Annotated in this window: 50 protein-coding genes (1 of these 50 running past the window's edge); 26 read left to right on the forward strand and 24 right to left on the reverse strand. The window is 39.6% G+C overall.

What is annotated here, in order from left to right; translation table 11 throughout:
* Positions 1-299: 299 nt before the first annotated feature.
* Positions 300-1,088, reverse strand: coding sequence for a Cof-type HAD-IIB family hydrolase (locus CRJ00_RS04020; RefSeq protein WP_099365598.1), 789 nt, complete (start codon positions 1,086-1,088; stop codon positions 300-302).
* A gap of 98 nt (positions 1,089-1,186) precedes the next feature.
* Between CRJ00_RS04020 and CRJ00_RS04025 the strand changes: the two genes are divergently transcribed.
* From CRJ00_RS04025 to CRJ00_RS04080, 12 genes are all read left to right on the forward strand, one after another.
* Positions 1,187-2,374, forward strand: coding sequence for a class I SAM-dependent methyltransferase (locus tag CRJ00_RS04025; protein WP_099365599.1), 1,188 nt, complete (start codon positions 1,187-1,189; stop codon positions 2,372-2,374).
* Between the two features lie 43 nt (positions 2,375-2,417).
* Positions 2,418-4,811: a phenylalanine--tRNA ligase subunit beta gene (gene pheT / locus CRJ00_RS04030; RefSeq protein ID WP_099365600.1), complete on the forward strand. Its 2,394-nt coding sequence runs from the start codon at positions 2,418-2,420 to the stop codon at positions 4,809-4,811.
* A 24-nt stretch (positions 4,812-4,835) separates the two neighbouring features.
* Positions 4,836-5,144: a hypothetical protein gene (locus CRJ00_RS04035; protein WP_099365601.1), complete on the forward strand. Its 309-nt coding sequence runs from the start codon at positions 4,836-4,838 to the stop codon at positions 5,142-5,144.
* A gap of 49 nt (positions 5,145-5,193) precedes the next feature.
* Positions 5,194-5,484 carry a cell division protein ZapA gene (locus tag CRJ00_RS04040; RefSeq protein ID WP_099365602.1) on the forward strand — a complete coding sequence of 97 codons (291 nt, stop codon included), beginning with the start codon at positions 5,194-5,196 and terminating at the stop codon, positions 5,482-5,484.
* Positions 5,485-5,744: 260 nt separating this feature from the next.
* Positions 5,745-7,304, forward strand: a complete 1,560-nt coding sequence (gene rny, locus CRJ00_RS04045) for a ribonuclease Y (RefSeq protein WP_099365603.1) — start codon at positions 5,745-5,747, stop codon at positions 7,302-7,304.
* Between the two features lie 149 nt (positions 7,305-7,453).
* Complete coding sequence (locus CRJ00_RS04050; RefSeq protein WP_099365604.1) at positions 7,454-8,143, forward strand: response regulator transcription factor; 690 nt, start codon at positions 7,454-7,456, stop codon at positions 8,141-8,143.
* Positions 8,140-9,474 (forward strand): sensor histidine kinase, encoded by a 1,335-nt coding sequence (locus CRJ00_RS04055; protein WP_218962178.1) that lies wholly within the window; start codon positions 8,140-8,142, stop codon positions 9,472-9,474. The genes CRJ00_RS04050 and CRJ00_RS04055 overlap by 4 nt, the downstream gene beginning before the upstream one ends.
* Positions 9,475-9,541: 67 nt before the next feature.
* Positions 9,542-10,795, forward strand: a complete 1,254-nt coding sequence (locus tag CRJ00_RS04060; RefSeq protein WP_144038096.1) for a TolC family protein — start codon at positions 9,542-9,544, stop codon at positions 10,793-10,795.
* A gap of 3 nt (positions 10,796-10,798) precedes the next feature.
* Complete coding sequence (locus tag CRJ00_RS04065) at positions 10,799-11,899, forward strand: efflux RND transporter periplasmic adaptor subunit (protein ID WP_099365606.1); 1,101 nt, start codon at positions 10,799-10,801, stop codon at positions 11,897-11,899.
* On the forward strand, positions 11,899-14,994 hold the full coding sequence (locus CRJ00_RS04070; protein ID WP_099365607.1) for an efflux RND transporter permease subunit: 3,096 nt from the start codon (positions 11,899-11,901) through the stop codon (positions 14,992-14,994). The genes CRJ00_RS04065 and CRJ00_RS04070 overlap by 1 nt, the downstream gene beginning before the upstream one ends.
* 16 nt (positions 14,995-15,010) lie before the next feature.
* The gene (locus CRJ00_RS04075) at positions 15,011-15,529 is read left to right on the forward strand and encodes a hypothetical protein (protein WP_144038097.1); all 519 of its coding nucleotides are present in this window, start codon (positions 15,011-15,013) and stop codon (positions 15,527-15,529) included.
* Positions 15,530-15,588: 59 nt separating this feature from the next.
* Positions 15,589-16,182, forward strand: coding sequence for a hypothetical protein (locus CRJ00_RS04080; protein WP_099365609.1), 594 nt, complete (start codon positions 15,589-15,591; stop codon positions 16,180-16,182).
* Positions 16,183-16,235: 53 nt separating this feature from the next.
* Here CRJ00_RS04080 and CRJ00_RS04085 read toward each other — a convergent pair whose 3' ends face one another.
* Genes CRJ00_RS04085 through CRJ00_RS04095 form a run of 3 tightly spaced genes read right to left on the reverse strand, consistent with a single transcriptional unit; the run spans position 16,236 to position 18,750 of the window.
* Positions 16,236-16,736 (reverse strand): GNAT family N-acetyltransferase, encoded by a 501-nt coding sequence (locus tag CRJ00_RS04085; protein ID WP_099365610.1) that lies wholly within the window; start codon positions 16,734-16,736, stop codon positions 16,236-16,238.
* A gap of 4 nt (positions 16,737-16,740) precedes the next feature.
* Positions 16,741-17,580, reverse strand: a complete 840-nt coding sequence (locus CRJ00_RS04090; RefSeq protein WP_099365611.1) for a prephenate dehydrogenase — start codon at positions 17,578-17,580, stop codon at positions 16,741-16,743.
* A gap of 3 nt (positions 17,581-17,583) precedes the next feature.
* A complete protein-coding gene (locus CRJ00_RS04095; protein ID WP_099365612.1) occupies positions 17,584-18,750 on the reverse strand; it encodes a pyridoxal phosphate-dependent aminotransferase in 1,167 nt (388 codons plus the stop codon).
* A 505-nt stretch (positions 18,751-19,255) separates the two neighbouring features.
* On the opposite strand from CRJ00_RS04095, the gene CRJ00_RS04100 reads away from it, so the two are divergent.
* From CRJ00_RS04100 to CRJ00_RS04120, 5 genes are all read left to right on the forward strand, one after another.
* Positions 19,256-20,311 carry a substrate-binding domain-containing protein gene (locus tag CRJ00_RS04100; RefSeq protein WP_099365613.1) on the forward strand — a complete coding sequence of 352 codons (1,056 nt, stop codon included), beginning with the start codon at positions 19,256-19,258 and terminating at the stop codon, positions 20,309-20,311.
* 121 nt (positions 20,312-20,432) lie between these two features.
* Entirely contained in the window at positions 20,433-22,256 is a 1,824-nt protein-coding gene (locus CRJ00_RS04105) for an ABC transporter ATP-binding protein (protein WP_099365614.1), read from the forward strand.
* A gap of 61 nt (positions 22,257-22,317) precedes the next feature.
* On the forward strand, positions 22,318-23,517 hold the full coding sequence (mqnE, locus tag CRJ00_RS04110; RefSeq protein ID WP_099365615.1) for an aminofutalosine synthase MqnE: 1,200 nt from the start codon (positions 22,318-22,320) through the stop codon (positions 23,515-23,517).
* An 11-nt stretch (positions 23,518-23,528) separates the two neighbouring features.
* Positions 23,529-24,146, forward strand: coding sequence for a histidine phosphatase family protein (locus CRJ00_RS04115; protein WP_099365616.1), 618 nt, complete (start codon positions 23,529-23,531; stop codon positions 24,144-24,146).
* A 1-nt stretch (position 24,147) separates the two neighbouring features.
* Positions 24,148-24,867, forward strand: coding sequence for a menaquinone biosynthetic enzyme MqnA/MqnD family protein (locus CRJ00_RS04120; protein ID WP_099365617.1), 720 nt, complete (start codon positions 24,148-24,150; stop codon positions 24,865-24,867).
* 151 nt (positions 24,868-25,018) lie between these two features.
* Here the strand turns inward: CRJ00_RS04120 and CRJ00_RS04125 are convergent, their stop codons facing one another.
* Genes CRJ00_RS04125 through CRJ00_RS04135 form a run of 3 tightly spaced genes read right to left on the reverse strand, consistent with a single transcriptional unit; the run spans position 25,019 to position 26,723 of the window.
* Positions 25,019-25,393: a DUF423 domain-containing protein gene (locus CRJ00_RS04125; protein WP_099365618.1), complete on the reverse strand. Its 375-nt coding sequence runs from the start codon at positions 25,391-25,393 to the stop codon at positions 25,019-25,021.
* Positions 25,394-25,396: 3 nt separating this feature from the next.
* Positions 25,397-26,125: a thioredoxin domain-containing protein gene (locus CRJ00_RS04130; RefSeq protein ID WP_099365619.1), complete on the reverse strand. Its 729-nt coding sequence runs from the start codon at positions 26,123-26,125 to the stop codon at positions 25,397-25,399.
* A 22-nt stretch (positions 26,126-26,147) separates the two neighbouring features.
* A complete protein-coding gene (locus CRJ00_RS04135; RefSeq protein WP_099365620.1) occupies positions 26,148-26,723 on the reverse strand; it encodes a PhnA domain-containing protein in 576 nt (191 codons plus the stop codon).
* A 142-nt stretch (positions 26,724-26,865) separates the two neighbouring features.
* Between CRJ00_RS04135 and ypfJ the strand changes: the two genes are divergently transcribed.
* On the forward strand, positions 26,866-27,729 hold the full coding sequence (ypfJ, locus tag CRJ00_RS04140) for a KPN_02809 family neutral zinc metallopeptidase (protein WP_099365621.1): 864 nt from the start codon (positions 26,866-26,868) through the stop codon (positions 27,727-27,729).
* A 66-nt stretch (positions 27,730-27,795) separates the two neighbouring features.
* On the opposite strand, the gene CRJ00_RS04145 is transcribed toward ypfJ, so the two are convergent.
* The 3 genes from CRJ00_RS04145 to fabG form a co-directional block, all read right to left on the reverse strand.
* Positions 27,796-28,776 carry an acyl transferase gene (locus CRJ00_RS04145; protein ID WP_099365622.1) on the reverse strand — a complete coding sequence of 327 codons (981 nt, stop codon included), beginning with the start codon at positions 28,774-28,776 and terminating at the stop codon, positions 27,796-27,798.
* A gap of 27 nt (positions 28,777-28,803) precedes the next feature.
* Positions 28,804-28,935 carry a hypothetical protein gene (locus CRJ00_RS19120; protein ID WP_257213683.1) on the reverse strand — a complete coding sequence of 44 codons (132 nt, stop codon included), beginning with the start codon at positions 28,933-28,935 and terminating at the stop codon, positions 28,804-28,806.
* A 416-nt stretch (positions 28,936-29,351) separates the two neighbouring features.
* Positions 29,352-30,095: a 3-oxoacyl-[acyl-carrier-protein] reductase gene (fabG, locus tag CRJ00_RS04150; protein ID WP_099365623.1), complete on the reverse strand. Its 744-nt coding sequence runs from the start codon at positions 30,093-30,095 to the stop codon at positions 29,352-29,354.
* A 236-nt stretch (positions 30,096-30,331) separates the two neighbouring features.
* Here fabG and CRJ00_RS04155 point away from each other — a divergent pair, with 236 nt between their 5' ends.
* From CRJ00_RS04155 to CRJ00_RS04165, 3 genes are all read left to right on the forward strand, one after another.
* Positions 30,332-31,828 (forward strand): malate:quinone oxidoreductase, encoded by a 1,497-nt coding sequence (locus CRJ00_RS04155; protein ID WP_099365624.1) that lies wholly within the window; start codon positions 30,332-30,334, stop codon positions 31,826-31,828.
* Between the two features lie 147 nt (positions 31,829-31,975).
* Positions 31,976-32,599: a nicotinamide riboside transporter PnuC gene (gene pnuC, locus CRJ00_RS04160; protein ID WP_099365625.1), complete on the forward strand. Its 624-nt coding sequence runs from the start codon at positions 31,976-31,978 to the stop codon at positions 32,597-32,599.
* Entirely contained in the window at positions 32,589-33,662 is a 1,074-nt protein-coding gene (locus CRJ00_RS04165; RefSeq protein ID WP_099365626.1) for an acyl-CoA dehydrogenase, read from the forward strand. Before pnuC ends, CRJ00_RS04165 begins: the two co-directional genes overlap by 11 nt.
* Before the next feature lie 18 nt (positions 33,663-33,680).
* Here CRJ00_RS04165 and CRJ00_RS04170 read toward each other — a convergent pair whose 3' ends face one another.
* The 8 genes from CRJ00_RS04170 to CRJ00_RS04205 all read right to left on the reverse strand — a co-directional run bounded on the left by CRJ00_RS04170 (position 33,681) and on the right by CRJ00_RS04205 (position 42,469).
* Complete coding sequence (locus CRJ00_RS04170) at positions 33,681-34,412, reverse strand: hypothetical protein (protein WP_180268417.1); 732 nt, start codon at positions 34,410-34,412, stop codon at positions 33,681-33,683.
* Between the two features lie 381 nt (positions 34,413-34,793).
* On the reverse strand, positions 34,794-36,632 hold the full coding sequence (locus CRJ00_RS04175) for an FAD/NAD(P)-binding protein (RefSeq protein ID WP_099365628.1): 1,839 nt from the start codon (positions 36,630-36,632) through the stop codon (positions 34,794-34,796).
* A gap of 322 nt (positions 36,633-36,954) precedes the next feature.
* Entirely contained in the window at positions 36,955-37,977 is a 1,023-nt protein-coding gene (locus tag CRJ00_RS04180; protein ID WP_099365629.1) for an LLM class flavin-dependent oxidoreductase, read from the reverse strand.
* 73 nt (positions 37,978-38,050) lie between these two features.
* Positions 38,051-39,235 carry a class I SAM-dependent methyltransferase gene (locus tag CRJ00_RS04185; protein WP_099365630.1) on the reverse strand — a complete coding sequence of 395 codons (1,185 nt, stop codon included), beginning with the start codon at positions 39,233-39,235 and terminating at the stop codon, positions 38,051-38,053.
* A complete protein-coding gene (locus CRJ00_RS04190; RefSeq protein WP_099365631.1) occupies positions 39,228-40,496 on the reverse strand; it encodes an aspartate kinase in 1,269 nt (422 codons plus the stop codon). Before CRJ00_RS04190 ends, CRJ00_RS04185 begins: the two co-directional genes overlap by 8 nt.
* Before the next feature lie 8 nt (positions 40,497-40,504).
* Positions 40,505-41,350, reverse strand: coding sequence for a DUF3298 and DUF4163 domain-containing protein (locus CRJ00_RS04195; protein WP_180268418.1), 846 nt, complete (start codon positions 41,348-41,350; stop codon positions 40,505-40,507).
* Positions 41,331-41,780 carry a GNAT family N-acetyltransferase gene (locus CRJ00_RS04200; RefSeq protein WP_099365633.1) on the reverse strand — a complete coding sequence of 150 codons (450 nt, stop codon included), beginning with the start codon at positions 41,778-41,780 and terminating at the stop codon, positions 41,331-41,333. The genes CRJ00_RS04195 and CRJ00_RS04200 overlap by 20 nt, the downstream gene beginning before the upstream one ends.
* Entirely contained in the window at positions 41,780-42,469 is a 690-nt protein-coding gene (locus CRJ00_RS04205) for a YggS family pyridoxal phosphate-dependent enzyme (protein ID WP_099365634.1), read from the reverse strand. The genes CRJ00_RS04200 and CRJ00_RS04205 overlap by 1 nt, the downstream gene beginning before the upstream one ends.
* 76 nt (positions 42,470-42,545) lie before the next feature.
* On the opposite strand from CRJ00_RS04205, the gene CRJ00_RS04210 reads away from it, so the two are divergent.
* From CRJ00_RS04210 to CRJ00_RS04220, 3 genes are all read left to right on the forward strand, one after another.
* A complete protein-coding gene (locus CRJ00_RS04210; RefSeq protein WP_099365635.1) occupies positions 42,546-43,268 on the forward strand; it encodes a DUF4296 domain-containing protein in 723 nt (240 codons plus the stop codon).
* 2 nt (positions 43,269-43,270) lie between these two features.
* Positions 43,271-45,649: an endonuclease MutS2 gene (locus CRJ00_RS04215; protein ID WP_099365636.1), complete on the forward strand. Its 2,379-nt coding sequence runs from the start codon at positions 43,271-43,273 to the stop codon at positions 45,647-45,649.
* Between the two features lie 766 nt (positions 45,650-46,415).
* Positions 46,416-49,079: a TonB-dependent receptor gene (locus CRJ00_RS04220; RefSeq protein WP_099365637.1), complete on the forward strand. Its 2,664-nt coding sequence runs from the start codon at positions 46,416-46,418 to the stop codon at positions 49,077-49,079.
* 64 nt (positions 49,080-49,143) lie between these two features.
* On the opposite strand, the gene CRJ00_RS04225 is transcribed toward CRJ00_RS04220, so the two are convergent.
* On the reverse strand, positions 49,144-49,848 hold the full coding sequence (locus CRJ00_RS04225; protein ID WP_099365638.1) for a TIGR00730 family Rossman fold protein: 705 nt from the start codon (positions 49,846-49,848) through the stop codon (positions 49,144-49,146).
* Positions 49,849-50,030: 182 nt separating this feature from the next.
* On the opposite strand from CRJ00_RS04225, the gene CRJ00_RS04230 reads away from it, so the two are divergent.
* Together CRJ00_RS04230 and recR are read left to right on the forward strand one after the other, a co-directional pair.
* Positions 50,031-51,308 (forward strand): Gfo/Idh/MocA family protein, encoded by a 1,278-nt coding sequence (locus tag CRJ00_RS04230; protein WP_099365639.1) that lies wholly within the window; start codon positions 50,031-50,033, stop codon positions 51,306-51,308.
* A 25-nt stretch (positions 51,309-51,333) separates the two neighbouring features.
* Complete coding sequence (gene recR, locus CRJ00_RS04235) at positions 51,334-51,948, forward strand: recombination mediator RecR (RefSeq protein WP_099365640.1); 615 nt, start codon at positions 51,334-51,336, stop codon at positions 51,946-51,948.
* 17 nt (positions 51,949-51,965) lie between these two features.
* Here recR and CRJ00_RS04240 read toward each other — a convergent pair whose 3' ends face one another.
* The 5 genes from CRJ00_RS04240 to CRJ00_RS04260 form a co-directional block, all read right to left on the reverse strand.
* A complete protein-coding gene (locus CRJ00_RS04240; RefSeq protein ID WP_099365641.1) occupies positions 51,966-53,210 on the reverse strand; it encodes an MDR family MFS transporter in 1,245 nt (414 codons plus the stop codon).
* A gap of 63 nt (positions 53,211-53,273) precedes the next feature.
* Positions 53,274-54,230 (reverse strand): metallophosphoesterase, encoded by a 957-nt coding sequence (locus CRJ00_RS04245; RefSeq protein ID WP_099365642.1) that lies wholly within the window; start codon positions 54,228-54,230, stop codon positions 53,274-53,276.
* Positions 54,205-54,969, reverse strand: a complete 765-nt coding sequence (locus tag CRJ00_RS04250; RefSeq protein ID WP_245153220.1) for a 5'-nucleotidase C-terminal domain-containing protein — start codon at positions 54,967-54,969, stop codon at positions 54,205-54,207. The genes CRJ00_RS04245 and CRJ00_RS04250 overlap by 26 nt, the downstream gene beginning before the upstream one ends.
* A 66-nt stretch (positions 54,970-55,035) precedes the next feature.
* Positions 55,036-56,271 carry an ROK family protein gene (locus tag CRJ00_RS04255; protein WP_099365643.1) on the reverse strand — a complete coding sequence of 412 codons (1,236 nt, stop codon included), beginning with the start codon at positions 56,269-56,271 and terminating at the stop codon, positions 55,036-55,038.
* A gap of 209 nt (positions 56,272-56,480) precedes the next feature.
* Positions 56,481-57,671, reverse strand: the 3' portion of a protein-coding gene (locus CRJ00_RS04260; protein WP_099365644.1) for a PQQ-dependent sugar dehydrogenase. It continues 72 nt past the right edge of the window; 1,191 of the gene's 1,263 nt are visible here — the last part of the coding sequence; its start codon lies beyond the right edge, outside the window — the gene reads right to left on this strand; the stop codon is at positions 56,481-56,483.

The raw sequence follows: 57,671 nt of genomic DNA on the forward strand, positions 1-57,671 counted from the left end.
ACAGAAATGTCAAAATAATCCTTTGAACAATCAATACCTGTTACCATCTTTGTATACCATTTTTGTGGATTACAGCAGCTCTTATCATAACTTATCAATCGTAAAAACAGGCTCCTGGCCTAATGAACTGTCCAAGTTTATGATAGGAATAAGAGAGGGGGATTAACATTGCGAAGGGTCTCTCAAGGACCAATGACGATTAAAAATCTTACTCCCTCTCTCGCTGTATCCTAAATGAAATACAAAATTATATTCTGTTTCTTTAATTCCTATAACTTCCCTACAAACTTACGATGACGTTAAATCACCTCAAACTTTTTCAGCGCGTTCCAGATCCCATCATCATCCACATCATCCGTCACATAATCTGAAATTTCCTTCACTTCCGGGTTTGCATTTCCCATCGCTACACCCACTTTCACATGCTTCAGCATGCTAATATCATTACCACCATCACCAAAGGCCATCGTTTCCTCCAATTCCACCCCAAAATGCTTACAAAAAATATCGATCCCTACTTTTTTGCTCAATCCTTTCGGATTCACATCCGCAAACAGGGGCGTCCAACGAGAAGATAGCGAGTTTGGCATCACCTTTTCCATAAATTCCTGTTCCTCCTCCGGACCCAGAAAAATATTGGTCTGCAATATACTTCCAGTATCTACGGTCTCCATATCCACCAATTTCGGAACTGGTAAATTCAAATGAGCATACATCCCCGCAATTTCCGGCGTAACATCATGTATGGTTATCTCTCTTTCCGACATGAAAGAAAAACTCAAAGCCTTTTCCTTTGCATAGGCCAATACCGATTCAATATCTCTCGCATCAATGGGCTCCCTGTACAATACCTCCAAATCCTTCGTTAAACAATACCCTCCATTGAAGGTGATATAACCATCAAAATCAAGATGTTTTACATGTTCAATACTATTGATGGACCTTCCAGTTGCCAGAATGGCCTTGATCCCTTTATCTTGCAACTCTTTAATGGCTTCAATGGTAGACTTAGGTACTTCATGGGTTTTGAAGCTAATCAATGTGCCGTCTATATCAAAAAAGACCGCTTTTATCTGTGGATTCTGCATATCCCAAAGATAGCTAATCCCACAACCTTTGCCTACTTATAATCATTCATTTTATTGTTAAAAATGCTATAACTATCTTTGGGACTTAATACATTTATATGAGCCCATTCGACCATTTTATCTCCTCATTTGATGAAGGGATAAAAAAACAGGATTTACAGAAACTAACCTTATCAAACTATAAAGGTCCGGAAAGCGAACTGAAGAACGTTTATATTAAATTGGTCCTGATCAAACGGGAACTGATGCTGTCTTTTGTTTACCGTTATAAAACGAAGGATGTCACAAAGAACTTTAATTCTTCCGATGCTTTAGCAACCATTTTAAATCTCACCGAATTTAAAGGCTTCCGGAATATCAGTCTGCAAAGGACAAATGAAATCCTCCATTTCCAAAGGAATAAGAAAGGGGATTGGATGGAGAGGAGAGAAAACGTGAAAGAAGAGACCTTTGTAAATCTATTGCACGATAAGCAGAAGGAAAGAAAAATTACTGATCTTTCCAAGCCATACCTTCAATCGCTCAACTTAACTGATGCTTCAGCTAAAGTCTATAAAAGTGCGCAGGACAAATGGAAACAGATCAACCATTATATCGAAATACTAAGTTCTTCCTTGGCAGAATTACCCAAAGATAAAAAGCTTAACATCGTAGATATGGGTGCGGGTAAGGGCTATTTGACTTTCGCGCTTTATGATTATTTAAAATCCAGTCTGCAGCAGGATGTGCTGGTAAATGGGGTGGAATTCCGTGAAGATCTGGTAGAATTCTGCAATCAGGTCGCTAAGGACAGTGCTTTTGATGACCTTCATTTCGTTCAAGGAACGATTGAGAATTATAAACCCGAAGAGAAGGTTGATGTTTTGATTGCGTTGCATGCCTGTGATACGGCTACAGATGATGCCATTTATAAGGGCCTGCAGGATGAATCGGCTTTGATTGTTGTTGCTCCATGTTGTCATAAACAAGTTCGTAGAGAATTGGAAAAGTTCAAGGCAAAAAATGAACTTGATTTTATGTTGAAATATGGGATATTTTTGGAGAGACATGCGGAAATGTTGACCGATAGCATTCGAGCCCTGGTATTGGAATATTATGGCTATGAAACCAGGGTCATGCAATTCATTTCCGATCAGCATACGCCTAAAAATGTGATGATCGTAGGCTTGAAAAAAGAGGTAAACCCCAATAAACAAACACAAATACGAGAGAAGTTAAAATCGATTCAGGAATATTTTGGAATTGGCTACCATCATTTGGTTCGATTATGTGGTTTAGATAGGTAATTCGGTCATAATTTCTATCTTTGTAATTCGAAAAAAAGAACATATGAGAATTTCATATAATTGGTTAAAAAACTTTATAGATATAAATAAAACTCCAGAGGAGTTATCCCTTATTCTTACTGATATTGGTCTTGAGGTGGAACTGTTAGAAGTGGAGCAAAGTATTCCAGGTGGTTTGGAAGGATTGGTTGTGGGCGAAGTAATTACTTGTGAACAACATCCCAATGCAGATAAATTGAGGGTTACCACGGTAAATGTCGGTGCAGAAGAGCTGTTGCACATCGTTTGCGGCGCGCCAAATGTGCGTAAAGGTTTGAAGGTAATTGTTGCTACGGTAGGAACCACCTGTCATCCGACCAACGGAGAACCTTTCAAAATCACGAAATCTAAGATCCGTGGCGAAGTTTCGGAAGGCATGTTATGTGGTGAGGATGAGATTGGTTTAGGTATTTCTCATGCGGGTATTGTAGAGCTGGATGAACATGCAGAAGTAGGTAGTTTAGTGAAGACCTATTTCAACATGGAGGACGATTATTGTTATGAGATCGGATTGACACCGAACCGTGCCGATGCGGCTTCTCATCTAGGAGTTGCCAGGGATTTGGCGGCTTACTTCAGATCGTCTACCAAGCCAGTGGATACTTCGGATTTTCAATCTTCAGATGCAACAGGAACCCTAGTGGAAGTCTTGTCTACGGAGGACGCACCAAGATATTCCGGTGTCAATATCAGTAATATCAAAGTAGGAGAGTCTCCAGAATGGTTAAGGACAAAACTACAGGCTATAGGCGTTCGTTCCATCAATAATATTGTAGATGTGACGAATTATATCCTTCATGATTTAGGTCAACCATTACATGCATTCGATGCGGATAAAATAGCTGGAAATAAAGTGGTTGTCCGAAGAGCTGTTGAAGGTGAATTATTCAAAACTTTAGATGGCGTAGAGCGTAAATTAGCTGCAGAAGATCTTGTGATCGCTGATGCGGAAAAACCGATGTGTATTGCAGGGGTGTTTGGTGGTGAGCATTCCGGAGTAACGGAAGGCACGACTTCCATCTTCTTGGAATCAGCCTATTTTAACCCCGTAAGCGTTCGTAAAACTTCTAAACGCCATAGTCTTAAAACAGATTCATCTTTCCGTTTTGAGCGTGGTACAAATCCGGATATTACTGTAGAAGCATTGAAAAAAGCGGCCATATTGATCGCTGAGGTAGCAGGCGGAACAGTTTCTTCTTCCGTTGTAGATATTTACCCTGAGCCTATAAAACCATTTGAATTCGCGGTGAATTACCGTCGTGTGCAACGCGTGATTGGAAAGGATATTCCTGCAGAAGAGATCAAATCCATCATTACGAGTTTAGGGATCGAAACAAAGAATGAAACATCGGAAGGTTTTGATGTATTGGTTCCAGCATTTAAAGTTGATGTTACCCGTGAAATCGATGTGGTAGAAGAAGTTTTACGTATCTATGGATATAACAATATTGAATTAAAATCGCAGATCAAAGCTTCGCTGAATACTTCGGAGAAACCGGATAAAGAAGTGCTATTGAATCAGGTTGCTGATTTCCTTATCGGAAATGGATACCGCGAAATCTTGAGCAATTCTTTAACCAAGTCCGATTATTTGGAAGATGATGCAACAGCAGTTCATCTGTTGAACCCCTTGAGTTCGGATTTGGATGTAATGCGTCAGAACCTATTGTTCTCGGCATTGACTGCGGTAGGGTATAACCAGAATCGGAAAAACGGAGACTTGAAAGTTTTCGAATACGGACGTTCCTATAACCTTTTGGATGGACAATATGTAGAGAAACAATTGTTCGGGTTGGCTATTGCCGGAAGAAAAGACGCGGAACAATGGAACAATGCAGGATCAAACGTTAGTTTCTACGACATCAAAGCAGCTGTAGATGGCATCATCAAGCGCTTAAAGGTGGAAGGGATTCGTGTAGAAGAATATGCCGGAAACTATTTTGATTTTGGTTTGAGTTATAGAAAAGGTGAGAAGGTATTGGTATCCTTCGGGTCGGTATCAAAAGCGAACCTGAAAAAGGCTGATGTGAGTGGACCTATCTATTTCGCCCAATTTGATTGGGATCTGCTGTTGAAGGTGATCAAGAAAAATCGGATTACCTATAAGGAGGTATCGAAATTCCCATCTGTGCGTAGAGATTTAGCCCTTTTATTGGATGATCAAGTCACTTTTGACCAATTACGTTTAATTGCGAATAAAACTGAACGTAAATTGTTAAAAGAGGTTCAGATCTTCGATGTGTACAAAGGGGATAAATTACCTGAGGGTAAGAAGTCTTACGCGTTAAGTTTTGTGCTTCAGGATGAGGAGAAAACGTTAACCGATAAACAGATTGATGGCATAATTCAAAAATTAATTATTAACTTTGAGAAAGAGGTTGGCGCATCAGTGCGTTAATTCAACATATAATTGCGAAATACTATGGCGTCTTTATCTTCACAAATGAATATTATCGTTGAGAAAACGAAAAACCTTATTCAATTAAGTGAAGCCCTGCAAGAGGAAAACGATCTATTAAAACTGGAAGTTCAATCATTGCAGGTAGCCTTCGAGACGAGTTCTGAAAAGGTTAAACAGCTGGAGGAAAAGGTTAAAGCTCTGACAGTTGCCAAATCCTTGGAGAATTCGGACGTGGATAAAGCCGCAATAAATGAAAAAATACTTGACACAAAACAAAAAATTAACGATTTTGTGCGAGAAATAGACAAATGTATAAGTCTTTTGAAGTAGGATAAGTAGGGTTAGGAAAGATTTATAACGTTATTAAGCTCAAAAAAACATGGGAGAAATTTCCATAAAAATAAATATCGCTGATCGAGTATACCCTTTACGTGTTGACACGGAAGAGGAAGAGGTTATTCGTCATGCAGCGAAATTAATAAACGAAAAAATAAAGGAACTGCAGGATAATTATGCAGTTCGTGATAAGCAAGACCTTTTGTCCATGTGTGTACTCCAGTATGCTACAGGGATGATCAAAGCTGAAAAGAGCGCTACGAGCCAAGATGTTGGTTTGGAACGCAGCATTCACGAATTGGATAACCTATTGACAGATTTCTTTAAGAAATAACGTTTGCGTTCTTATACATTAGAGCTTCTAACGACGAATTTGCCGCAATTAAATTCGGGTTGTCACTATTTTAAACTTAACGCTTCAATATCACGAGCAATTACAAAGATGTAGGCCATTTTGCGAAAGCCATCTAGGTCATGATCATACGCTCAAATCATGTGTAATCGAAGTTTAATAATACATGGTACCTGATTAATTTAATTGCGGTTTTTTTTTGGAAAATAATTGCTATTACATTAACATATAAATCAATAAAAATGGAGATATCAACTACTATATCAATAATAATTGCACTGGTTGTGGGTGTTTTTATTGGACGATATCTATTACAGATGTTGTTCAAGAAGCAGGAACAATCGGCGCAGGAAAAGGCTGCACAGATTATTAAGGATGCAGAACAGCAGGCAGAACATGTCAAGAAACAGCGTCAATTGGAAGCTAAGGAGAAATTCCTTCAATTGAAAGCTGAGCATGAAAAAGAAGTAAGTCAACGTAATAATACTGTTGCTCAAAAAGAGAATACCATCCGTCAGAAGGAACAATCCCTGAACCAGAAATTGGAGAACTTGAACCGCGAGAAACAGGATCTGGACGGTAAAGCTAAGAAGCTAGATCAATTGGTCGAGCTGAACGAAAAGAAAAAGGAAGAGGTTGAACTATTGAAAGGTCAACACATCAAGCAATTGGAAACCATTGCAGGTCTTTCAGCGGATGAAGCCAAGGAGCAATTGGTTACTTCCCTAAGAGAAGAAGCAAGGTCCCAAGCGATCATTCAGATCAAGGATATTGTGGATGAGGCGAAATTAACAGCGTCTAAAGAAGCTAAAAAAGTGGTTATCCAAACCATCCAACGGACAGCAACCGAAGCAGCAATCGAAAATACCGTATCGATCTTCAATATTGAAAACGATGAGATCAAAGGTCGTATCATTGGCCGTGAGGGAAGAAACATCCGTGCACTAGAAGCAGCAACAGGTGTGGAGATCATCGTTGATGATACGCCTGAGGCGATTATCCTTTCCGGATTTGATCCTGTACGTCGTGAGATTGCGAGATTATCCCTACACCGTTTGGTTACGGATGGTCGTATCCACCCAGCTCGTATCGAAGAGGTGGTTGCAAAAACCAGAACACAGATCGAAGATGAAATTGTGGAGATTGGTGAGCGTACCGTGATCGATTTAGGTATTCATGGTCTTCACCCAGAATTGATCCGTATGGTTGGAAGAATGCGTTATAGATCTTCTTACGGACAGAACCTATTGCAGCACTCCCGTGAGGTGGCAAACTTTGCGGCAACAATGGCGTCAGAGCTTGGATTGAATGTGAAACATGCAAAACGTGCTGGTCTATTACATGATATTGGTAAAGTGCCCGATGATAATCCAGAATTGCCTCACGCGATTTTAGGTATGCAGTTGGCAGAGAAATATAAGGAGCATCCTGATGTATGTAACGCCATCGGAGCGCACCACGATGAAATCGAAATGACATCGATGATCTCTCCAATCGTACAGGCATGTGATGCTATTTCCGGTGCTCGCCCAGGTGCACGACGTGAAGTAGTGGAAAGCTATATCAAACGATTGAAGGAATTGGAAGATTTAGCTTTATCTTATCCTGGAGTTGAAAAGACCTTTGCTATCCAGGCTGGTCGTGAATTACGTGTTGTAGTGGAAAGTGAGAAAGTATCCGATGCCCAAGCAGAGATTTTGGCGGCTGATCTTTCGAACCGCATCCAAACAGAAATGACCTATCCAGGACAGATTAAAGTAACAGTAATTCGTGAAACACGTTCTGTTTCCTACGCGAAATAATTAATTCAAAAATATCTTAAAAAGGCTTATCAATCGATAAGCCTTTTTTTGTTTAATTTATTTTGATTCAACATTAAAGTTTGATTAGAATATAAGTTCTTTTTTAAATTATGTATTAATATTTCTAATTTTACAGAAAATATTAGTTTATGCATATATTGTTGGTGGAAGATGACCATCGGATAAGTTCTTTCCTGATTAAGGGCTTGGAAGAATGTGGGTATATGGTTTCTTTATGTAAAAGCGCGGAAGATGTGATCAATGGTAATTACCTGGATCTACCCTTGGACATTATCATTTTAGATGTGATGCTGCCGGGAATGGATGGAATTCAATTTGTTCAGACCTTACGATATAAGGATAATTATACGCCTGTTTTGATGTTGAGTGCGCTCAATACGGTTCAGGACAAAGTGGCCTCACTGGATTATGGTGCTGATGATTACCTGACTAAACCTTTTCACTTTGATGAGCTTTTGTCACGGATTAATGCCTTGAGCAGAAGAAGGCAGACCCAATACCATGAGAAGGTTAAAAATCCTATTCTCGAATTTGGTAGTCTCAGCATCGATACAGAACAATACCAAGTCAACCTGCAAGGCAAACAGATTGATCTTTCACCTAAAGAATATAAACTGTTGATCTATCTGGTTGAGAATAGGAATAAAACAGTTGCCAGGATGCAGATATTGAATGCAGTCTGGGGAATAACGTTTGACAATCATACCAATGTGGTGGACGTATATATTTCCTATCTACGTAATAAGATTGAAATTGGTTCGCAGAAATTCATTTATACCGTAAAAGGCGTTGGGTATATGTTCAAATATGAGCTATGAAACTGAAACATAGATTATCTCTTTATTCTATCAGTATATTTTCGATCGTTTCTTTGTTACTCTCGGTATCGGTCTATTTTGCCTACTATTTTCAGATGGAAAAAATGGAGGAGCATTCGTTGGAAAATAAAACCTTATTGGCCGCTATCTATTATTTAGAGCAGGATGAATTGAGTATACTAGAACATGAAAATATTCAGCGCCAGATGCAAAGGACGATTTCAAGAAAGGATATCGCCGTGTTTGATAGCTTGAACATTAAATCAGCTGGAGATATGGTCTCACTTACCGATATACAGCCTTGGTTCTTGGATCAGGTTAAATCCAATGGAAAAGGGGATTTCAATACGGAATCTTATTTTTATCATGCAATCTATTACCACGATAACGAAGGTGATTTTGTGGTATTGGCCAGAAAAGCCAAAACGGAATTCAATGAACAGATGCATTCTTTACTACGGATCCTTTTAATCGCATTTCTGCTTGGATTGGTCATCATTTTCTTTTTTCCCAGGTATTTAGGGCATATTGCCTATCAGCCTATCATCAATATCATTAATCAGATCAAGGAAAGGGATACCAAGAATTTTGATCAGCCCATTAAATTGGAGAAATCCTATTCAGAAATCAATGATCTGGTGGATACCTATAACCATTTTGTAGATCGCATTGCTCAAACCTTCAATGTACAGAAGAATTTTATAGATTATGTATCGCATGAATTACGTACTCCGATCACGGCTATTTTAGGAACCCTGGAAGTGACCAATCAACGCGATCGTTCAACGGAAGAATATGCCGAAGCCATCCATCAATTGAAAATGTTGACCAATGACCTACAAGAAACCTTGGAACATATGATGCTCTTGTCAGGTGCTAAAACGAGCTTTGAATTCAAACAGGTCCGGATGGATGAAATCGTTTGGCAGGTTATAGAGAATGCCATTCTTTACCATAAAGCGAAGATAACGGTAGAAATGCATGTGCAGGATCCTAACGTATTACAATGGGAAGGCAATGACAAATTACTCGCCCTCGCCATCAACAACCTCCTGGAAAACGCCATCAAGTATTCGGATAATAAACCTATTCATGTGATGTTTCGGAAGGATGAGGGAAGACTACAGATCTGGATCATCGATCAGGGCATAGGGATACCTCAGGCGGATCTTGAACAGGTAAAGCAGAACTTTTTTCGGGCATCCAACACCAAAACCTATAACGGTAAGGGCATTGGACTTTCCATGGCCAATATTATATTTTCTTTACATCACATACAGATGCAGATTTGGAGTAACCGAATTGGTACACAGGTATTTCTGAAATTCTAATGGATTTCTAATGTAAACCCAAAATCGCCTTAATCTGCAAGCGATAAGTTTGCAGAAAACAAAAAAGGTGAAGAAAGTATTTTTAATTTCTCTTTTCTACTGCTGTTTTCAAAGCCTCTGGGCACAGACCTATACCCTGGAGGCATTGGAAAAAGCATTTCTGGAAAACAATCTATTACTATTGGCCGAAAGGTATGAAATTGATAGGGCAGAGGCTGCCATCATACAAGAGCGACTTTGGAGCAATCCATCACTAACCATAGACAATGTTAATCTATGGACCAATTCTACTTTTGAAAAGCAACCTTTATTGATCGGTAATTTCGGCAGAAACCAACAATTTGCCCTTGAATTGGAGCAATTGATCGAAACCGCCTCAAAAAGAAGAAAGCGCGTAAAAGTGAGGGAAAGTGAAAAGCTGAATCAAGAACTGGAAGTTGAAGCATTGCTGTTAAGCCTAAGATCGGAGTTGCGGAAAAATTACAAACAGCTTTTCTATACCAAGAAACAATCGACCATCTTAGCAGAAAGTATTGCTGCATATTCGGAATTAAAGGAAATCTATGCGAAGCAATCTGAAAAACAGTTGATCCCTGTCGCTTCTTTTTACCGCATCAATAGTGAATTGATCGGTTTACAAAAAGAAGCTTTAGCCTTGAAGGAAGAGGAGATCGCTTATTTTCATCAAATAGCTGTATTGACACAAATCCCCAATCTGCAACTAGAAGATGTTTATTTTTCGGAGGAACTGCCATCAATATTCCTAAAGTCAAATGAAGAGATCCTTAGCCTAGCTAAAGAACATAATCTTTCTTTAAGACTGAAAAAGTCGGATATCTCCATTCAGGAAAATGAATTGGCATTAGCAAAATCCAATAGGGTTCCTGACCTGAATTTCCTGCTTAATTATGAAAGAGGTGGGAATGTTATGCAGAATTTTGTAGGCATTGGATTGAAAATGGATATTCCCATATTCAATAGGAATACAGGAAATATACAGGGTGCCAGACATGCCCTACAAAGTTCGCAGAGAATGTATGAAGCAGAAAGGGTGGCATTGGAACATCAGATCCAGTCCTTATTACAGAAAATCGCCAACCTAAAGCAAGTTCTAGGAGGAATGGGGAAACCTGCGAAAACTTCAGTTACAGACTTATTAAGGAAGTTTAGCAATCAGCTGAACAATCAACAGATTACTTTATTGGAATATTTGGATTTTACCCAATCCTATAGGCAGTCCCAGATTGACCTTTTGGACTGGGAGGAAGAATACATGGTTTTATTGGAAGAATTAGATTTCTTAATGGGCACAGGACATTAATATATGAGAGCATTAACCATACTATCCACTTTTGGCGTTCTACTGATTTTTGGTTGCCAAACTGGGCATGAGGAAAAACAGACAGCAGCACCTATTGAACAGCGCTATTGTTTAAATGAGGCATTAAAAGAAAAAACTATCATCCAGGCTGTTGCTGAAGAGAATCTCATTGAACAGATTAGTTTGCCAGGCAAGATTGAATATAATGAAAACGATTTGGTGGTATTCAAAAGTCTGTTATCAGGTCTGGTAAGTGCCGTTAAATTTGAAATGGGAGACCGTGTTGTTAAAGGCCAGGTTTTGGCGGAAATAAAATCGACGGAAATTCAGTCTTTGGTCCAACAACGGAAATATCAAAAAAGTCAACTATCGCTTTTGCGTGACCAAATAGCTAATAAAAAGCAATTATTGGCTGATGGATTGGTGGCCAAACCGGAATTGCTGGAATTGGAGCATGCCTATGATGCCGCTCGGATAGAATTAGATAGGATCGATCAATCTTTGGCTATGTTCAGGGCTGCAGGCGAAGGTTCATTCCAATTATTGGCACCAAGGACAGGTTATGTTATCCAGAAAAATATTAATGTTGGACAATCCATTCATGCAGAGTCAGAGGCTTTATTTTCCATATCCAATCTAAATCAGGTTTGGGTAATGGTGAATGTTTTCGCCAGTAACCTGCGGCATATTCAGGTCGGCGATAGGGTTAAGGTCAAGAGTATTGCTTATCCCGATCAGATCTATCATGGGAAGATCGATAAGATTTTCAATGTATTCGATGATGATGAACATGTAATGAAAGCCAGGGTGGTATTGGATAATCCCAAATTGAACCTTAAGCCTGGTTTGAGTGCAGATATTATCATTGATAAACAAATTCCGGGAGATAAAGCCTATGCCATACCTAACAAGGCTGTGCTGTTTAATAACAATACCAATTATATTTTATTGTACCATGATGATTGCCATATAGAAGCAAAACAAGTGGAGGTGGTCTATAGCAATGAAGATTTTAGTTATATCAAAGAAAAATTGGCGGAAGGCTCCAAAGTGGTCAGTAGCAATGCTCTTTTGATATTTGAAGAAATAAACAATAGGCCATAATGAAGAAGTTTGTGCAACATATCGTGACGTTTTCGTTGCGGAATACCACTTTTATTTTATTTGCGACAATGGCATTATTGTTCGTCGGGATCTATGCCTTAAGGCATACAGCCATTGAGGCCTTTCCAGACGTAACGAATACCAGGGCAAGAATCATCACCCAATGGCCGGGGAGAAGTGCCGAAGAGATGGAGAAATTGGTGACCCTGCCAATTTCCAAGGAAATGAACAGCATCCCTAAGAAATCAACTATTCGATCCATCAGTCTTTTTGGTCTTTCGGTGGTTACTGTGCAGTTTGAAGATGGGGTGGATGATTTCTATGCCCAACAATATGTTTCCAATAAGATTTCGGGGGTCAACCTTCCGGTAGGGACCGAAGTGGAGATTGAGCCTCCTTCGGGTGCAACCGGGGAAATATTCCGTTATATGATCAAAAGTGATCTTCCGTTAAAGGAGGTTACGGCGATTCAGGATTGGGTGATCGAAAGGGAATTGTTAGCTGTGCCTGGAGTGGCCAATGTGATCAGTTTTGGAGGTGAAGAAAAGATCTATGAGATTAAAATCAATCCCACGGAATTGAAATCGTTCGATTTGACTCCATTGGATGTGTATGAAGCAGTCTCCAAATCCAATATCAATGTTGGTGGGGATGTGATTCAGCAAGGGGATCAAGCCTACGTGGTGCGTGGTGTTGGTCTATTGGATAAGATGGAGGATATCGGCAACATCACAGTGAAATTAAACGGTTCAACTCCGGTACTGATCAAGAATGTGGCTGAAGTTATTGTTTCGGGTAAACCTCGCCTGGGAAAGGTGGGTTTCAATGAACAAGATGATGTGGTAGAAGGTATCGTCGTGATGTTGCGTGGTGAAAACCCTTCGGAAGTTATTCAACACCTAAAGACCAAGATTGAGGAACTTAATAGCCGTACATTACCTTCGAACGTTCAGATCGAAACCATTGTTGATCGAACTGTTTTAGTCAATAATACGGTAAAAACCGTATCAAAGAATATCGTAGAAGGCGTTCTATTGGTGTCTTTGATCGTTTTTATCTTTTTGTATAACTGGAGGTCCACGGTCATTGTGGCATCAGTTATTCCATTGTCATTTCTTTTTGCAATTATAATGCTGAAGATCCAGGGCCTGCCTGCTAACTTAATTTCTACGGGATCCCTGGACTTCGGCTTATTATTGGAAGGAACATTAGTCATTGTGGAAACTGTTTTTGTGGCATTGGCTACCATGTCCCATCGGGTTGGGCCAGAACGTTTCGCCAAAATGAGCAAAATGGGGATAATCAAAAAAAGCGCTGGAAGTGTGGCATCCTATATTTTCTTTGCTCTGCTCATTCTTATTGTTGCTTTATTGCCAATTTTCTCTTTCCAAAAGGTGGAAGGAAAAATGTTTACCCCTTTGGCATTTACCTTAGGCTATGCCTTATTGGGTTCTTTGATACTCAGTCTGACCTATGTGCCGGCCATGTGTAAATTGTTGTTTACTAAAGGGATGAAGGAGCGGGAGAATTTTATCAGTCGATTTTTCAACAGGACTATTTATGGCTTGTACCGGATATCCATGAAGTACAAAGGATGGACACTAAGTTTATTTGTAGGGCTGCTGACTTTGTGTGGACTGAAATTTCTGAACTACGGTTCGGAATTCCTTCCTCAGCTGAACGAAGGTGCCATCTATATTCGAGCTACCTTGCCAAACAGCGTGAGCTTAGATGAATCCAGCAAGCTGACCAAAGAGATGAAAATTTTGATGCAGGATAGTTGTAAGGAAATAGATTTTATTTTAACCCAGACCGGACGTCCAAATGATGGAACTGATCCTACGGGATTCTTCAATATTGAATTCAATGTGCAGCTTAAGGAGCCGAAAGATTGGGCCCGTAACGTTTCAAAAGAAGATATTATTCAGGAACTACGGGATCTGTTGAATGTATATCCAGGTATTACCTTCGGATTTAGTCAGCCGATACAGGATAATGTGGAGGAATATGTTGCAGGAGTGAAGAGTTCATTGGTGATCAAGATTTTTGGAGATGACCTCTATCGTTTGGAGGATTATGCTACGCAGGTGGCGGAGCAGATCGGCAAGGTTCGAGGCGTCACGGATATCAATGTTTACAAAAATATTGGTCTTCCGGAATTGAGGATACAATTGCATGATTCTAAAATGGCTAAATATGGTGTGTTTACCTCGGATGTGCAAGCGGTAGTTTCCATGACCATCGGTGGTCAGGCGGTGACCAAATTTTATGAAAAGGATAGGCAGTTTGATGTGGTATTGCGTTTCAGCAAGGAATATCGGGATACGCCGCAAAAAATTGGCAATATCCTGATTCCTACAAGTAGTGGGCAAAGTGTTCCTTTGCAGGAATTGGCTACCATTGGCTATGTTACTGGTCCTGCTTTTATCTATAGAGAAGGGAATAGCCGGTACATAGGCGTTGGATTCAGTATTGCGGGGAGAGATTTGGGAAGTACGATCGAGGAAGCCAGGGCATTGGTTGATAAAGAGGTGAAGCTGCCCAAAGAGAATTATATGGAATGGGCAGGGGAATTTGAGAGTAAAGAACGGGCAACGAAACAATTGATGACGGTTATTCCGATTTCATTGGCCTTGATCTTACTGCTGTTGTACAGTAATTTCGGCAACATGAAAGATACCATTATCGCTGCAACCACTATTCCATTTGCTTTTATTGGTGGTTTTCTATCCTTATGGGCAACGGGGACTGTTTTTGGTATTTCAGCTGGTATTGGGCTCATCATCCTGTTCGGTGTGAATACCATCAACGGTATTATTCTGATTGCGGTCATGAGGGAAAACATGAAGAAAATGAAGCTGATGGAGGCGATTCAAGAAGGGGTAAAAAGTAGGATCCGTTCCATTGTGATGATTGCTTTAATGGGTGCTGTAGGTCTATTACCTGCCGCCATGTCTACGGGAATGGGGTCTGAAATCCAGAAGCCACTTGCTATTATGATCGTAGGTGGACTGTTGATCTGTTTGCTGTTGTCCTTTGCAGTACTACCGGTATTGTTTTATTATGCCTATAAGGATAGCAAAAACAGGCAATAATCCTTACCTTTGCGCTATGAACAAAAAGGATAAAAAGACTTTGCAAAAACCTAAATTTTCAAGACCGGTTGAAAAGCATTTTTATGAACTGGATCAGGCATATGGTACATCCAATTTAGGTTTCATAGCCTTGTTTTTATCCTTGTCATTTTTCGGGATTATGGGGTTGATCTGGATGATTCCATTTCCACAACTTGCTTTTTTGGTTAAAATGAATGCCCATACCTTCTTGAACTGGGGATCATTTTTCATTGCCATTGTCATCTATTGCTACCTGAAATTGGCGCCCACCTTATCTTATGTTGTTTTGTTCTGCATTGGTATCATGAGTTTCTTCATTGTCCAATTGGAATATGTGGAAAGAGATGGTGGACCGACAGTGGTTTTGGTATGTAGTATCCTTGCTTTGATTGGTTTGATAGGCTTATTCCTTGTTTCAAAAAAGAGTGGTAAAGGTAATTTTGTCCAACTTTTAACGATTGGTCCGATTTGGTTATGGTCTAAAGTGTTTGACCGTTTGAAGTGGAAATATTAATACGTTGCTTCCATAAATCCTTTATAAAAAATTATTATTTTTAGATCTTAAACTTATTTATGAAAGATCTAAAATATCCTTTACATTTTCAATTTAAAGTAACCAGTTTTGCCAATGATTTTGTGGCAAAAGATGCCGAAGGCAGAACTATTTTCTACGTAAGGGAAAAGATTTTCTCTTGGCGGGACCATATCATGGTTTATCGCGATGAATCAAAATCGGAATTGGTCTATGAACTTATCTCCAATAAATTAATTGATTTTCAACAGACATTTACCATCAAGAATGCAGAAGGTAAAGTGGTGGGAAAAGCTAGGCGTAAAACGATTAGATCCTTATGGAGATCCACCTTCAATCTGATGGATGCAGAAGATGTACATGATCATACCATTAAAGAAAAAAATCCTTGGACAAAGTTCTGGGACGGGCTTTTCGGTGAGCTGCCAATAATCGGCATGTTATCCGGGTATATTTTTAATCCTTCCTATATCTTGCGGAATGATCTGGATGAACCCATGTTTGAGATCCGTAAGGAAGCTTCTTTTTTCGGCAGAAAGTTCTCAGTCGTGAAAATCACGGATAAAGAGGTGGATGAGGAACGATTTGTGCTTAGTTTGATGTTGATGGTGTTGATGGTAAGGAGCAACGGATAATTAAATTCGAAGGATATAAAAAAGGGGCAATGTTTTAGTCATTGCCCCTTTTTTTATTTTTTTATGGAATATACCAGTTGAATTCCTGAATGATCTGGTGCAGGATATTCCCTGACAAATTGGGCATTGATTTTTTCCAAGGCTTTTTGAGATCGGAGATTTCCTTTTCTGACATGGAAAAATACTTCATCTAATGTTTCAAAAGCAAAATTCATCATCAATTGTTTAATGGATTGGTTGTATTTACCACCCCAATAGTTTTTCGCTAAGAACGTATAACCGATGGCAACCGATTTTTGGTCCGCGTTATAATCGTAAAAGGAAGTTCCGCCTATCACACGTTCTGTCTCATTATCCACAATGAGATAGGCAATATCATTCTGTAGAAGCTTTTGAAAGTATTTCGTGAACCCAAGAGGGGTATAGCGCATATTATCAGGATGTTGTTCCCAAATTTCGGGGTCAGATGCTGCTGCGTATAGCCATTCGAAATCTTCTTTGATCAGCGGGATCAATTTGACTAAATCATTGCTTAAAGTCTTTCTTTCCAACATAAAACTATTTGATTATGCGTTTGATTTTATTTGATTTCTTGATCCATTTATGCACAGCATCATAATCCTCGCTTTCAATTTTATCATAGATATGCTGCAGTTGTTTGATGTGCTCCTCCAGTACCTCCAGCACATTGCTGCGGTTCTGTTTAAAAATGGGAGTCCACATCTCGGGAGAAGATTTGGCCAAACGTACGGTAGATTGAAAACCTGAACCTGCCAATTCAAAGATTCTTCCTTGGGATTTTTCTTTTTCCAGAACGGTCAAGGCTAAAGCAAAGGAAGTCAAATGGGAGATATGGGATACATAGGCCGTATGCATATCATGCTCATCGGCTGTCATGAACGATGTTTTCATCTCCAATTGTTCCGTAATGCTGTCTGCCAGTTCAAAGGCATCTTCATCCGATTTAAAAGCCTCCACATAGACCATCATCTTATCCTTGAACAGATTTGGAATGGCCGCTTCTGGACCGGAATATTCCGTTCCGGCCATTGGGTGTGCTGCTACATAACGGCCGCGTTTCGGATGATCACTGATCAGATTCAGGATATTGGTCTTCGTGGAGCCCATATCAATGATAACCTGATCCGTCACCTTATCCAAAATCTGGGGGAGGAGCACCATGATGGCATCCACAGGAATGGTCAATATGATGACTTTACAATTAGCTAATGCATCTTCCAACGATCGGAATTCATCCACCAGCGCTAATTGTAATGCTTTTTTCTGATTGGTTTCGCTTTTATCTACCCCGATGAGGTTTTCGCAAAACTGGGTTTCTTTTAGTCGGATGCCTATTGAACCTCCAATTAGACCAACTCCGACAATTGCTATATTCATTATTTATAATCCTAAAGATTCTTTTATTCGATTAATTGCCAATTCGTAAACAGCTGTTTGTGCACATAAGCTGATACGGATATATTGTTCTCCGGCAGATCCGAAGATGCCTCCAGGTGTTATAAAAACATGGGCTTTATAAAGGATATCATCTGCCAATTGATAAGAATCCTGATAAGTTGCTGGTATTTTCGCCCAAACAAACAAACCTACTTGATTTGGGTCGTATTTGCAATTCAATAAATCCATTAGTTCGAATACTTTAACCCTTCGCAGCTTATATTCTTCGTTAAGTTGGGTGTACCATGATTTATCTAAGCTCAGGGCTTTTGCAGCAGCCATCTGTAATGGATAGAACGTTCCTGAATCCATATTGCTCTTGAAACGCAGGATTTCTCCAATGCGCTGTTCATTGGCGATCAACATACCGATTCGCCATCCGGCCATATTAGAGGATTTGCTCAAGGAATTGAGCTCGATGGCTGTTTCCATCGCGCCTTCCACTGCCATGATACTCTGTGGATGTTCATTAAGGATGAAACTGTAAGGATTATCATGGCAGATCAGGATGTTGTGCTTTTTACCAAAAGCAATGATTCTTTCGAAAAAATTGCTGTTTGCTAAGGTTCCTGTTGGCATGTGTGGGTAATTGATCCACATCAGTTTTACATCTTGCAGATCCGATTGTTCCAATTCTTCCAGATCAGGCAGCCAATTATTATCAGCGGATAGTTCGTAAGGTACGATGGTTGCTCCGGAAATACGTACTGCACTGGCATACGCAGGGTAACCAGGATTGGGGATCAATGCCTTATCACCTTCTTGAAGATAGGTCATACAGATATGGACAATCCCTTCCTTAGATCCGATCAACGGAAGGATTTCGGTATTTGGATTTAGCTCAACTTGATAATATCGACGATACCAATCAGCCATGGCTTGTCTTAGGACAGGGATGCCTTTGTAACTTTGATAGCCATGTGTGTTTGGTAATGCGGCCTGCTCCTGAAGGGTTTTGATCACTTCTGGATGTGGAGGTAGGTCCGGACTTCCGATACCTAAGTTGATGACCTGGGCACCGTTCTTGTTCATTTCATCGATCTCTCTCAACTTCTTCGAAAAGTAATATTCTTCCGTAAGTTGAAGTCGTTTTGCTACTTCAATTTCCATTATTCCTTATTTGGCGTTAAAATTATAAAAAGTTCCCGTGTTTACTTCAATATTCTTAAAGAATATAATCTTCCGATGCTATAAATGGAATTTTCGAGAATCTTAAATATTACATTGAGGTGTTTTGAGGTTAAAATTTACTAATAGTAAAAAATTAATAAAGTATTGGTTGTTTTTGACCAAATTTTACTCTTATCCTTTGAATTTTCATTGCAATAATTTTAAGGTTTGAATTGCTGTCATTTACTCTAAAATGGTATTTAAACTATTCTAATCACGCTTATTTGGCCATTTTCACCTAGGAATAGCTGAATTTTCATTCTAATCAATGTGATTATTGAGAAATAATCAATAACTTATAATAGATGGAAAAACACGAAAAACGGAAAATTTAATTTCTATTAACCGTAATGTAAGTGTTAAATTAATAAGTGTACTATTGATATACAATTTTAATTATTAAATTAGATTTATAATTAAAAACATTTCAATTCTAAAGGATTATATGAAGATTACAGAACTGTCAGGAGTAAAAGAAATTGCTCGACGCGCCGATGTGTCGATTGCGACGGTGGATAGAGTATTACATAACCGTTTGGGTGTAGCTCAGAAAACGAAAGAGAAGATTTTGAATATTATTAAAGAGATGGATTATAAGCCCAATATCCTGGCAAAGCGATTGGCCTCCAAAAGGGTGTACAAGTTTGGCATCCTGATTCCGAATGACCATAATAAAGCTGGATATTGGAAGGCTCCGATCACCGGAATTGAATCCGCTTATTCTGAATTTGGTGAGTTTGGGGTGGAATTGAGCTATTATTTATTCGATAAAGAGGATCGTAAGAATTTTGTGGAAATGTACGATGTGATCTTTGAGCAGCCGGTAGATGGAATCATTCTTGCCCCCATCTTTTTAAAGGAATCTATGGATTTCGCTATCAAATGTTTAGAAAATAGAGTACAGTATGTTTTTATCGAAACTAATATCCCTGCTGCTCGAGCATTAAGCTATATTGGTGCTGATCTTTATCAATCAGGTAGGGTAGTGGGTAATATTTGCCAATATCTATTAGAGGAAAAGGATAATGTCCTGGTTATAAATATTGCCAAAAATGTAGATTCTGCAGAACACCTGGAAAAGCGATATGAGGGGTTTAAGGATTTCATGCTGGAAACCTTTAAAAAGATTAATATCACCAATATCAGCCTAGAATCTGATAATGCGGAAATCCTGAATTATGAGTTGGATAAATTATTAAAGAAAAGGGATGTGCGATTGATTTTTGTTACGAATGGACGGGTTCACTTAGTAGCTGAATATATCCGTAAGCATAAATTGAAGAATGTAAAGCTGGTGGGGTACAATTATACCATTCAGAATATTGAATACTTAAAATCTGGTCATATCGATTTTCTGATTTGCCAAAAGCCTATCGAACAAGGATATCGGGCATTTGTAGCTTTATATGAGCATTTTATTGCCAAGCGAAAAGTTAATAATGTGCAATATATGCCTATTGATATTCTGACCAAAGAAAACTACATGTATTATGAATATTAAAATCATTTTTCCAGGTGGTCTTTATTTTATTTGACAGCAGAATGCAACATTTTTGAACGAAAGGATGGTAAAATCAAGTAAGGTTGCAAAAATTAGTACATTTGTAATCTTAGTTTTTTAAATGAAAACATATTTTAGACTACTTTCGTTTGCCAAACCAATAGAGAAATATGCCATCCCATATATCATATGTACATTGATAATGGTGGTGTTCAGTACCTTAAACCTTGCTCTATTGGCGCCCTTGCTGCAAATCCTTTTTAATTCTCAAGATACCGTACCGGAGGCTATGGTCATGCCGAAGGGATTAAACTTATTGGACTATTTTAACTACTATGCGAATTACTTGTATATCAATTATGGTGCATATGGAGCTTTGAAATATACCTGTGTGGTCATCGTAATATCTGTTTTCATCAGTAATCTATTTAGGTACCTTTCCCAAAGGATCATGGAGAATCTACGGATTCATACCTTATTGAACCTTCGAAAGTCGGTTTTCGATAATGTCATGAACTTACACTTGGGCTATTTTACCAACCAAAGGAAGGGGGATATCATCTCTAAAGTGGCCTCCGATGTGCAGGTTGTGCAATTTTCGGTAACCGGAACTCTTCAAGTGGTGTTCAAGGAGCCCCTGCAATTGATCGCTTACTTGGTTGCCCTATTTATGCTTTCGGTGAAATTGACCTTGTTTTCTTTATTGGTTATTCCGGTTTCCGCATTTTTCATCTCTAGGATTGTTAAAACGCTAAAACAGCAAGCGCAAGAAGGTCAGCGTACCTATGCGAATATGATCACTTACTTGGAAGAATCCCTTTCAGGTATTAAGATCATCAAATCATTTAATGCTGCGGGATACATCAAAAATAAATTCAATAATGAGAATGATAACTATGCCAAGGTGAACAGAAGGATGGTCAGAAGACAACAAATGGGCTCCCCTGTTTCCGAGCTGCTAGGCGTTTGTATGGTTGCTATTATTCTTTTATATGGCGGTAGTTTGGTTCTGACCGGACAAGGCGATCTTTCAGCTGCTGGGTTTATTACGTATATAGGGATTTTTTCACAGATCATGCGTCCAGCAAAAGCATTGACGGATGCTTTTACCAACATCCACAACGGTATTGCCGCTGGAGAACGGGTGTTGCAGTTGATCGATGAGAAGAACCAAGTTGCTGATAAACCTGATGCAAAAGTGATTCATTCTTTTGAAAATAGTATAAAATTTGAACAGGTTGGATTCGCTTACGAAGAGAACCAAGTTCTAAAAGATATCAATCTTGATATTCAAAAGGGTCAAACCTTAGCTCTTGTAGGACCATCCGGTGGGGGTAAGTCGACTTTGGTGGATTTAATCCCAAGGTTTATGGATCCTACTTCAGGAACCGTAAAGATTGATGGTCAGGATTTGCGTGATTTGGATCAGGAATCCTTGAGGCAATTGATTGGGGTTGTCAACCAGGAGTCCATCCTTTTTAACGACACGATCTTTAACAATATCGCTTTTGCTAATGAATCGGCAACCAAGGAGCAAGTGATTCAAGCGGCCAAAATAGCTAATGCCCATGAATTTATTATGGGTACAGAATTGGGTTACCTCACGAATATTGGAGACAGGGGCTCGAAATTATCAGGTGGGCAACGCCAAAGAATCTGTATCGCGAGGGCAGTACTTAAAAATCCTCCAATTATGTTGTTGGATGAGGCTACATCTGCTTTGGATACCGAATCTGAACGTCTGGTACAGGAATCTCTTTATAAACTGATGGAAAATAGAACCACGGTAGTGATTGCCCATCGTTTAAGTACGATTCAGAATGCGGACAAAATTGTGGTGTTGGAAGATGGTCGAATCGTGGAGGTTGGGTCACATATGGAGCTCATTGGGAAGAATGGTCTATACAAGCGATTGATCGATATGCAGCAATTCGCTGAGGGATAAGCGCTTAAGGGATTAGCCATTTAAAGCTAGTTTTCATAACTTTGTATATTAGGAGAGCGTCATGGAAACAACACAAAAATTAGCGTTTTTATTAAACGATAAGAACATATCACACGAACTAAAACAGATTGCTCAGAAGGTGCTCAATGAAGAGCGAATTACCTTTGATGAAGGCGTCTATTTATACGAACATGCTGAATTGGGATATTTGGGCGTTTTGGCCAATTATATCCGCGAGAAAAAGCATGGCGATATCACCTATTTCAACCGTAACTTTCATATCGAACCTACTAATGTATGTGTTTATGATTGTAAATTCTGTTCTTATTCCAGGATGATTAAGAACCGTGATGATGGTTGGGAAATGGATGTAGACGGGATGATGGACATTGTGAAGAAATATGACAATGAACCAGTTACTGAAGTACATATTACTGGTGGTGTTGTTCCGAAACAGAACCTGGAATTCTATGCCGAATTCTTTAAGCGTTGCAAGGAACATCGTCCAGACTTACATATAAAAGGATTAACACCGGTAGAATATTACTATATCTTCAAAAAGGCGAAATTAAGCCATTATGAGGGTATGAAATACCTGCAATCCTGTGGGTTGGATTCCATGCCAGGTGGCGGGGCGGAAATATTCCATCCCGAGGTAAGAGAAAAGATTGCTCATGATAAATGTACAGCCGAGCAATGGTTGGATATCCATGAGCAAGCGCATAAATTAGGTATGAATACCAATGCGACCATGCTTTATGGTCATATTGAAGAGTTTTGGCATCGTGTTGATCATATGGAACGCCTCCGTCAATTGCAGGACAAAACGGGTGGATTCCAGACCTTCATTCCATTGAAATTCCGAAATAAGGATAATCAGATGTCGGATGTGCCTGAAGTTTCCGTTATTGAAGATTTAAGGAATTACGCCATTGCCAGGATCTATATGGATAATTTCCCGCATATCAAGGCGTATTGGGCGATGATTTCAAGGAATACTGCTCAGATGTCCTTGAGTTTTGGGGTTGATGATATCGATGGGACCTTGGATGATACCACCAAGATCTATAGCATGGCAGGAGCTGAAGAGCAGAATCCGGCTATGTCTACCAAGGAACTGGTTGAGTTGATCAAAAACGTGGGACGTCATCCGATCGAAAGGGATACCTTATACCATGTGGTTACAGACTACAAGGATGTTGTCTTTGAAGATGAAAATCCAAAAAAACAATATTACGCCTTACCTGTAGTTAATTCATAGAAAGGAAAAAATTGAAGAAAACATTTTATTTTATCCGTCATGGACAAACGGACCTTAACCTAAAAGGCATTGTGCAGGGGAGAGGGGTGAATAGTCCACTGAATGATAATGGAATAAAACAAGCACAGGCTTTTTACGAAGCTTATAAACATGTGCCCTTTGATAAAATTTACGTTTCTACCTTACTGCGGACCCATCAGACCGTAGAGCCATTTTTAGCACATGGCATTCCATCGGAAGAACTTGTTGGATTGGATGAGATCAGTTGGGGAATTTATGAAGGGCAGGAGCAGACTCCAGAGATCATGACCGGTTTTGAAAAGGTGGTGAACTCTTGGCGGAATAATGATCTTGATTTAGCAATTGACCAAGGAGAATCCCCAAACACTTTGGTAGAAAGACAAAGGGAAGCTGTAGAATACATGTTGGCTCAAGAAGATGAAGAAAACGTCTTGGTTTGTATGCATGGAAGAGCCCTGCGGATTATGCTATGCCATTTGACGGAAGTTCCAGTATGCCAGATGGATGATTTTCCTCATACCAATACCGCACTATACATTTTAGAATATCATAATAATCAATTCAACATTATTGATTATTACAATACATCCCATTTATCAGCATTATAAGATGGAGAAAATTAAAGTTTCTGCAGTTTCTTATACCAATACACTGCCTTTTTTGCAGGGAATTAAGGAATCAGAAGTGATCGAAGAAATTGATCTGATGTTGGATTATCCTAGCGAATGTGCTAGAAAAGTGTTAGAAAATGAAGCAGATATGGGAATCATTCCCATAGCGGCAATCAGCAAAATGGACACCTATTACCTGGTTGGAGATTATTGCATCGGCAGCAAGGATTATGTGGATTCTGTTTTTATATTTTCAAATAAGCCCATAGAAGAGGTTGATACCTTACTATTGGATAAGCAATCTCGTACATCCAATGGTTTGGCTCAGATTCTTTTGAAGCGTTATTGGAAAAGGGACGTAGAAATCGTTTCGGAAGGCGAGGCTGATGCCTTTGTTTTAATTGGCGACCGAACTTTTGGAAAAAAATCCACTGTTCCTTATGTGTATGATCTGGGGCACTTTTGGAAGGAACTAACTGGTCTTCCTTTTGCTTTTGCAGCGTGGGTTGCGAATAAGAAGCTTCCGGATGAGTTCTTGAGGAAGTTCAATGAAGCTTTAAAAGATGGGGTTTCGAGACCTTCAGATGTGATTCCAGGATTGCCTGAAATACCTGGTTTTGATTACGAATATTACCTGAACGAGAGTCTAGATTATCATTTGACAGAGGAAAAAAGAAAGGCAATAGATTTGTACTTGAAATGGTATAAGGAGTTATAGTAGCATCGTCGGAGGATCTATTTGTTTACCGCTTTTAGATTTATTCTTTTCAAATTTATACTTCCATACGGACTTACAGATCCTTCGACTAAGCTCAGGATGACAATCCCTGTGCTCAAAATGTTAAAGCCTATGCTAAGGATGACAGTCTCTACAAAAAGGATATTAAAATCACTACCCAGCCTACGATCATCAGTAATCCACCAAGAGGGGTCACCGGACCTAAAAACCTCAAATTAGCTTTCCATTTATCCTTAAAACTCAATAAATAAATACTTCCTGAGAATAAGATGCATCCGAACAACAGACCATACACCGCCCAATTTTCATAACTTTCTTCAAATTTGAAATTATAGCCTACTATAAGTAAGGTTAAAGCAGCATACATCTGATACCTTACCCCAACCTCAAACGAACTTAACCTTTCCTCCGAAAGTACTTTTTTCAAGGCATGAGCACCAAATGCTCCCAAAACAATAGAGAGAATGCCTAAAAGGGCTCCCGATATTAATGCTAATTCTTTCACTTATTAAGATTTTTTATTGGCTGCTTTATTGATTTGTTTCATTAGTTCCGCTTCAGAAATAATTCCTGTATGGCTCCAAACTTCCTTGCCATTCTTATAAAGGCTTAATTTCGGAATCTCGGAAATCTTTTTCTGTTTTAGTAGATTTTTGTTTTCATCAGCATCCAAACGGACAACTTTTACCTTTTTTGCCTCCCGATTTTGGATTTTAAGGATGGTAGGCTTCAATTCCTGGCATGGGCCGCACCAAACTGCTGAATAATTAACCAAAACTACGTCTTGGGAATTAACCAAATGGTTAAACTGCTCTTCCGTCAACCCTTTCCCCGATTTAGAATCCTTAGTACTTCCATCTTTATTCTCTTTGATCTCCGCCTTATTGGAACTTCTCCAATCCATCATGCCACCACTGTAATCATAAACCTGGAAGCCATTATCTGCTAGATAAGCAGATGCTTGCTTGCTTCTTCCTCCACCTAGGCAATACACATAAACCGGTTTGGATTTGTCCAATTTTGAAACTGCTTTCTTGAATTCTTCTTTGTTGTTCCAATCCAGGTTTTTGGCGTTTTGGATATGACCATCCTGAAACTCTTTGCTGGTTCTAACATCCAATAATTGGATGTTTTTCTTATCCTTTACCTTCTCAATTTCTGCCGAGCCTATCTTGGTCTGCGCTTGCAACTGAAAAGTCGCAAAAATTAACCCCAGCATCACACATAACTTTCTCATTTCGCTGATTTTTAAGCGGAAATTATCCTTTCCGCAAATACTTTGTTAATATAACGATGGTTTGCCCTTCAACCTTGCCTTCAATCTGCTCAGTATTGTCATGAACAAGTCGAATATTTTTTACCACAGTTCCTAATTTGGCAGATATACTGGAGCCCTTAACATCCAAAGTTTTGATCAATACCACGGTATCACCTTCAAATAGCCTAGTTCCGTTTGAGTCTTGATGAAATTCAACGGTAGCATCCGCTTCATGATCACCTGTTTTTTTAGCCCAAGCCAATGCTTCATCATCCAGATAAAGGATATCTAAATAATCAGATGCCCAAGCCTCATTGCGTAATCTGCTCAACATTCGCCAAGCCACGATTTGTACGGGAAGATTTGGAGACCACATACTGTCGCCCAATACTTTCCAATGATCGGGTTGAATTTGTTCTGTTTTTTCAATCTGCGCCTTGCAAACAGAACAGCATAAAATGCTGTTATCTAAATTAGGAGTAGAAGTAGGGGGAACTTCATAGATTTCTAGGTTTTCTGTTGAACCACATAGTTCACATGTATTTTCACTTCTGCTTTTTAATTCGTCTATTAACATAAAAAAATAGGATATTTAATTATCCCAAAGATAAGCAAATTAAACGAGCCTTTTGGAATCATTAAAAATGAAGGATTCTAAACTTGTGGCAAAGAATTTGTGTATGGAAGAATCATTATAACTTAAAAAAAGAAATATACTTATGAAATGGCAAGGCGGCCGCCGCAGCGGTAATGTTGAAGATCGTAGAGGAATGTCCGGAGGACAAAAACTTACTTTAGGGGGAATTGGTGGAGTTATTGTTCTGATTATCGGTTTTCTGATGGGAGGAGATCCTTCTGAGATCTTAAATCAGGTCCAAAATCAAGCTGGTCCGGCAACACAACAAGGTCCGGTAGAATCCACTCCGGAAGAAGACCGGTTAATAGAATTTTCAGATGTGGTATTGGCGAGTACAGAAGATGTTTGGGGTAGATTATTCCAAGAGAATGGAAAATCCTATCCAATAGCAAAAATGGCCATCTATCGCGAAGGGACAGAAACAGGAGGTTGTGGATTTGGACAAAAGGCTTTCGGACCTTTTTACTGTCCTGGAGACCAAACAATCTATCTCGATTTGAGTTTCAACAGGGAATTATCCAATCGCTTTGGTGCTAAAGGCGAATTTGCCCTTGCTTATGTGATTGCGCATGAGATCGGTCACCATATCCAAAATGTTTTTGGAGTTTTGAATAAAACCAATGCGATGCGTGCGCAGATGAGCGAACGTGAGTACAATAAAATATCGGTGATGACAGAGCTTCAAGCAGATTTTTATGCAGGTGTATGGGCGCATTATGCAACTCAATTGAGTGATGTGAAATTAACTGCAGATGATATCATGGAAGGGATGCGTGCAGCCGCTGCAGTTGGGGATGACCATATCCAAGAGCAAAGTACTGGTCGTTCAAATCCGGAATCTTTTACCCACGGAACATCAGAGCAACGTGCATATTGGTTCAAAAAGGGATATGAATCTGGTGACTTAAATGCGGGTAATACCTTTAATGATCCAAGTTTACAGTAATCCAATTAGGCAGATTAGACACATCGGCTAATAAGAATAAAGCTGGTTGGTCACAGAGCAAAAATATTATTGAACTAAAAGATTACATCCACGGATATCGGAATTGTCAAAACGACCTAAAATTTCGAAGGAACCATCGGGATGATATTTACCCAGATCCTGGGTAGCAATAAAAGAACAGGAGTGATAATTGGCAAGATCAATGACATTTATCGCTCCTGTTTTTTTATCGTCTATTAAAGTCAATGGATCGTTCGTGTCCCTAATTAATATCTTCATCCAGGCGGGCGTTCTAAATAGACCATCCCCTTTGGAATAACCCTGCGATAATAATTCGGTCATTCCATACTCCGAATGTATTTTTGAAACCCCAAATCCTGTGGATAAGATAGCATGGAGTTCTTCTCTAATCATTTCTTTTCGTTTCCCTTTCATTCCGCCGGTTTCCATGACGATCAATTCTGGAAAATCAACCTTAAATTCCTCCACAAAATCCAATAAGGCATAGGTCACACCAAAAAGAATTGTTTTGGTACCTTGCTGTTTTAATGCTTCTAAGGTGCTCTTTAAGTCCTGATGGTTGTATAAAAAATAGCCACTTTCATCTTGATGTGAGTTCTTGATCAAATCATCAACCATATAGATCAAGGAGGATCCTGATCTTTCCAGGTAATTTGGCAAGAGAGCCAGAACAACTATATCGCCAATACCTCCATAAAATTCCTCAAAAGCCAACTTAAAACTTCTCTCATACCAACGTAAATCTGCAACAAAATGTTGGCTTGTGACCATTCCGGTAGTTCCTGAGCTGCTAAAAATTATTTCAGCCTCTTTGTCCTCTTCCAAGACTTCACGGGTCTTGAAAAACTGTATGGGCATAAAAGGAATCTGTCGATAATTTTCGATGGATCCTACATCTTTACCTAGAATTTGGAGAAATTTTTTGTAGATAGGGTTATGGTTCGCTTGATGCTTAAAAACAGAGAGTGCAGCACTATTGAACTCTTCCTCGGTTTTAATATTAAATATTTGATCAGCGATTTCCATATCGGCAAATATACGGAATGTTGGAGGTTAAAAACAGGTCAGAACAATATAAGCCGATTGATTTTTCTTGCGGATAAAAGCTAATGCCTGGGTGATGTAATTCTCTACTGTCCTTTTAGAGATATTCAATTCCGACTCATCACAAAAACCTTTCGACATTGCTTTGGAAACTGTTGAACAGGCGGATGGAAAGATGCAGAGAGCTAAGGAACTAAAGAGATTAGTTGGGTATGTGGATGCTGAAAGATTTATTAAGGAGCTATCTTTTTAAAGAATTTGAAATTTTTAAATCATTCAGTGGTTGATTTTACGTCATTGAGAGCGTGATTTTACGTCATTGCGAGGAAATTTTTACGTCATTGCGAGGAGGTACGACGAAGCAATCTTTCGACTTTGTCATCCTGAGGGGAGTCGAAGGATCTGTTCGTATATCACCTACCGTACAGATCCTTCGACTACGCTCAGGATGACATGAATGAAGATTGCTTCGTTCCTCGCAATGACGTTATAAGATTGCTTCGTTCCTCGCAATGACGTTATAAGTTTGCTTCGTTCCTCGTAATGACGTATATCTCCTACAACATACCGCCACAAACAGGCAATACCTGCCCATTCACATACGACGATAAATCAGATGCCAAGAATAAACAAACATTAGCAACTTCTTCCGCTTCGCCAGCGCGTTTCAAAGGAATTCCAGCTTCCCAGCCGGCCACCACTTTCGGATCCAATACATCCGTCATTTCTGTACGGATAAACCCAGGAGCTACCACATTCGTACGGATATTCCTTGATCCCAATTCCTTCGCCAAGGATTTAGAAAATCCAATGATACCTGCCTTAGATGCCGAATAATTTGCCTGTCCGGCATTTCCTTGCACACCCACCACAGAACTCATATTGATAATACTACCTTTACGGCTTTTCATCATCACTTTTGATGCTGCTTTCGAAACATTGAAGATAGATTTAAGGTTGATATTAATCACATCATCCCAGTTCTCCTCCGTCATGCGCATCAAAAGACCATCTTTGGTAATTCCTGCATTGTTCACAACAATGTCCAAAGCGCCAAAATCTGCAACAATATCATTGATTAATTTATCTGCTTCATCAAATTTTGAAGCATCAGAACGGTATCCCTTAACTTGTGTGCCAAACTGTTGAAGCTCCTGCTCCAATGCCTGCCCTTTTTCTACAGATGAAAGGTAGGTAAAAGCCACATTTGCACCGTGTTGTGCAAATACTTCAGCAATCTTTCTACCAATCCCTTTGGATGCACCTGTTACTAAGGCTGTTTTCCCGGCTAATAATTTCATACGATTATTTTTTTGTACTTGATTTTTAGAGACCACAAAAGTGGAAAATAAACTGCATAATACAAAAAATGTCAGGTATTAGGAAATCGGAAAATCAATTTTTGCTGACCTGATTGAATAAGAAGGCAATAAAAGCAGGTTAATATTGATAAATTTTCAAATATTTGAAACGATTCTGACAAATTTATTCGCTAGAATCTATTTCGAATAGTAATTTTGTGCAACATTTAAAAACCATGGGTAAGAAAACGAAAAAAACGGAAGTAGATGTTGTTTTGATTGGTGGTGGTATCATGAGCGCAACATTAGGTACGTTGATTAATGAGTTAAGTCCAGACATTAATATTGAAATCATTGAGCGCTTAGATGTAGTTGCGGCAGAAAGTTCAGATGCATGGAATAATGCAGGAACTGGCCACTCGGCGTTATGCGAATTGAACTATACACCAGAACAACCTGACGGAAGTGTAAAGATCGACAAAGCCATCAGTATTGCCGAACAATACGAGATTTCCAAACAGTTTTGGTCTTACCTGGTGGAGAAAAACATCATCAAAAATCCAGGACATTTTATCCGTAAAGTCCCTCACATGTCTGCTGTTTTCGGCGAGAGAGATGTGAATTTCCTAAAAACACGTTTCGAGACCTTAACCAAGAACAACCTGTTCAAAGGTATGGAGTATACGGAGGATAAAGGCTTGTTAAGCGATTGGATCCCATTGATGATGGAAGGTCGTGATCCTGAAGAGCCTATGGCTGCCACAAAAATGGATATTGGTACCGATGTGAATTTCGGCGCCTTAACAAGAGATTTGATCAACTACTTGGACGCCAAGGAAAACATTAAGCTTTCCTTGAACCAAGAGGTTAAAGATATTCACCGTGAAGATGATGGACGTTGGGAAGTCGAAGTGAAAGACCTGAAAACCGGTCAAAAACGCGAAATCCTAGCGAAATTTGTGTTCATTGGCGCAGGAGGACACTCCTTATTATTATTGGAGAAATCCGGAATCCCGGAAGCAAAAGGATACGGTGGTTTCCCAGTCGGTGGACAATGGTTAAGATGTAACAACGAAGAGATCATCAAGAGCCACCATGCAAAAGTGTATGGTAAAGCTTCAGTAGGTGCGCCTCCAATGTCTGTTCCTCACTTGGATACCCGTTATATTGATGGTAAACAGGCCTTATTATTTGGTCCATACGCTGGATTCTCAACTAAATTCCTTAAAAAAGGATCTTATTTTGATCTTCCGGCTTCCATCAAATTATCCAACATCCGCCCGATGCTTTCGGCAGGTCTGGACAATTTACCATTGACCAAATACCTGATTACCGAGGTGATGAAAAAACCTCAGGATAAATTGGATGCTTTGAAACAATTTATGCCAACCGCTAAAATGGAAGACTGGCAGATTGAAAAAGCTGGTCAGCGTGTACAGGTGATCAAGAAAGATCCAAAACATGGAGGTATCCTGGAATTTGGTACTGAAGTCGTTTCTAGTGCCGATGGATCTATCGCGGCTTTATTGGGAGCTTCTCCAGGTGCTTCAACTTCCGTAGCGATCATGATCGCTCTTTTGAAACGTTGTTTTCCAGAAAGAGCAAAATCGGATGCATATCGTAAGAAATTAAGAGAAATGATCCCTTCCTGGGGTAAAAAATTGAATGATGATCAGGCTTTGTGTGAAGCAACCCGCGCACGCACGTCCAACATCCTTCAATTGGATAAATAAAAACCTTAATCCCATCTGGGAAAAAATAAAATTTTGGGGTGCTTGATGTCCCACTGTAAAGTGGGACATACAACGCTGAGAAAATACCCAATTCTGCATCAAAGCAGAAGGAACCTGATCCAGGTAATGCTGGCGTAGGAATTAATTATGAATGATATTCTTCAAAACATCGTAACAACCTTTCTTCAAACCTCTTGGTTGGAGCGATTTTCCGTGGTCTGTAGTGTGATCCAAGTATTACTATCTAAGAACAACAAGGTGTCCAATTATTTCTTTGGCATTTTAGGGATTCTTACCGGAATGTATGTGCTCTATGGTGCCAAGCTCTATGCTGAAATTGCGTTACAGGTCTATTACCTGGTCATGAGTATATATGGATGGTGGTTCTGGATGAGCAATAAGACTGCAAGGGAACAACCGATCAGTCATGCCAGCAAAAAGGAATGGTGGATAGTAGCAGGCATCGTTATATTAGGTTTTGTATTTTTCTACCTCCTACTTGAACATATTACAGACTCAGATGTACCCTATTGGGATGCCTGGGTCACTTCCACTGCATGGGCAGGAATGTGGTTGATGGCCAAAAGAAAAATAGAGAATTGGATACTGTTGAACATCAGTAACCTCTTTGCCATCCCTCTACTGATCCATAAAGATCTCTATTTATTTGCCGCGCTGACGTTATTTCTATTCATTGTGGCTATTTTTGGTTATTTGAATTGGATGAAAATCCTATTCCAACAAAAAAAGGAAACAAGCTATGCTGAATGATGAACATAAAATTCTGATTAAAGAATTCCAATCGGAAAGTATCGAACGGAAACAATTGGTGAAACAACAATTGGAATTGATCTATCACAACAATTGGTTCAATTTGTGGGTTCCGAAATCATTGGGCGGCTTGGAAGTAGACTTTCCTCAAGGATTACAATTCCTCAAGGATCTGGCCTATGAAGATGGAGGATTCGCCTGGACAGTAACCTTATGTGCCGGGGCAAATATGTTCGCTGGATTTATTGATCCAAGGAAAGCCAAGGATATTTGGCAGGATCGGGAAATATGTTTTGGGGGAAGTGGCAAGATTGCCGGAAGGGCAGAGGTCAAAGAAGACCATTACTTACTGACTGGAATGTGGAATTATGCAACTGGAGCACCTCATCTTACTTATTTTACCTTGAATGCGCCGTTAATGAAAGATGGAAATCCATTGCTGGATGCCAATGGACAAAGTATCTATAAATCTTTTTTTGTGGACAAGGATCAAGTATTGATCCATTATGATTGGGATACCTTCGGATTGGAATGTACGGCTTCGCATTCATTTTCTTTAGAAAAAATAAAAGTGCCTTTTGATCAGGCATTCGATCTAGTTCCATCCAAAAAAACATTGGAAAACCCTTTGTTTGAAATTCCTTTCATGTGTTTCGCCGAATTGACGCTATTGATGAATTATATGGGTATGTTCGACCGCTTTTTGGATTTATTGGAAAGACAATATTTTGAAAAATCCAAAGATGAAGCTTGGCGAATGAAACATTCCCGAACAAGATTTAAGGAAATCGATGGCATTCGGACGAATTTTGAAAGTTCCTATGCAGAAATGATGGGATTGGCAAAATTGGTTTGGGACCAAGTGGAGAACTACCAAGAACTTGATGAACAGGTGTTGGACGATATAGCGTTAAAATCACGTGAATTGGCCAAATGGATCCGGTTGAATACGGCTGCTTTGATTCCGTATGCAGGTATCAAGGGTGCTCAGCGGAAGGAAGAAATCAATATCGTTTTCCGGAACTTATTTACAGCTAGCCAACATGGTCTTTTGAATGTGTAATAAGGAATTTAAAAAAAGCTAACAATCAAAAACCATATTCCCTTCAAATACATCATGTTGACCTGATAAGATCAGCATGTACCTTTCTTCTTCATAGTGTCGAGGACTTGAGATCAAAAAATCAGGTTCCTTGTCGCCATCAAAGTCTGCTATCAATTTTATTGCTGTAAAGGTGTCGTTATATTCTGATTGCTTGATCAGATTTCTGACGTATTTTCCATCTTTATATAAATTCAAACTGTAATGCTCCGAACTGGTATCATCCACATCCCGGAAATATTTTCCATTCGCTTTCAATTCATACACATGTCCATTATAACTGAATTTAAAAGGGCTGTCTGGTTGAATAATCCTTTCATTAAAAGCTATGCTGTCCAACAATCCTGTTTTAAGTGATTTAAGGTCGACATAGGCTAAAACATTTTTATCAGGCTCAATGGTTTCTGTGGGTAATCCTGAACAAGGTTCCTCAGCTTCTTCGGTAATCTTGTAGGCTACTTTGCCAATATGATAAGCACCTTTTTCCTTGTAAATGGCGAGCCAAGTAGCATTTAATATTTTGCTTATCCGATCATCATCATTTAAGAAACGGTAAGTCAATGGAAGTATCAGTTTCCCTTCCAAGATAGCTGCCTCGACAGAAGTGCCCACTTGCATATCATCATCGGTTATCTCATCCGATGTATCGCTTAGCATTTCTATACTATCCTTTAATAAAGCGGAACTATCAACAACAACTGTTTCCTCCACATTCCTTTTAAATGGATTGCATGCGGTCAAACCTATAAAACATACCAAATAAATAACTAGACAGCCATTCCTCATATCAAAACAAAATTTCAATGGAAATTAACCAAAGGATTACATTAAACCTAAAAATAAAAAAAATAAAAAAGGGAATTAAAAGGGTAGGGTATGAAAGGTAATTCTTTTGAAATGATCTTTGGGTAGATCATTTTTTTTTGATGGTGGATTTTAATCCTCTTCTAAATTAAAATCATCACCATCAAATAAAAATTCGCCAAATAGTGGCTCTTGTTCTGTTGTTAATACTTCATCTTTTATCATATCATTTAATTTTTATCAAATGTAAAAGATGAACTTTATTGGAATATTATTCTAATGTTAATTTTATGTGAAATCCGAAAAGCTTAACTTGTTCAATAAAATAATACTTTGTTCTGCCCAGGTTTGTCCGAAATCATAGCGATTACGGTTTAAATCACTGTTGTATAAAACGGGACCTTCGGTTGCAGGTCCGTACAAGTACAAGGGATAATTAGAATGTTTCCCTTTAACTTTTCCGTTTGTTTCCAAATTGATTTTACCATCATCATATACCCCATTTTTGAACACTGTAAAAATTCTCTTTTTGTAAAGGTTTGTAAAAAGCCTATTGTTTTCACATTTCAAGTTTTCTTTTGGCTTGGTGCTATCGATCAGATAGGAAAAAAAATGTTGGTCTTTTTTTGATTTCAATAAGAAGCCCTGTTCTTGGATCTCGATTTCTGGAGTCTCGGAAAACAGAAAGGAAATATATCCTTGCTTTAGTAGACAGAAGAATTTTTCGGATATTTCACGTGCAGGTCCTAAACTGATCTGGAAGATATAATTCAACCAATAGTCATCTACATGTTTTTGTGCATAAGGGGTAAATCCCCCAAATTCATATAGTTTACAGATTTGCAAGAATCCCTCACGCATTGCTCCGGTTGCTGCACCCATGGTGCTGTTCAATTCTCCAGGTTGCATGGCGATTAGACAGAAGGTAGTCAGGTCCGCTATAAACTCATTATAATTTACATCCTTAGCGACATTGGAATAAGTAACAGGATCTAATAAGGCATTGATCGAAAATCGAGTCCTTTCATCCTGTATTGCTATGAAATGCAATACCTCTTCGTGGCTAACCGTCTTCAGATGGTCCAGCATGGAATAAAATGCATGCTGAATCTCTTTTTTATAAAGAGGTAGAATATCCGTTTTAAAATCGATATTTCCTTTTTTTGCCTTCAATTCCTCTACCCAGGCGTCGGTCATATAGAGCAGTTCATATTTATGGTCCGACCAATAGGTATTTCTTGGTAAGGTAGGGAGATTTGTTCTGGAAAATGGATATATTTTTGGTTCCAATCCCGTGGGAATGTATTGGAATTCCTGATCGTTCTTATAGAACACGCCTCCTCTGCCTTCAGTCAAATGTAGGATGGTTTCCATAAAGTTGATACCAGACCCTTTGATGACGACTTCGGAATTTGCTGGGATCCTATCCAAATACTCCAAAGAATGCACTGATTCGATAAAGCGATCCAAGGATTGATCACTATCCTTGATGAATTTTAAGAGGTTATTTTTATTGCTGTGGCCGATGCTAATTAACGTACTTTGGTATGGAAAGATTAATTTCTTATCCTCATTATATAAATAAGCTGTCTTTCCTTGGATTTCCAGATCGCAGATTTCTTCCTGGATTAAACTCAGTTCGATTTCATCATCTATTCCTGCAATAGTTTTTAAGACACAATCCATCAGGTAAAGACCAAATAGTTCCCTACTGCAATGATCAGATTTTAGGGGTTCCTGTTCAATTGTTCTATTTTCCCTTATCCATTCCAATAGGGTTAACGATTCAGATGAAATAGTATCCCGATCTGTTTTCCATGCTGAAAGGTCTGCGATACATTCGTGTACCAAAAGATAGTTTGGGGTAGTAGGACTGTATTGTTGCCCCGCCCCAAAATTCTTGTTTTTATTATACCAATGTATATGGAATTTTCGATTGCCTATGGCTTCTTTGCTTAGGGAAAGTAAGCTTTCTAACGCATAAAAACCAAATGGTCCTCCGCCAATTATAGCGATATAGTCAGTATGCTCCTCAAATTTTATCTGATTATTTGTTTTTATTAAAGGGTTAATCCGGTCGTCAATTGTCCTAGCCTCCTGCAGTAAATGCATCGAATTCCATATCATATTTCCTTGTTTTTACCTGCCTAGCGATAATACCTATTTTTTCATTTTTTATGTATTTTATGGCAAATTACAATGGATTATTATCACAGATGAAACTTAATGGCATTAACATAGAATTATATTCTTTAAAAAATTAAAATAACTCAATTCGTTAATATTATTTCGTGCAACAGGATTTAGTCCTATATTTTTTATAATTTGGAAGTCTTGTAAATCAGCTATTTGAAAAATATTTTAGAAGAATATGCTAATTTTCGATAAATACGCAATGAAAGTAATTGAGGGAAATAAGTTTAATTCTCAAAATATTAATTAAAAACTGTTAAAATTGGTTCGATTGATTGGAGGATTCCAACCTTCCAAAAGACTTCCTAATAATATCAAAAGCCCTTAACCTTTTTTCATCATCATAAATATAGTTTGTGGTCATAATCTCATCTGCATTTACCCTTTCGATCAACCCTTTCAAATGCTCCGCAATCTCTTCTTCATTTCCAATAATCGTGCTGGAAACCATCGAATTAACCGCATTTTCGATCTCCGGAATTCCTTCGTAGATCAATCGTTCGGTAGGAGGGGACAAGGGTTTGCGGTGATTGGTGACAATTCCTGCAAATAGATTGAACAGACTGCTTGCTAATAACCTAGCTTCTTTATTCGTCTCTCCGGCAATGATATTCACACAGACCATAAAATACGGTTCTTTTAACTGGGCAGAAGGTTTGAAATGTTCTCGATAGATCATGGCTGCCCTTTCCAACATCGCAGGGGCAAAATGCGCAGCAAAAGCATAGGGAAGGCCAAGTTCAGCGGCGAGGTAAGCACTGTCTGTACTGGAGCCCAGTATCCAGATCGGAATATCCAATCCTTCCCCCGGAAAAGCACGCACCTTGGCATGTACATTCTCGGCACTGAAATATTGTTGCAGGGCCATTACATCATCCTTGAAATAAAAGGCGGTGTTCATGTTATTGCGCCTTAAAGCCATGGCGGTCAATTGATCTGTTCCTGGCGCGCGGCCAAGACCCAAATCGATACGTCCTGGATAAATAGATTCCAAGGTTCCAAATTGTTCGGCAATGACCAAGGGTGCATGATTAGGTAGCATGACTCCTCCGGATCCTACTCGTATATTTTTGGTACTACCCGCGATATGGCCAATCAAAACCGAAGTCGCCGAGCTCGCAATGTGCTCCATATTATGGTGCTCCGCCAACCACATGCGTGTATAACCTCTTTCATCTATATATTCAGCCCCTTTCTTTGCTCTTTCAATCGCATCGGAAGCAGTTTTGTTCTTACATAAACTCGCTAATTCTAAAACAGAATATTTGATATTTTTCATAGGCATAAAGATAATCATTAGCAAGTCTTAGATTTGTAATCCCAATGTATGGAATTATAGGAATAAAGTCAATTTAAGCCAGTTTTTTGCAGGCAATGATGATCAATTGATTGTTGATATCCGTAGTAAAGAATAGATAGGTATGGCCGCCATCCTTGATCTTGAATTTCTTCTTGATCACCTCCACCTTATCCGGAAAATTTCGAATGGCAATATTGGCTTGTGGCCAAGGGTTTTGCTTCTTCAAGCTGGAATACGGCCGGACATCCAAAATCTCAAAAATCCTTCCCGGAAAATTAACCTGTAGTTGATCAGAGGTGTAGATATGGGCATGCTGATGAATCTTGCCCAAGCCAAAGTATTTACCGATGGATTTGAAAGCGCCAGCTTTACTAATAGAAACATCCGGATCATAAAGGTATTTCTGGGGCAACAGAAAGCGACTGATGATCGCCCGCTCTTCCTCGTAAGTGAATTCAAAGGTCTGTAGTTGATCCTGAAATAAACGAATGGATCGAATGGTACATTCCCCTTCATAGCCACGCTCCTGAATGAACAGTAATTCCTTACAATCATTGTCCAGCGAGATCACATAAACAAATCGAACATGCTTTAAACTTGATAAGGCTGTAGAAATGTCCAGGAGAGGGGATAACTTACTGATCACATACCGGCTTTTGCGAAGAAAAAGCGTTTGGTTGGCAACTATATTTGGTTCACAGTCTTCCAACAGGAAAACCTTCCCCTGATTTACCCTCCGCGAAGGATCTACATAGATATAGTCAAAGGCATCATCTTCCGCATCTTCCAAAAAGGCAATTCCATCGGTCGCTATGCATTTAAGGTTGTTCACCCTCAGGATCCGGGCATTGTAGGCAACTATTTCAGATAGTTTTTCATTGAGTTCACAATGGATAACTTCCTCCGCTTCCTGGGCGAGATAACAACTATCCACACTGAATCCACCTGTCAGATCGATCACTCGAGATCCTTTGGCAATCAAGGTCTGTTTGATTAATGCAGTATGTTCGGAAGAACATTGTTCCAGGTTTATTTTATCCGGATAATAGATGCCATCACTATAAGCCCAAGTAGGCAATTTCTTGACGCTTCGTTGCCAACCGTCAATCTGTGAGGCCAATTCTGCCGAACTAACATTTTGAAAGGGACTTTTTTTCAAAGCAATTTCCGTGGGACTTTTTTCCCGGTTTGCCTTAATGAATTGTTGTACTTCCTTATCTAAAATGTTTCTATTCATCTTTCTTCTTCACCAGTATCTGGCAGGTATAACTATCCTTAAGTTCGCGAATAATTTCCTTATTTACCAATACCCGGTCAATAGTTTCTTGTTTATAATAACGAATGGTGATCAATTCCAGTCCTTGTTCTTTGGAAACCTTATAGCGTTTTTCCAATTGTTGAAGTAGATTCATCACATTTTCACCTGTATCATCCACACTCACCGAAAAACTGATCGCCGAGTTGTGCATCATGTTGATCTTGATCCGGTGTTTATGGAACAGATCGAAGATATGGCTCAGGTTGTCCTCTACAATAAAAGAGAAATCCCGAGGTTGGATATTGATGAACACCTGATTGACCTTGAAAATAAAGGAAGGAACAGGTAAGGTCTGATTCGTTGTTTTTATTTGAGTACCAGGGGCTTCAGGGTTTAAGAATGACCTTACGTTCAAGGTGATCTTCTTATTCTGTAGCGGTTTGATGGTCTTCGGATGGATGACCGTCGCACCGTAATAGGTCAGTTCGATGGCATCGGTATAGGATAATTCAGGGATCAGTTCGGTGCGTTCAAACCATTTTGGATCCGCGTTCAATACACCCGGTACATCTTTCCAGATGGTAATATTTTCTGCATTCAAACTAGCTGCAAAAATTGCCGCAGAATAATCCGAACCTTCACGACCTAAAGTCGTCGTGAAATTTTCAGAAGTTGATCCTATAAACCCTTGTGTAACAATGACCTGCTCATCTAATATAAACGGAAGATCCCGACGGATTTTTTCCTCCGTCTTTTCCCAATCCACTTTGCCTTCCTGATAGGTATTGTCTGTTAGGATATAATCGCGGGCATCGATCCATTGGATCGGCACACCTACATGTTTTCCATAGGCAGCTACTATTTTGGTAGATAGTAATTCGCCAATGGAAACGATCTGGTCAAACAGATAGTCGAATTCATCTTGAGGCTCTTCCTCCAAAATCCATTCAACCTCTACAAAGGTATTGGCGATGTCATCATAGACCGGATGGGTTCTGGATTCAAACAGTTCATCCAATATCTGGAAGTGTTCCTGCTTCAGTTGTTCCAATAAACCAAAATAGTCCCCTTCCTGCTTAACGTAATTCGTCGTGATTTTTGCCAGCTTATCTGTCGTTTTCCCAATAGCGGATACCACTACCAATAATTCGGAATTTCTATATTTCTCAACGATTGAAACGACATTTTTGATGTTCTCTGCACTCTTTACTGATGCACCACCAAATTTAAATACCTGCATTTATGCTATTAAATTGAATGAAAATATGCTTTTAAATTATCAATGTACAATTTCCCTTTCTGCGTGAGCAGATCCTCGACTTGTGCATAAGGGATGACTATACTGGTTGTACCTTCGGCATAAGGTTTTATCTCATATGGATTGTAATGGAATAGAAAACCATCTTTTGTGATCCCATAGTTGGCAGCCAACGAAAAATTGCCATTTTCGAAGAAATAGCCATTCGCTAAACTGCTCGTATCGGAGAGCCCTTCTTTAGTCCGAAAAATATTTTCTGCAATTTTAGTAAATTCTTTCATCTTATTATCAGAAATGAATGCATTTAGCTCCAATTTTCTGTTGTTTTCGATATCAAAAACAGATAAATTCTCAAAAAAGTTGCCATGTGCACCTCCTGAGTATTCATATGTTCCGTTTTTTATGCAAATAAGCCTTGGTGTATTGAGGATCAGTCCAACCTTTGTGCTCTTGGTCCAGGCAATCGGATAATTCAGGTTGTTCTCCTCTACAAAATTTCCATAACCTTCGATAAAATTATTGACATAGGTTTTGATATCCGGTTCTCCTTCGAGTAAAATGGTCTGATCGACCAATTGGTTCAGACTGCTATCCTCGAATTTTGGATAGATGACCTCGGCATAGCTCGTGTCCATCTGGTCCTCATGGGAGGCAATATAGGGACTGAGGATCCGTAAGCTATCCATGCTATATGAAAGGGTATCCTTTGCCACAGCCGTATTTCCATTGGAAGTCAATGGATTTTCCTTCTGGTTGTTCTGACAGGCAAATACGCCCACTATTCCTAAAACCAAAAATCCTGATTGATATACCCGTTTAAAAATTGATACTAACATTGACCCACCCCTCATCAAAATTGCTGTTATATTTTTTATAAAAGTTTATTGCCGGCTCATTCCAATCCAAAACCTGCCACATCATGCCGCTAAATCCAGCTTCTTTGGCGTATTTGATCGTATGGTCCATCAATAATTTTCCTAATCCTTTCCCACGCATCTCTTCCGTAACAATAATGTCCTCCAGATACAATCGCCTGCCTTTCCAAGTCGAATAGCGGATATAATAGAGTGAAATCCCTACAATTATTCCTTCGTGCTCCGCTACAAAAGCCCACCATACTGGGTGCTCGCCAAAACCGGCCTCTTCAAACTCCGCCATACTAACCGTTACCTCCTCCGGAGCCTTCTCGTATAAGGCCAATTCCCTAACCAGTTCCATCAATCGCGGACAATCCGCTTTGACAGCTCTTCGAATATTGAACTCCATTAGTTGGCTTTATAATGTTTGATAACTCGTTTTCCGAAAATCGTGCTGCCCAATCTCACCATATTAGCGCCCTGTTCAATCGCAATCTTATAGTCGGAGGACATGCCCATCGATAAAATATCGAAACTTACTTCCTTTCGGAAATAAGTGGTCTTGATACCATCAAAGAACATTTTCAATTCGTAGAACTCTTCTTTGATGATCTTTTCATTTTCCGTATTTGTTGCAATCCCCATCAATCCGCGAATACGGATATTCTTGAACTCCTGAAACTCCTCGCTGCGTAACAGTTCGATCAATTCAGCATGGTCCAATCCGAACTTCGTATCCTCATCTGCAATGAAAACCTGCAATAAGCAATCAATAACCCGATTGTTTTTTAAGGCTTGCTTATTTATTTCAGAAAGTACTTTCAGGGAATCCACGGAGTGGATCAAAGAGACAAAAGGGGCAATGTATTTGACCTTATTGGTCTGTAGATGCCCAACCAGATGCCATTCAATATCCTTTGGCAGTTCTTCATACTTAGCGAGCATTTCCTGTACCTGGTTTTCACCAAATAATCGTTGCCCGGCTTCATAGGCCTCTAAGATGTCCTCATTTGGCTTGGTCTTGGAAATAGCCACCAATTGAACGCCAATAGGTTGTAGTTCTTGTTGTAATTCCGAAATATTGCTTGCTATGCTCATAAGTAAATTCGATCCTTCCTAACTAATTTAGAATGCTATTTCGTAGCTTTTCTGTATTTTTGTTCAAATTTACAAAATGCAGCGATTAATACTGGTTTTATCCCTTTTGTTTTTTCTAGGAACTTCCTGTAAGAAGTCCAGGCCATCAGGTGTGTTGAAGGAGGAAGATTTTGTTAATCTGATGACTGAGGTGCATATTTTGGATGGTTATATTGTGTCTTTGCCTGTAGATAGTGCTCGAAAAGTGATCGATCCGCTCTATTTGGAAATATTAGCAAAGTATGACCTGGATACCGCTACCTTCAGTAAGAACCTGGATTACTACATGGCAGATTCTAAGCTGACAGGTAAGGCTTATGAAGGGATTGTGAACAAATTGCAGGCAGAAGAGATGGATTTTGCGCGTCAGGATTCCTTAAAAAATGTTAAATATCAGGACTCTTTGGCCAGTGCATTCCGGAACCAGCGTAGGGTAGAACTGTTGAACAATATGATCATGAATGCGAAAGCAGATTCCATGGAAATGTCGCCAGCAGAATATACCCGCAGGATGTATGAACTTTCGGGTATCCAATATATGTGGAACAGGAATCTATATACTGGTTTTAACGAAAAGCCTATAAGTCCTGGGCCAGCACCATTACCGATGCCAGGGGGCGCTGTACCTACAGAAGTAATTGTTGAAGATACCGTGAAAAAGGAACCTCAGGTGGATACGCCAGTACGACCAAGGGATCCAAGATTTAAACCGGTGACCCGGCCTAAGAAAAGCATGGTTACCCCATTGAAATTAGAATAAGCATGATTTATCCGAAGAACGCGGGAGAAAAGTTAGGATTTACGGAGATTAAAGAGCTTATTAAAGCGAAATGTATCAGTGATGCCGGAAAAGAGTTGGTGGATAAGATCCAACCTCAGGCAAAACTGGATCTGATCGATAGGTTCTTAAGGCAGACCAGCGAATTCAAGGATTTGCTGCAGCATGATGCGCCATTGCCTGTAGATCATTTTTACCCCATAAAAAACCTGGCCGAGAAGGCCAAAGTAGAAGGAGCTTTCCTCTTTGAGGATGAGTTCCACCGTATATTGCTGTCTTTAAGGACAGTATACGCCATTATTCGTTATTTCAACGAAAGGGCACAACAATACCCTAATCTGGAACTCTTGTTCGAGCATCTCCCGATCGAGAAATCCATCATTAAAAGTATCGAAATGGTGATCGATGAACGGGGCAAGATTAAGGACAATGCTTCCCGACTGCTGTTGGATATCAGTCAACAGATTACAAAGTCGGAACAGGAAGCTAGGAAACGTATCGATAGTGTTTTTAAACAGGCACAGGCCAATGGATGGACTGCAGATGGAAATCTGACCATTCGGGATGGCCGTCTCTGTATTCCAATACTTGCTGAAAACAAACGCAAAATCAAGGGCTTGATCCATGATGAGTCGGCAACTGGTCAAACAGCTTATATTGAGCCGGAAGAAGTCTTCCATTTGAACAATAAGGTAAGGGATCTGGAGTTTGAGCGAAGACGGGAGATTATCCGAATCTTGACTTCCTTAACCAGCGAATTGAGACCACACATACCTTTGCTGTTTGCTTACCATGGCTTGTTGACCAAGCTGGATTTCGTGCGAGCCAAAGCATTATTTGCCATGGATATCGAAGCGAATATGCCCGAGCTATCTAAGGTGGCCGAGGTCTCCTTGGTCAATGCGAAACATCCGTTGTTACTGATGGCTTCAAGACAAGAAGGGCATCCTTCGGTTGTTCCATTGAACCTGAAGATTGACGAAACAGACCGTGTACTTTTGGTTTCTGGACCCAACGCAGGTGGAAAATCCGTCTGTATGAAAACCGTAGGTCTCCTACAGTTGATGTTTCAGTCAGGATTGTTAATACCCTGTGATCCAATATCTAAGTTGGGAGTTTTTAAACAGGTCTTTGCGGATATCGGTGATGATCAATCCATTGATTCGGATTTGAGTACCTATAGTGCCCACCTATCCAAGATGAAGCATTTTGCGCAGTTTTCAGATGCAAGGACCATGGTCCTGATCGATGAGTTTGGAACCGGTACGGACCCTCAATTCGGTGGACCGATTGCTGAGGCAGTCCTGGAGGTATTGAACAAGAAAAAGATCAGAGGTGTAATTACCACGCACTATAGTAACCTGAAACTCTTTGCCAGCCATACCGAAGGGATCGAAAATGCATCGATGCTTTTTGATAATGAGGCGATGAAACCTATGTACATCCTACAAACAGGAAAACCCGGAAGTTCTTATGCTTTTGAAATTGCACAGAATATTGGTCTTCCAAAGGAAATCCTGCATTTGGCAAAACAAAAGATCGGTGTGCAACAAAAGAAGGTAGATACCTTATTGGTGGATCTGGAAAGGGAGAAAAAAGAGATTTTTGATACGAAAAGGGCGATCAGTCTGAGAGAGAAGGAGATATTATCGGAACAGACTGAGTTGAATTCCTTGAAATCCTATTTGGAGGAGAATAAGCGTCAATTGTTGAAAGACGCAAAAGAAGAAGCAAGGCAGATCATCAAGGATGCAAACAAACTGGTAGAGAATACTATTTCCAATATTAAGAGTGCGCAGGCGGATAAGGAAAAGACAAAGGAATTGCGTTCCGGTCTTCAAAAAGCAGCAGATTCGCTGAAGGAAAAAACTGTTAAGGAAGTGAAAAAACCAGGCCTTACCGCTGTGCCAGATGCAGATCTAGAAGTAGGGGATTGGGTTAGGATCTTGGATTCTGGAAACGAGGGGCAGGTTATTGAAATCGCCAAGAACAATTTAATCCTTGCTTTAGGTGAGCTTCGTACCGTGGTTAAAAAGAACAAGGTAGAAAAGCTTCGTGGAAAAGAAAAGGCGAAAGTCGCCAAGCGTTTTAAATCGGTTGCGAGTGAGTCTGTGGCAGATTTCAGCCCGGAGATTGATGTTCGTGGTATGCGGACGGAGGATGCTTTAGGGAAGATCGAATTGGTTTTGGATAGGGCGGTGATGATCGGTTATCCATCCTTGAAAATCATCCATGGAAAAGGAGATGGGATATTACGTAAGTTTATTAGAGATTACCTTAGAAAATACAATCAAGTGAGCAGGTTTGAGGATGAACATGCTGATAGAGGCGGAGATGGGATTACTTATGCTTATTTGGATTGATAAATAGATACCCTTCTTTAAAGTAGTATACCGCGTAATTGCGAGGAATATTCCGCGTCATTGCGAGGAGGTACGACGAAGCAATCTTTGTACTATGTCATCCTGAGCAGCGTCGAAGGATCTGTAGGGGTACCACATTTAGATGCTTCGACTTCGCTCAGCATGACATGGGTAAAGATTGCTTCGTTCCTCGCAATGACGTGGTTTCGCAATGACACGGTTTCACGATGAACCGGCTATACCATGACGCGGTTTCTTTCAAATAATTATCACAAAATTATTATCACAAAACTAATCTCCCAATAGTCTTCTTAATCCAACCATTGTTCATACATATTGCAAGTAATGTGCAAGTAAGGTTCAAGTGACTAAAGTCACTTACAACTCACTTTCAAGTCACTTACACCTCACTTGCACCTCGTACACAATAACTTTTTTTTAGCTAACAGATTAATACCTTTACCTAAGATTATTCCTGTTACGATGAATGATTTATCCCGGTAGAAATGTCTTTCTGCGAGAAAACTTTTCCACATTTTGAAAAATGTTAAAATTTGTTAATTTTCTAATTTTTAGTGTTTTTCGTTGCTAATATTTTAAACAATGATAATAGTTGCTGTGAAAACTATTTAAAATTCTAATTTTTGTTTACTCGAATCTGCCATAAAGATGCAAAAAGGTGGGTGTGAGTATATTAAGTTTATGTTAAGGGTTATTTAAAGTCAATCTGACTTTTTACTTTTGCGCAGTAAAAACAACTTAACATATGGAAAAAATTTCTACTAAACTGATTGCCATTTTTGCATTAGTACTTCTATGTAACGTTACATGGGCGCAAAACCTGTTACAAGGAAGAGTTACTAATGGAACTGAGCCTTTATCAGGTGCAACTATCTTGGTAAAAGGTACTTCTGTAGGTAGTTCTACAGATGCAAATGGTAACTTCTCAATTAATGCTCCTCTCCAAACCGGAACATTGGTTGTGAAAATGTTGGGCTACCTTACTTCAGAGGTAGAGTTCTCAGCAAACAAATTAAATTTAGGAACTATTGTATTAGTTGAATCAGGTTCTCAAGAATTAGGTGAAGTAGTTGTAATTGGTAAAGGGATTATTGATATCGCTGATCGTAAAACTCCAATTGCGGTTTCAACAATAACTCCTTTAGAGATTCAGGAAAAAAGTGGTGCAAACGTTGAATTCCCTGAGTTAATGAAAAACACACCTTCTGTTTACATTGCTGACCAAGCAAGCGGATTTGGTGATTCAAAAATGTTTGTTCGTGGTTTTGATCAATCAAACACAGCATTCTTATTGAACGGTCAGCCAATCAACGGTATGGAAGATGGTAACATGTACTGGTCTAACTGGTCTGCTATGTCTGATGTGGCTAATTTGATTCAGATCCAAAGAGGTTTGGGTTCTTCAAAATTAGCGATCTCTTCGGTAGGTGGTACAGTAAACATCGTAACTAAAGCTACTGAATTAAATAGAGGTGGTTCTGTACGTATGGAAACTGGTAACGATGGATTAGCTAAAGCAACTTTGGTTTACAATACCGGTATGGTAGGTAAATGGGGTTTCTCCATGATGGTAAATGGATGGAGAGCGGATAAAAAATATGCTTTAGGTACCGCAGGTGCTGGTCAAAACTATTTCTTTTCTGTTGGTTATCAACCAAACGAAAACCATAATTTGAACTTTATGATCTTTGGTGCACCTCAGTGGCATGACCAAAACTATTCTAAACCATTAGTTTCTGGTTACAGATCAAATAATACTATTCTTCAAACTCCAGGTTATGATATCACTGGTGAGAAAGGTAACAATAACTATGGTTGGTACAAAGGAGAAGGTTTGTCACAAAGAACAAACTTCTACCACAAACCAGTAAGTAATATTAACTGGGACTGGACAATTTCAGATAGAACATCATTATCTACTGTATTATATGCATCAATTGGTAAAGGTGGTGGTACAGGTATCTTAGGAAATGGTCCTGGATTTACGTTAAATGGTTATGATGCAAATAATGGAACAACCAACTGGGATGTTCTTGCAGATTTGAATACTAAATTAACGAATGGAATTTCTCAAGGAAATAACGGTACGACTTTAAGAGCTTCTGTAAATAACCACTTTTGGTATGGATTAGTTTCAAACTTTAACATTGAAGCTAGTGAGTATTTATCTTACAATGTGGGTATGGATTTAAGATTCTACAAAGGAGATCACTTCCAACAATTGGTTGATTTATTAGGTGCACAAGGTAGAGTTGCAGAATCAAGCACTAGACCAGAGATTAATCCACATAAAAGAAACGTTGTTACAGAGACTTATTCTACTAATCCTTGGGAACATTTGTTCAGAAAAAGCCCAAGCTTAGATCAACGAGTAGCTTATGATAACAGTGAGAATATCAATTATCAAGGTGTTTTCGGACAAGTTGAATATGCTGATGATCAATTTTCGGTATTTGTTCAAGGAGCAATGTCTAACCAAGGATACCAAAAAATCGATCGTTGGAACTATGCAGAAGGCGAGAAGAAATCCAAATTTGACAATAAATTTGGTTACAACCTTAAAGGAGGTATGGCATATTCTTTCGTAGAAGGACAAACTGTGTTTGCGAACATCGGCCATTACTCTCGTCAACCATTCTTGGATAATGTATTTATTTCAAACACTGTTGATTTTGCAGATCCTGAAGTTAAAAATGAGAAAATCTTTGGTTTAGAAGCTGGTTATAAATTTACAACAGAAATGTTTGATGTGAATTTGAATGGTTACTATACAACTTGGAAAAACCGCTTTACAGATTACGGTGCTAGAGATTATGTTGTAGGTTCTGATACTTACCAAAGTGTTACTTATTTATTCACTGGTGTAGGTCAAGCTCATAAAGGTTTGGAATTAGATTTTAATGCTCGTGTATTGTCTAATCTTACTTTAAGAGGTTATGGTTCAATTGGTGACTGGAAATATGATGGAAAATCTCCTTACCGTGTAAGAGATAATGATTCTTTCAACATTATTTTTGAAGATAAAAATGGTCAAGATTTAACAGGAGTTAAAGTTGGTAATGCGGCACAAACAACCTTTGGTTTAGGTGCTAAATATTTTATTCTTCCTCACTTCTCGATCGATGCAGATTTTAACCACTTTGCAAGATTATATGGTAATGTGAATGTGGATGATATCATTGCTTCATCTTTAAAAGGTGAAGTTTACCAATCTGAAAAATTAGATAGTTACAACATTATTGATGCGGGTTTAAGTTATACGTTCAACTTGAAAAACAGCCAGAAATTGAAATTCAGAGGTAATGTTAAAAACCTTTTGAACGAAGATTACTTCTCTCGTAAAGATGCGTATGGATATTTCTACGGTGTAGGAACAACTTGGAATGCTGGTTTAACTTACAGCTTCTAATCAAGATAAGATGAAATAGAAACGGGCAAATCGAAAGATTTGCCCGTTTTTTTTTAAATAAATTTTAAAAATTCGGTTTCAATAAATACTTATCGTAGAACCTAAAGATGTGTTCAACAGCTTCCTCTGCCGTATCCACCATCCTATAAAGATTCAAATCCTCTTCACTGATATATTTGTTCGTCAGCATGGTTCCTTTGATCCAATCAAACAATCCGGACCAATAGCTTGATCCTACCAAGACAATAGGGAAACGGGCAATCTTACCTGTCTGGATCAAGGTAACGGCCTCAAACAATTCATCCATCGTTCCGAATCCACCAGGCATCACAATATATCCCTGCGAATACTTCATGAACATGACCTTGCGAACGAAGAAATAATTAAACTCCAATAGTTTGTCCCTATCGATGTATTTATTGTGGAACTGCTCTTGTGGCAGTTCAATATTCAATCCTACGGATTTACCACCAGCGGTATAAGCCCCTTTATTTGCAGCTTCCATAATACCTGGTCCACCACCTGAAATCACACCATATCCACGTTCTGCCAATAAACTGGCAATCTGTACCGTCATCTGGTAATATTTGTGTTCATCCGGAGTTCTTGCCGATCCAAATATGGAAACACAGGGACCAATCTTTGCCAATTTCTCAAATCCATCCACGAACTCCGCCATGATTTTGAAGATCTGCCAGGAGTCCTTTACTTTTATTTCCTGCCAAGTCTTGTTGGCGAAGGAACTTAATATTCTGTCATTTTGCGTCATAAATATAAATTATAAACAGCAGGCTTTTTAAAAATAGCCTTTCCTGTTTGTTGTAATATAGCATAATAATTAAAATTCAAGAAATGTTTGCAGTAGTTTTTTTGATTATTAAATCGGAATAATTATATTTAATTAATTAACCAAAAAACGTTTTAGTTCTTTTAAAAACAAATAAAACCTAAATGAACAGAAGAAAATTTATCAGCAGTGCTGCACTTGGTGCGGCGGCTTTTACTATCCTTCCTCGTCATGTAATGGGAGGTAATGGATTTCTGGCACCCAGTGATCGGATCAATTTGGGATATATTGGGGTAGGTAAGCAGGTGGGGACTTTATTGAATGGATTGATGAGCCTTCCGGAAACGATGGTGCTCGCTGCTGCGGATGTGGATAGTACGAAACTGAACAGTTTCCTAAATACTGCCAATAAACGGAATGCAGAAAAATCAGGCCAGCAAGTAGAAGGGTTTAAGAATTACCGCGATCTACTTGCCAGAAAGGATATCGATGCGGTGGTGATCGCCTCTCCAGACCATTGGCATGCCATGCATGTAGTGGATGCGGCCAAAGCGGGAAAAGATATCTATTGTGAGAAGCCTTTGGCGCTGACCATTGATGAAGGCCGAGCTATGGTGGATGCCACCCGGAAATATAAAAGGGTGCTGCAGACGGGTTCCATGCAACGCTCTCAACATAATTTTAGGCATGCTGCTGATTTGATCCGTAATGGATATATCGGTGATATCAAGGAAGTCAATGTCTCTATCGGAGAACCTGTAGTGGAATGTGATCTGCCTTCAATGGAAGCTCCTGCACACCTCGATTGGGACTCTTGGGTTGGCCCTTCTCTATACCGAGGCTATAATCCCATCCTAAGTCCACCTATAAATGCACCAGAATGGGCGTTATGGCGTTTGTACCATGGTTTCGGGGGTGGTTATATCACCGATTGGGGCGCACATATGTTCGATATCGTTCAGTGGGCCCTTGGGATGGATAACTCCGGGCCTGTGTCTTTTACACCTCCGGATATACCAAAAGCTAAAGAAGGACTCTATTTTACCTATAAGAATGGGGTGAAAGTGCATCATAAGTCCTGGGGGAAATTCAATGCTATTCAATTTATAGGTACCGAAGGGAAGATCGAAGTAGCCCGAGAATTTTTGACTTCGGATAAGACCAATCTTCCAAAATCAGCGATCGCTGAAAAGGATCGTAAGGTGTACTACTCGGAAAACCATTACAGGGATTTTGTGGATGCGATCAAAAAACGTTCTAAACCGATCTGTGATGTGGAAATTGGGCATCGAACAGCTACGGTTTGTAATGCGGTGAATATCGCTTACCAACTACAGAAAACAATACAATGGGATCCGAAAAAAGAGGTATTTGACAATCCTTTTGCCAATAACCTGAAATCAAGACCTTACCGAGGAAAGTGGGATTATTTGGATTTCTAACTTAATTATTTTGTAATTTTGTGGAATGAACTTTTCCTCCAAACTTCTTGAACAAGCGGTAGAAGAATTTGCTAAGTTACCAGGCGTCGGTAAAAAAACTGCCCTTCGTCTGGTATTGCATCTCTTGAAACAAGCGGATGCTGATGTTTCAAAATTCACTTCTTCCTTGGATCGATTGAAAAGTGAGATCAAATATTGTCGTACCTGCCACAATATTTCCGATCTGGAGGTATGTGAAATCTGTTCTTCCCCGAAAAGAGATCATTCTTTGGTCTGTGTTGTGGAAGATACCCGGGATGTGATGGCGATAGAAAACACCAATCAGTTCAATGGCGTTTACCATGTGTTAGGTGGTTTGATATCCCCAATGGAAGGGGTTGGGCCCGCAGATCTTAAAATTGAGAGTCTGATCGAACGCTTACGGAATTCACAGGTCCAGGAAGTCATTTTGGCGCTCAGTGCCACCATGGAAGGAGATACCACTATCTTTTACTTATACCGCAAGCTCCGCGAATTTGAACTGCAGATCAGTACCATTGCCAGAGGAATCTCCTTCGGAGGTGAACTGGAATATGTGGATGAGATCACCTTGGGTAGATCCATTGCCACACGTGTACCTTATGAACGAAATGTAGGGTAAATTAAAACCTATTACCCTTAGGCTAAGCCTTTTTCCTTATCCATTTTATTAATGATCCAATAATACGCAAGGGCGCAGATCAATAAGGTGGTTCCTGCTCCTGTCCATAGGATGTTATAGCCAAAATGTTCGGCTATATAGGTGCCTAGATACGCACAGAATACATTGGCAACTGCAAATGAAAGGGAATTAAAACCCATATAGGCACCTTGGTTGCTTTTGCTTGCCCGAGATATGGAAACTGTTGCCAAAAAAGGTAAGGTGAGCATTTCTCCGGTGGATAAAAGGAACATGGCAAGAAACAACCATGGAATGCCATAATCTACGTTCAGCATCATGTAGGAAATCCCCGCAATAACCGTCCCCCAGAGCATGATCTGTTTGACCGAAAAGCGATGCTCCACCATATGGACCAAAATCATTTCAAAAAGTACGATCACAAAACCACTGAATCCTAATAACAGGCCAATCTGGTCAGGTTCTAATAAATGGATTTCTTTATAGTACAAGGGCAGGGTTCCCAACAATTGGAAGAATGCCATATTAAAGAATACACAGATGATGTTAAATATGATGAACAATCCATCTGAATAGGCATTTCGAGTAGGTTTCTGTTCTGCTATTTCCACCTCGGTTTCTTTTGCCTGATTACTTTCTTTCTCAGCTGCAACGTTTGGTTTTCTATTCCGGAAGAAGTAGATAAATACCACAGCGGCTACGGCTGCAGCCAGGGCATTACCATAGAATATCCAATCGTAGGAAATCTTCGCAAGGAAACCTCCCAAAGCTGGACCAATGGAAAATCCCAGGTTGACCGCCATCCGGTTAAGGGAATAGGCGCGGGTAATATTCTCTGGTTTTGCATATCGAGCAACCGAAACGGAGTTGGCCGGACGGAAGGTATCGGCTACTAATGTTAACAGGAAAATCATGACCGCAAGTCCATGGAAACTACGGAACTGTGGCAAAATTAGGAACAAAGGGATGACCAGGATCAAGCTCCATAGCTGAATCTTGAAATTGCCGAATTTATCGGTCAGCCAGCCCCCAAGCCAAGATCCAAATACCGAACCCAAGCCAAAACAGCCCAATACAATACCGATCTGGGGCTTTGAAAAACCCAATTCGGAGGACATGTATATTCCCAAAAAGGGAATAACCATGGAACCTGTTCGGTTGATCAGCATCACTAAGGCTAGCAGCCAGGCTGCCGGGGAAAGCCCCCTGTAAGAATCAATATAGAGTTTTAAGAATGTTTTCATTTGGGTAATAGATTAGCTGTGCCCTTTGCAGGGCATATTAAAAAAATAGCTATGTCTGCAAGATTATGCGTTGGATGAATCCAACGAAGAATTGATCTGATAGGCTACAGATTCCAAACGCTTCTTACCGGTCTGTTTGTTCAGGATGATGTCAATTCTTCCTAAGTTCACACCAGAGCGACCCGTTTGGTTGACCAGGGTAATCTGGCCGGCCAAGTTCTTGACTTCTGTTGGTTTATCCAAAAAGGTATGGGTATGTCCGCCAATAATCAAATCGATATCTCGAGTTTGCTGTGCCATCTTCAGATCAGAAGGCTGATCTGTTTCATAGCTATAACCAATATGCGACAGGCAAATGACGATATCACATTTCAGGTCATGTTTCAGCTTTTTGGACATCCTATTGGCTACTTCGATCGGGTCTAGGATCTTCATACCCTTATAACTATTAGGATCCACCAGGCCGTCTAAATTGACACCAACAGCAAATACCCCGATCTTTACGCCATCTCGGGTAAAAACCACGTGTTCTTTGGTTTTGCCCTCCATGATGGTTCCGGTAAAGTCGTAATTGGAAGTTATAAATGGGAAATTCGCCTTGTCAAAATGCTTTAACAGACCAGGGAGTCCATTGTCGAATTCATGGTTGCCGAATGTTCCTGCATCGTATCCTAATTTAGACATCAGTTCCAGTTCCAATTTCCCATCAAAGACATTGAAATAAGGGGTTCCCTGGAAAATATCGCCAGCATCGAATAAAAGGACGTTCTTTTCTTCGCCACGGATCTTTTTGATCAAGGTGCTTCTACGCGCTACTCCACCAAGACCTTGGAAACGGCTCCCATCCATCGGGAATGGGTCGATACGGCTATGCACATCGTTCGTGTGTAGTATCGTAATCTTTACCTCTTTTCCACGGGCAAAACTAGTGCTAGGAAGTCCTGAAAGGGTAGCTGTTGCTCCTAGAGCAAGCATTCCTTTTAAGAAATCTCTTCTATTGAATGATTTTAACTCTTCCATCTAATTTCGATTCTATTTTTTTACCTGATTTGCTGATTCCCTGTATATAATCGATCAAGCCTTCGCGGACCAACTGCGTAGAGGTGGTTTTCTTGACCGGGTTTTCCAATCCCCTCACATGGTCTCCACCATTGGCAATAAAGTCATACGTGATGAGCTTATAGGTTTTGTTGGGATCAATATTTTTGCCGGCGATCTTGAAATCCTGCAGCTTTTTATCCTTGATCAGAATTTGTGCATTGCCAATGGGCTGCCCATTGCTTTCGGCAATGAAATCCGCCAGTCGTAATACATCGGAACCTTTCAATTCCAGTACCACAAAAAGGTTTTCAAAAGGCATGAATTCGAAGATGGTGCCAACGGTGATATCTCCAGCTTTGATGTTGGAACGGATTCCATCTTTTGTAGCCATGGAAAAATCAACCTCAGGGTCGATCTTTCTACCTATTCCCATCATTGCATCCACAAAGAAATTACTCAATAGGCTTTCTGGGAGATTACGATTATGGATCATATTCTCGGTGGAAATGCCAATGACTTCATTCATCTTTGCCTCCAATTGCGTACGATATGGGTTGATATAATTGCTGATCGCCGTGTCCTCTACGATACTATTGTTTATAGCAATCATCTGTTTATTACTAACAGTAGATTGGTAGTAGGTGGTTTTACAGGAACTTAGTGCGAGTAGACCAACGGAAAGGAAGAGCAAATTATAGGTAGAAAACCATGTCTTCATATTAATAATTTTATGCAAAGTTATTAAGATTGCCAACAATACGAAAAAATGGCTGTTATTTTTTGGTTAATTTAATCCTAAGCGCTCTTCGAAATATTTGTTCATGAATAATCGGGTAAGACCCAGGGAAATGGAACGATCGCCCAATTCGGATATGATCAATTCACAATTGTCTGCCAATTTGGTCATGGAATATGTTTGAACCTGTTGGAGTATGGATGCTGACAGGATGGAGGAGGCCCTGGTAAACTCGCCGGTCAACAGAATAGTCTCCGGATTAAATACCTGGATAAATAACGCAATAGCTCGCCCTAGTTTGTTTCCTAGAGAAGAAATCAGCTGAATCGCATATTGATCGCCTTCCAATGCGGCTTGAATAATATGGATGGGTAACAGTTCTTGTTCTTCGCCTTCCAATTTGATCAACGTTGGAGTGCCATTGAGAATATCTTCTTTGGCCTGTTTGACAAGCGCAGAACCAGAAACAATCGTTTCTAAGCAACCCCTCTTCCCACAATAGCATAATTCGCCTTCTTCTTTGAAGGATATGTGCCCCATTTCGCCTGAGAAGCCATTCTTTCCCGAATAGATTTTTCCATCGGCAATGATGCCTAGCCCAATACCCCAGTCCAATTGAATGATCAAGGCATTGTTTTTTCTTTTTAAAGGGCCAAAAAATTGTTCAGCCATGCAGTTTACCTTGGCCTGATTCCTGATCCTCACCGTCTTGTTGAATTCTATTTCAAGATCTGATGCTAACTGAAAGTCAGGTTCATAAAAAAAGGTATAGTTGTTTCCCGCTTTTTCATCCACCAGACCCGGCATGGAGATAGCGATTCCAGAGCATTGTTTCCATATTTCGGGATATCCCTGCATGTAATCTTCGATAATGGCTTTGAAGCTGGATAGTTTATTCAGGTTTTTTGAAATCTTAAAACCATAGGTTTTTATGGGTGTAACTAGATTGGAATTGTTATCGAGAACTCCCAGCATAACCGTAAACCTGGTGATTTCAATTGTTAAGATTTTAAATAGGTTATGGTTTAATTGAAAAAGATTCGGTTTTCTGCCGCCAATAGATTCACCCCGTTCTTCCTGAAGGATTAATTTCTGATCCAATAATTCGTTCAACATGACACTCAGTGTCGGAAAGCTGAGACTCAATTCGCGCATCAGATCGTTTATGGATGTTTTGCCGGCAGCATAGATGGCCTGTAATAAAGCCATTTTATTCTTGGTAATCTTTGCTGACTTTCTGCTCTTAATGGTATTCGGGGTTAATAATTGATCGACTGCATTCATAAAGGAGAAGTGTTGTATTCCGATAATTAATTTGTGTATGGTTAATAATTTCTCTAAAATAAATAATAATTTTAAAATCGTCGCATATTTTTCTTAAAAAAATGTTAAAATAACAAACTTATTAATTTTTTTAAGTCATTGAGTGTTAGTATTTTTCAAAAAAAAAGCCGAACTAAATTTAGTCCGGCTAATATTTTAATAATGATGTATTATTTTTTGTCGATTTTATAGACTTTACCGCCATCTGTAATAGCGTACAAGGCTCCATCTTTTCCTTGGATAACATCCCGGAATCTTTCGCCTTCAGAAGCCAATAATCGCTCTTCTCCAACCACTTTATTATTTTCGATCACCAATCTTGCAATATGCATACTGCTTAGACCACCAATAAATAAGTTGTTCTTCCATTCTGGGATATTGGATCCTGTATAGAATACCATTCCTCCCGGAGATAATACCGGATCCCAATAATATACAGGTTGTTCCAGACCATCCTTTTGTTGGATAGGCGGGTTACCAATGGCTGGTCCACCATACTCAATACCATAGGTGATCGTCGGCCAACCATAATTAAGGCTTGGCTTCACAATGTTGATCTCATCACCTCCACGTGGGCCGAATTCGGAGTTCCAAAGATCTCCCGTAACTGGGTTGAACGCCAATCCTTGCGTATTTCTATGCCCATAGGAATAGATCTCTGGTTTTGCATCTTTGTTATTGGCAAAGGGGTTTCCTGATGCCGCTTTACCATCTTTGGTAATACGTACAATCTTACCTAGAGCAGAATTTAAATGCTGCGCTTGAGGTCTGGTTTCTTTATCCGAACGTTCGCCAGTGGATACAAACAAGTTGCCCTCTTTGTCAAAGATAATCCTTCCTCCATAATGCAGTTTTCCTTTGTAGGTAGGTAAGGCTTGATAGATAACCGTAGCGCCTTCAATTGTTTTTTCATCGGCAGAAAGCTTTCCTTTACCTACCGCAGTATGGTTACCACCAGTTACTGGTTCAGAAAACACCCAGTACACCATACGGTTGCTCGCAAAATCTGGATCCAAAGTAAGGCCTAATAAACCGCCTTGTCCATCAGAATCTACTTTTGGCAATCCAGTGATCGGTGCACTAACACTTCCGGTTGTAGGATCCAATATGATCATGTTCCCTTCGCGTTGTTGGGTTACCAATATTCTTCCATCAGGTAGAACGGCTGCTCCCCAAGGGTTCTTCAATCCTTGTGCAATGACCTTTCCTTCGTATGGAGTTTTTGTTTTGACACCTGCAATTCGGGTTTGACCTTCAAAAGCAGGTTTATAATCTGTATTTGCTTTGCCAGTTTCAACTGGAGGATATTTGGTCGTATCCTGAACAATAGTTGAACTGTCTTTGATTTCTGTTCCGTTATT

This window comes from Sphingobacterium sp. 1.A.4 (assembly GCF_002734245.1).
Classification (GTDB): Bacteria; Bacteroidota; Bacteroidia; order Sphingobacteriales; family Sphingobacteriaceae; genus Sphingobacterium; species Sphingobacterium tenebrionis.

Coding starts and splice junctions, on each gene's coding strand:
- CRJ00_RS04020 (WP_099365598.1), bottom strand. CDS start 1,088: ATGCAGAATCCACAGATAAAAGCGGTCTTTTTTGATATAGACGGCACA.
- CRJ00_RS04025 (WP_099365599.1), top strand. CDS start 1,187: ATGAGCCCATTCGACCATTTTATCTCCTCATTTGATGAAGGGATAAAA.
- pheT (WP_099365600.1), top strand. CDS start 2,418: ATGAGAATTTCATATAATTGGTTAAAAAACTTTATAGATATAAATAAA.
- CRJ00_RS04035 (WP_099365601.1), top strand. CDS start 4,836: ATGGCGTCTTTATCTTCACAAATGAATATTATCGTTGAGAAAACGAAA.
- CRJ00_RS04040 (WP_099365602.1), top strand. CDS start 5,194: ATGGGAGAAATTTCCATAAAAATAAATATCGCTGATCGAGTATACCCT.
- rny (WP_099365603.1), top strand. CDS start 5,745: ATGGAGATATCAACTACTATATCAATAATAATTGCACTGGTTGTGGGT.
- CRJ00_RS04050 (WP_099365604.1), top strand. CDS start 7,454: ATGCATATATTGTTGGTGGAAGATGACCATCGGATAAGTTCTTTCCTG.
- CRJ00_RS04055 (WP_218962178.1), top strand. CDS start 8,140: ATGAAACTGAAACATAGATTATCTCTTTATTCTATCAGTATATTTTCG.
- CRJ00_RS04065 (WP_099365606.1), top strand. CDS start 10,799: ATGAGAGCATTAACCATACTATCCACTTTTGGCGTTCTACTGATTTTT.
- CRJ00_RS04070 (WP_099365607.1), top strand. CDS start 11,899: ATGAAGAAGTTTGTGCAACATATCGTGACGTTTTCGTTGCGGAATACC.
- CRJ00_RS04075 (WP_144038097.1), top strand. CDS start 15,011: ATGAACAAAAAGGATAAAAAGACTTTGCAAAAACCTAAATTTTCAAGA.
- CRJ00_RS04080 (WP_099365609.1), top strand. CDS start 15,589: ATGAAAGATCTAAAATATCCTTTACATTTTCAATTTAAAGTAACCAGT.
- CRJ00_RS04085 (WP_099365610.1), bottom strand. CDS start 16,736: ATGTTGGAAAGAAAGACTTTAAGCAATGATTTAGTCAAATTGATCCCG.
- CRJ00_RS04090 (WP_099365611.1), bottom strand. CDS start 17,580: ATGAATATAGCAATTGTCGGAGTTGGTCTAATTGGAGGTTCAATAGGC.
- CRJ00_RS04095 (WP_099365612.1), bottom strand. CDS start 18,750: ATGGAAATTGAAGTAGCAAAACGACTTCAACTTACGGAAGAATATTAC.
- CRJ00_RS04100 (WP_099365613.1), top strand. CDS start 19,256: ATGAAGATTACAGAACTGTCAGGAGTAAAAGAAATTGCTCGACGCGCC.
- CRJ00_RS04105 (WP_099365614.1), top strand. CDS start 20,433: ATGAAAACATATTTTAGACTACTTTCGTTTGCCAAACCAATAGAGAAA.
- mqnE (WP_099365615.1), top strand. CDS start 22,318: ATGGAAACAACACAAAAATTAGCGTTTTTATTAAACGATAAGAACATA.
- CRJ00_RS04120 (WP_099365617.1), top strand. CDS start 24,148: ATGGAGAAAATTAAAGTTTCTGCAGTTTCTTATACCAATACACTGCCT.
- CRJ00_RS04130 (WP_099365619.1), bottom strand. CDS start 26,125: ATGAGAAAGTTATGTGTGATGCTGGGGTTAATTTTTGCGACTTTTCAG.
- CRJ00_RS04135 (WP_099365620.1), bottom strand. CDS start 26,723: ATGTTAATAGACGAATTAAAAAGCAGAAGTGAAAATACATGTGAACTA.
- ypfJ (WP_099365621.1), top strand. CDS start 26,866: ATGAAATGGCAAGGCGGCCGCCGCAGCGGTAATGTTGAAGATCGTAGA.
- CRJ00_RS04145 (WP_099365622.1), bottom strand. CDS start 28,776: ATGGAAATCGCTGATCAAATATTTAATATTAAAACCGAGGAAGAGTTC.
- CRJ00_RS19120 (WP_257213683.1), bottom strand. CDS start 28,935: ATGTCGAAAGGTTTTTGTGATGAGTCGGAATTGAATATCTCTAAAAGG.
- fabG (WP_099365623.1), bottom strand. CDS start 30,095: ATGAAATTATTAGCCGGGAAAACAGCCTTAGTAACAGGTGCATCCAAA.
- CRJ00_RS04155 (WP_099365624.1), top strand. CDS start 30,332: ATGGGTAAGAAAACGAAAAAAACGGAAGTAGATGTTGTTTTGATTGGT.
- pnuC (WP_099365625.1), top strand. CDS start 31,976: ATGAATGATATTCTTCAAAACATCGTAACAACCTTTCTTCAAACCTCT.
- CRJ00_RS04165 (WP_099365626.1), top strand. CDS start 32,589: ATGCTGAATGATGAACATAAAATTCTGATTAAAGAATTCCAATCGGAA.
- CRJ00_RS04175 (WP_099365628.1), bottom strand. CDS start 36,632: ATGATATGGAATTCGATGCATTTACTGCAGGAGGCTAGGACAATTGAC.
- CRJ00_RS04180 (WP_099365629.1), bottom strand. CDS start 37,977: ATGAAAAATATCAAATATTCTGTTTTAGAATTAGCGAGTTTATGTAAG.
- CRJ00_RS04185 (WP_099365630.1), bottom strand. CDS start 39,235: ATGAATAGAAACATTTTAGATAAGGAAGTACAACAATTCATTAAGGCA.
- CRJ00_RS04190 (WP_099365631.1), bottom strand. CDS start 40,496: ATGCAGGTATTTAAATTTGGTGGTGCATCAGTAAAGAGTGCAGAGAAC.
- CRJ00_RS04195 (WP_180268418.1), bottom strand. CDS start 41,350: ATGTTAGTATCAATTTTTAAACGGGTATATCAATCAGGATTTTTGGTT.
- CRJ00_RS04200 (WP_099365633.1), bottom strand. CDS start 41,780: ATGGAGTTCAATATTCGAAGAGCTGTCAAAGCGGATTGTCCGCGATTG.
- CRJ00_RS04205 (WP_099365634.1), bottom strand. CDS start 42,469: ATGAGCATAGCAAGCAATATTTCGGAATTACAACAAGAACTACAACCT.
- CRJ00_RS04210 (WP_099365635.1), top strand. CDS start 42,546: ATGCAGCGATTAATACTGGTTTTATCCCTTTTGTTTTTTCTAGGAACT.
- CRJ00_RS04215 (WP_099365636.1), top strand. CDS start 43,271: ATGATTTATCCGAAGAACGCGGGAGAAAAGTTAGGATTTACGGAGATT.
- CRJ00_RS04220 (WP_099365637.1), top strand. CDS start 46,416: ATGGAAAAAATTTCTACTAAACTGATTGCCATTTTTGCATTAGTACTT.
- CRJ00_RS04225 (WP_099365638.1), bottom strand. CDS start 49,848: ATGACGCAAAATGACAGAATATTAAGTTCCTTCGCCAACAAGACTTGG.
- CRJ00_RS04230 (WP_099365639.1), top strand. CDS start 50,031: ATGAACAGAAGAAAATTTATCAGCAGTGCTGCACTTGGTGCGGCGGCT.
- recR (WP_099365640.1), top strand. CDS start 51,334: ATGAACTTTTCCTCCAAACTTCTTGAACAAGCGGTAGAAGAATTTGCT.
- CRJ00_RS04240 (WP_099365641.1), bottom strand. CDS start 53,210: ATGAAAACATTCTTAAAACTCTATATTGATTCTTACAGGGGGCTTTCC.
- CRJ00_RS04245 (WP_099365642.1), bottom strand. CDS start 54,230: ATGGAAGAGTTAAAATCATTCAATAGAAGAGATTTCTTAAAAGGAATG.
- CRJ00_RS04250 (WP_245153220.1), bottom strand. CDS start 54,969: ATGAAGACATGGTTTTCTACCTATAATTTGCTCTTCCTTTCCGTTGGT.
- CRJ00_RS04255 (WP_099365643.1), bottom strand. CDS start 56,271: ATGAATGCAGTCGATCAATTATTAACCCCGAATACCATTAAGAGCAGA.